We start from the raw sequence: 55,138 nt of genomic DNA on the forward strand, positions 1-55,138 counted from the left end.
GGTTAATGCATGTCTCAGGCTGGCACACGGCGCGTATTAAATTTCATGGCAATAAAGATTTACGCCTCGCGTCAATAAGCGCGGGCGGTGACGAGGCGGCGAATCGGGAGTGCCTGCGGCCGGCGCGGGCTCGCGAGGCAGGCGGATGCCGACGCGGCCGGGGCGGACCCGATCACGACGGCTCGCTCGTCGTGGCGGTGCCGATCCCGGCCGGGCCCGGTCCGTCGGCGACGCCCGGGCGCCTCACCGCGTTCTCGTCAGGTCCGTCACGAGCCGCACGATGTGGAGCTGCAGCTGGCCGACCGTGGCTTTCACCTCGGGATCAGGGCTGCGATGCAGCTTCTGGAGGATGGGCTTGATGTCGTCGAGCTAGGGGGAGAGCTGCCGTTGCAGCAGGCGTCGGGCCCCTTCCTCCTCCAGGATGTCCAGGCAGTCCTTGATGCGGACCAACGTCGGTCCTCGGTGGCCGCCGAGGCAGAGCACGCCCTATGCCAACGGCGGCAGTGGGACGGTGTCGAGGACCGGAAGGGCGACGCCAGCGGGCGACCCCCGCCCGCGCGTCCGCCAAAGGGACGCCCCATGTCCTCGCCGCGGTCGTGTCGGGCCGCGCGGCGCTGCCGCCCCACCCGTCCTGGGGCGCTCTCGCCGCGCGCGGAGCCGCTCCGGCTCGCGGCGCGGTATCGGCTTCGGCCTGGCCCGGTCCCGCCCCGGCCAGCACCGGCGCGCGGAGCCGGTCCCGCATCAGCGGCGCTCCTCGACCACCACCGTCCCGACGATGGCGGAATCCTCGTAGAGCGCGCGTGCCAGGTAGCCGGCGATCATGGCACCGGCCGTCGGCGCGACGATGAACAGCCATAATTGCCCGACGTATCCACCGCCTGCGAACAGGGCCGGGGCGATGCTCCGGGCCGGGTTGACCGAGGTGTTGGTGATGGGGATCGAGATCAGGTGGATGAGCGTCAGCGCGAGGCCGATCGGGATCCCGGCGAAACCCGTCGCGGCACCCTTCGAGGTCGTGCCGATGATGATCATCAGGAAGAAGAAGGTCAGCAGCATCTCGGCGAGGAAGCACGACGCCAGCGAATAATGGCTCGGGCTGAGGTCCCCGTAGCCGTTCGACGCGAACCCGTTCGGCACCCAGTCCGGCTTGCCCGAGGCGATGACGTACAGCACGGCCGAGGCCAGGATGGCGCCGAGCACCTGGACGACGATGTAGGGTACGACGTGCTTGTTCGCGCAGCGTCCGGCCGTCCACAATCCGAGTGTCACGGCCGGGTTGAAGTGCCCGCCGGAGATGTGGCCCACCGCGTAGGCCATGGTCAGCACCGTGAGGCCGAAGGCGAGGGCCACGCCCATGAACCCGATGCCGAGCACCGGGAAGGCCGCCGCGACGACGGCAGAGCCGCAGCCCCCGAAGACGAGCCAGAACGTGCCGAAGAACTCGGCCGTCAGGCGCCGTTGCATGTCCCTGTCCATGGCGAACCTTCCCTTTGGCGGTTCATCCGCTCGGGCCCATGCACGAGTCCTGTTGGACCGACCGTGCAAACCAGCACCGGCCGCTGCGGAAGGCAAGCGGCTCGCCGGCGCACCGCGCCCGGCACGGCAGGCTGCCGAAGCGCCGCGCCGCCGGCCTGCGCGGTTTCGGCGCAGGGCGGCGATATTCGCCTTTCCTCGGGGCCATGCCGCAGCGTCATGCGTAAGGTCCTCGCACCCCTGTCGCGGTGCGCCCGGGACCGAGCCGATGATCTACCTCTACGCTTTCGCCCTCGTGGCCGGCATCGCCAATGCGTTCCAGGCCGGCGCCAATTCCACCCTGTCGAAGACGCTGAACCAGCCCTTCCTGGCAGCCCTGATGATCGTCGGGGTGAGTGCCCTGACGCTGGCGGCGGCCGGGCTGATCTCCGGACGGCTCGCCTGGCCGACATCCGCGGCCTTCGCCGCCGTGCCCTGGTGGGCTTGGGGCGGCGGCCTCCTGTCGGCCCTGCTGTTGATGAGCCAGCTCTTCGTCGCGGAAGCCATCGGGGCCGGGCCGTTCCTCGGCATCATCGTCGTGGCGGGGACGCTGGCGTCGCTGCTGATCGACAATTACGGCCTGGTGGGGTTCAAGCTGCACCCGCTGAACGCTTGGCGCATCGTCGGCGGCGCCTTGATGGGGGCCGGGGTGCTGCTCGTGGCGCTGTTCTGACGCCGGCGACCTCGTGGATCACCGACGAGCCGTCGCCCGAAGCCGGGCGTGCCCGGTCAGCCCGCCTCCGCCACCGGCTCGACGATCGTCGGGTCGTCGTCGCCTTGACCGGTGCGGTTGACCCGGCTCGACACGATCCATTCGCGCAGCGCGCTCGCCGCCGCGGGCTCCAGGACCTCGGGTCCGAGCGATCCGTCGAGCCAGCCGTCGAAGCTGTCGGGGGCGAGCAGCACCGGCATGCGGTCGTGGTAGGGCGCCATCCAGTCGCTCGCCCCCGACACGATGACGGTGGCGGACAGGACCTCCTCGCCGCTCGCCGGGTCCGTCCAGCGGTCCCACAGGCCGGCGAAGGCCAGGATGGGGGAGCCGTCGCCGGCCGTGAACAGGTGGGGCACCTTCTCGCCCCGGTCGCCCGTCCACTCGAAGAAGCCCGACGCCGGGATGATGCAGCGGCGCTTCCTGAAGGCGTCGCGGAACATGGGCTTTTGCGCCACGGTCTCGGCGCGGGCGTTGAAGGTCGCCGGCACGTCCTTCAGCGGCTTCTTCCACCATACCGGCACGAGGCCCCAGCGCATCGGGACGAGTTCGCGGCCGGCCTCGGTCGACCGGACGACGTCGATCGTCGTCGTGGGCGCGATGTTGTAGCGCGGCCGCAGGTTCTTCGCCGCGCCGATGACGCTGAGGAAGGCGTGAACCTCGGACCAGGTATACCGCTGGGTGAACCGCCCGCACATGCCCAGGTCTCCTCCCGCAACGGGTTCCGCTGCCCTATCAGGACGCGTTTCTGCACGGCACGCAACGTCAGGCCGGCGGCGAACCTGCATCGACGGGTCGGGCGCTCGCCGGTGCCACGCCGGCACGATGCCCGCTGGGTTCGCCCCGCCGGCTGTCGGCCCTGTCGATCTCCTGCTGGAGGAAGTAGTTCAGCGCCGTGCGCAGCACCGCGATGGCGGCGAGCTGGCCGATCTCGGTCCAGGTCGGGGCGACGGCCGTGCGCAGGATGTCGGCCGCCAGTTCGAACTCCAACGCGACGGCCAGCCAGCGTCCGAGCTTGAGCCGCACGTCCTCCTTGCGCCGGTCCGCCGGCTCGCCCCGGACGTCCGTGCCGGGCACGAACAGCCACAGCGCCCGCAGCGTGCCCTCGATCGCGGCGAGGCCGATGATGAGGGCGGCGGCGGCCTCCGTGCCGCTGGCCAGCCAGATGGTGATGGCTTTGAAGGTGTCTTCCATGGCGGGGGAACAGCGTGCCGCCCCGTCGGGTTCACGCCGTCAGATTCGCCTCGCCGTCCAGCCCGCGGCGGGTCACGATCCTGATGCCTTGCCGCAGCGTGACGCGTTGGTTCGGGCGGGACGCGCAGGCAGCGTCGAAGGCCGCGTGGGCCGCCGCGTGGTTCGACAGCGAGCCGATGTGCTCGACGATGTGGTTGCCGGATGCGTCCCAAACCTCGACCGTGTAGGATGCGCGCCGCTCCGCCATGCCTTCGGTCGCCAGGAAGCGGAGGGCCGTCACCATCAGGCCGAGGGTTTCGGCCGCGAGCGTGATGCGCCCGGCGCCGCGCGCCTCGAGCGCATCGGCCTTGGCCCGGATCGCCGTGACGGTCCAATGCGTCGGCATGGCCGTCAGGCGGGCTCGCCGGGCCGGCCCGGGTGGAGGACGAACTCGTCGGCCGAAAGCGGCGCGAGGAAGCCGTAGACCTGGTCCGGAAAGGCGACGCCGATGCGCAGCCCGTCGTCGTCGTCGTCCTGGTAGGTGTCGACGACGCATCCGACGGCGTCGGCGAAAGGCTCCAGGCGCTCGCGCAGGCAACTGCCCGGCCTGAGGCGGACGGCATCGCCGATCTTCATGGTGCTCGCCTCCTCGATGTCTCGGCCGCGCGCGGTTCGCCGCGGCCCCGGGCGGTCAGAACGTGCGGACGATCCCGGTCACGACGCCCCACACCTCGAAGGCGGAGGCCTCGTCGATGGCGATGTCGGGGAAGTCCGGGTTGGCCGCCTCCAGCACGACGCCCTCGGCCCTGAGCCGGTAGGTCTTGATGGTGAACTCGCCCCCGACGAGGCCGAGCACGATGCAGCCGCTCACCGGCGACCGGGCCCGGTCGACCACGGCGACATCGCCGGGAAGCAGGCCGCGGTCCCGCATGCTCTCGCCCGAGATGCGCACCGCGAAGGTGGCGGCCGGGTTCCTCACCAGCAGTTCGTTGAAGTCGAGCGGCCGGTCGATGTGGTCGTCGGCAGGGCTCGGTGAGCCGCAAGCCGCCGCCGCCGAGGCCAGCGGCACCGAAGCCGTGCTGCGGGCCGACACGTCGAGGAAGGCGTTGATGTCGCCGGCCCGCAGGCTCCCGTCCCGCATGCGCTTGGCGATGGCGGCGAGCGGCAACGGCAGGCGCACCACCGCCGAAGGCTCGCCGGCCGGCCGGCCGGCCCCGGGCCGCGCGCCGCCCCTCTTCCGCATCTCGCCCATGGGACCTCCGATTGATTGACGTAACGGTTATCGATCCAAACGGGGCCGGTCGCAAGTCGTTCCGTCCGATCGAGGGGGTCGGTCGGCTGCCGCGGCCTGTCCCGGGGGCGCTGAACCGCCTTCCGTCCGGCGAGTTGACGGCGAGGTCCATCGGCCGTTTCTGGCGCGTGTCATGCGGTCGCCGACGCGCGCCGGCTCGCGACCGCGAGCCTGTTCACAGGCTCCAGGCATGGTCCGGCGCCGGAGATGGGCGCCGCAGGGAGGCATTGCGTTGAACGGACCCGACCATCCTTTGCCGGATCTTTCCGTCCTGCTCGCCGCCATCGAGGCTTCGAGCGAGGCGATCCTGATCACGTCAGCGGAACTCGATCATCCCGGCCCGTACATCGAATATGCCAATCCGGCCTTCACCCGCATGACGGGTTACGAACCCGGCGAAGTCCTGCAACGGACGCCCCGCATGCTCCAGGGGCCGCGGACCGAACGCGGCGTGCTCGACCGCATGCGGGCGACACTGGTCCGCGGCGAAACCTACCAGGGCGAGGCTCTCAACTACCGCAAGGACGGCACGACCTACATGGTCGAGTGGTTGATCGCCCCGGTGCGGGACGCGGGAGGCCGCATCACGCGCTGGATCTCGGCGCAACGCGACATCACGGAACGCCGCGCCTCCGAAGACCGGCAGGACCTCCTGGTCCGCGAACTCCACCACAGGGTCAGGAACACGCTGGCGACCGTGCAGGCGGTGCTGAACGCCAGCCTGCGCTCGTCGGTCAGCATGGCGGAGTTTTCACGCTCCTTCGGCGGGCGGCTCGATTCACTGGCCAAGACCCACGCCATGATCACCGAGGACCGCACCCAGGTGGTCTCGTTCGAGGACCTGCTGCGGGCCGAACTCCACGACATGCCCGGCCACGCCCGCATCGCGCTGCAAGGGCCTCCCGCTCTGCTGCCATCCGAACTCGCCGTGCCGGTCGGGATGGCGCTGCACGAGCTGACGGCCAATGCCCTGCGCCACGGCGCTCTGGGGCACGCGGACGGGCGCCTCGAAGTGAGATGGTCGCTGGAGGGAGAGGGTGCCGACCGGACGCTGCGCTGGACCTGGAACGAGCATGACGGGCCGCCCATCCCCTTGCCGACGCGGGAAGGGTTCGGGATCGGGCTCCTCAAGCAGTTGCTGTCCTATCAGGCGCATGGGACGGTCGACGTCGCCTTCGACCCAGACGGCCTGCGCGTCACCGTCGCGATGCCGCTGTCCGACGTGGCGTGAAGCTCGGCGGGATCGGCCGGGCCTGCGGGACGGGGCGTTGCAGGCGGTGAAGCGCGGCAACGCCCGGCTGCTCCAGGCGGCCGGAGCGGCTCGTGCTCGACCGGCTGTGCACCGTCGACGACGCGCCCCTGTCGTCGTCGGAGGTGGAACGGGTCGGGGCATAGAAGAACGACCTCGGTCCCGTTGCCTCGACTTGACTGTGCCGCGGCCGACGGCGTTCGTCAGCTCATGACGATCATGGCCGGATCTCCCGTGAAGCCCAGGCATCCACGACGACCAGGAGGATCGTCCGACACAGAAACGCTGGTCGCCGATCCCGGCGGCCGGGCGCTCGAAATCGACGCCGTCCGCGGCTGGGCCGCCCTGTCGGTCGTGTGTTTCCACGTCTTCTGGGAAACGTTCGGCGTGGCGGTCCCCTGGCTTCGCAATCCCTACACGGCCTTCCTGCTCGCAGGCCATTTCGACGTCATCCTGTTCTTCATCCTGTCGGGCGACGCGCTGAGTTTTCCGTTCTTCCACGGCGGCGGCGCCACCTACCTGCAGCGGGCCGCGCTCAAGCGCTACCCGCGCCTGACGGTGCCGATCGTGGTCGTCACCGCCGTGACGGCCAGCCTCATGGCCCTGGGCCTGACGCCGACGGTCGCAGCGGGCGACATCGTCGACCGGGCGGATTGGCTCGGGAGTTTCGCCCGCTTCAACGCCAGCGGCTCCGGCGCGATTAAATTCGCCTTCTATCATGTCTACACGGGCAATTACCGTAGCGACTACCTTCCTTTTCTGTGGACCATGCCCGTAGAACTGATCGGGTCGTTCTTCCTCCTGCTCGCGCTTTTCGTCTTCCCGCGGGTCAAGGGCGCGACCTGGATCGTGGCCGTATTGGCCTACTTGCTCGTTGCCGACGGGTCCTTCATGGGCTGCTTCTTGATCGGCATGTTGCTCGGCAAAGCACGGGCCGCCGGGGTCTTTCGACGTCTGCCGCCTACGGTCGATCGCTACGGCGCACCGCTCGGCATCGTCACGGCGCTTTGGTTCGTCGGCCGTCGTCAGGTTCTGGGTGACCAGGAGCTGCGCGGGCTCGTCGGTGCCGGAACACTGCTGCTCTTGTCCATCTACTCCTGCAAAAGCCTGGTTGCGTTGTTGGCGCGCAGCCGCGTGTCCCAGTTCCTCGGGCGCATCTCCTACCTGCTCTACCTCTGGCACTTCACTGTGTTGATCAGCGTGACTTCAGGGTTGATCACCTGGGCGGCAGGCTCGGACGGCGTGCTGACGCCGCTCACGGCGCTCGCCATCGGGATCGCGACAGTCGTGGCGAGCCTCGCGGTGGCGCATTGGACCATGGCGATCGAGGGCTGGGCGCGGACCGTCAACGGCGTCCTGCTCCGCTGGTGTTGGAAGAACGAGGATCAAGACCCGACGGACGAGCACCGCGCCCCACGACCTGTCGCGACACGCGCCTCGGTCACAGGGCCTGTCGACGGCTGACCGGCACGCCGAGATCGTGGTCCGCCCCTCGGGACTTCACCTCGAGATCGGTGACCTGGCGCAGCGCGGACCGGTCCGAGGTGAAGCGGCTTGGCTGCTGCCGGTGAAGCATGGCCGAGCATGGCATGAGCTCGGGAGCGAACGAGCTTGCCGAGAGCAGACGCGCGCCCCCGTGCGCCTCGATCCCGTTCTGGGTCCGGCGACGATCCCCGGTCAGCGAGGTGCAGCGACGCCGTTGAGGAACACCGATACCGCGGCCTCGACGCGCCGGTCGACCTGCGCGGGATCGATGGTGATGCCCAGCATGGCGAGGCGCGACAGGCGACCCACCACGAGGCTGAGAAACAGGTCGGCCGCCATCTCGCTGTCCTCGACGACGAGCTGACCGTCTCGCGCGAAATGATCGAGCACGGCAGCGATCGAAGCATTCGATCGCTGCCAACCCTCGCGATGGACCATGTGGGCCAAGTCAGGGAACCGGATCGCCTGGGCGATCACGATGCGATTGATCGCGATGGACTCGGGCACCAGGGCTGCCGATACCATGCTGCGCCCCATGGCCAGCAAGACATCTGCGACCTTGTCGCCCGGGATCGGCGCTTCCACCATGCTGCTCGACAGCCAGCGGTCGATTTGGCGCCGGAAAACCGCTGCGAAGAGGGCGGCCTTGTCGCGGTAGCGGGCATAAAGCGTGGCTTTGCCGACATTGGCCGTCTCCGCGACGGCGTCGATCGTCGTTGCGTCGAAGCCGCGCTCCATGAACATGGTGGCGGCGATCTCGACGAGGCGCGCGTCGCGTCGCAGAGCCTCCTGCTGCGAGGGACGGCCGCCCGAGCCGCGGCGCGGCTTGGTCGGAGCGGAGGCGTGCACCGTGGGCTGCGGTTCGTCGAGGTCGAGCGTCATGCCGGGATCATAGTCCTTGCGTTAACCGAACGCGCTCATCATAACAGAACGAGATAGTTTCGTTCAATTTGGCAGGCGGCGCATGGACGGCATTTCCGCAGACAGGCTGAGCTTCAACGCTATCGAGCGCGACGATGTCATGAGCGACGCGACGGAGCGGGACGAGGTCGTGGCTCGCAGCGCCTCGCCCGATCCTGTGCCGGCTTCGCTCGATCACGCTCCGCCGAACCCGACCTCACCCCAGCAGGCGGCTGCCCCGCAGTCCGGCACGCCGGCTGCCCCAAGCGTGCAACCGCCGCGACAAGGCAGGAGGAAGAAAGTGCTCGTCGCCGCGGTGCTGCTCGCCGGCGTGGCCTATGGTGGTGACACTGGCTGGCACTGGTGGACGGTGGGACGCTACCAGGAGACCACCGACAACGCCTTCCTCCAGGCCGACAAGGTGACGGTATCGCCGCGAATTTCGGGGTACGTCGCCACCGTGGCCGTCGGCGACAACCAGGTGGTCCACACCGGCGACGTGATCGCCACACTCGACGACAGCGACGCCCGCATTCAGGTCGAGGGGGCGAAAGCGGAGCTTGCCAAAGCACAGGCACAGCTGGATGGCTACAAGGCCGCCGTGGTGCAGCAGCAGGCGAGCGTGGCCTCCGCCCAGGCCGATATCGCCAACGCGCAAGCCGGTCTCGCCTTCTCGGTGCAGGAGGCCAAGCGCTACGCCGACCTTCTCACATCCGGCGCCGGCACGTCCCAGCGCGCACAGCAGACCGACGCCGACCTGCGCCAGCACCGGGCGACGCTCGACAAGGACCGTGCGACGCTCGACTCCGCGCAGAAGCAGGTCAAGACCTACGAGGCGCTGGCCGCCAGCGCGGTCGCCGGCATCGCATCGGCGCAGGCGAAGCTGGATCAGGCCGAGCTCAGCCTCGGCTACACGACCGTGCGGGCGCCGGTGGATGGCGTGGTGGGCGACCGCGCCGTACGGGTGGGCCAGATGGTGCAGGCCGGCATGGGGCTGCTGACCGTGGTGCCGATGGGCCGCGACATCTACCTCGTCGCCAACTTCAAGGAAACGCAGCTCGGCGACATGAAGGTCGGCCAGCCTGTGGGGTTCACCGTGGATGCCTTCGGCGACCATGAGTTTCACGGCCGGATCGACAGCTTCTCCCCCGGCACCGGGGCGCAATTCGCCCTGCTGCCGCCTGAAAACGCCACCGGCAACTTCACCAAGGTGGTGCAGCGCGTGCCGGTGAAGATCCGCCTCGCTACCGACGACCCATTGCTCGACCGGCTGCGACCCGGCCTGTCGGTCGAGGCCACTGTCGAGACGCGGCACGGCGACGTCGTGCCGGACGGCCGGACGCGCATCGGCTTCGCCGACGGCCGCTGAGGATCTGCCATGAGCGCCGACCTCGAGAAAGCCTCGTTTCGCCAGTGGCTCGCCGTCGCGGCCGCTATCCTGGGCGCCTTCACGGCCATTTTGGACATCCAGATCACAAATTCCTCGCTCAGCGACATCGAGGGCGCGCTCGGCGCCTCGTCGGATGAGGGGAGCTGGATCTCCACCGCCTACCTGATGGCCGAGATTATCGTCATCCCACTCACGGGCTGGCTCGGCTCGATCTTCGGGCTGCGGCGCTACCTCGCCGTCAACACGGGGCTGTTCATCGGGTTCTCGGTCGCCTGCGCGCTGTCGACCAGCCTGCCCGAGATGATCCTGTTCCGGGCTGGCCAGGGCTTCACCGGCGGGGTGCTGATCCCCACCGCCATCACCATCGTGCGCACGCGCCTGCCGAAGTCTCAGCAGGCGGTCGGCATCGCGCTCTTCGGCCTCACCGCCACGTTCGCGCCCGCCATTGGCCCGACAGTCGGCGGCTGGCTGACCGACAACCTGTCCTGGCACTACATCTTCTACCTGAACCTCGTGCCCGGCCCGATCGCGCTGGCACTGCAGCTCTATGCCCTCGACCCAGCGCCCCTGAAGCTTGGAGAGTTGGCCAAGGGCGATTGGCTCGGCATCGGACTGATGGCAGCCGGCTTGCCAGCCCTGACCTTCGTGCTGGAGGAAGGCCAGCGCAAGGACTGGTTCGGCTCCCCCATCATCGTGGAGGGCACACTGCTCGCCGTTTTCGGCATCGGCGGCTTCATCCTGCGCGAGATGATGGCGGAAAAACCTTTCATCAATCTGCGCGTCCTGAAGAACCGCTCGGTCGGCGGCGGCTGCCTGCTGATGACGGTGCTGGGCGCCGTTTCGTTCGGCTCGATCTATGTCATCCCGGTCTATTGCGCGCAGATCCAGGGCTACAACGCCGAGCAGATCGGTTACGTGGTGATGTGGAGTGGGCTGCCGCAGCTCGTGCTCTTCCCTGCCATGCCCTTTCTCATGAAGCGCTTCGACCCGCGTCTGCTGGTCGTTGCCGGAGCATTGCTCTTCGCCCTGAGCTGCTTCATCAACGTCGGCCTTACCCACGATGTCGGCATGGACCAGCTGATCCTGCCGCAGCTGCTGCGCGCCGCTGGCCAGCCGTTGTTCACCGTGCCGCTGTCGCAGATGTCGACGGCCGGCCTCGCGCCGCGCGACACCGCCGACGCCTCGGCCCTCTCCAACATGATGCGCAACCTCGGCGGCTCTATCGGCATCGCCATGCTGTCCACCATGATCGACCGGCGTGAACACATGCATTTTTCGGTGCTGGCCGAGGCGATGACCAAAAACGCTACCCTGACACAGTCGCGCCTCGCAGCGATGACCTATGCCATGCAGGCCCACGTCGTCGACCCCGTCGCCGCGCAGGCTCAGGCGCTCGGCCTCATCGCGTCCCAGGCTCGGCGCGAGGCTTACGTGATGGCCTACAGCGATGCCTTCTGGATCATCGCAGTCGGGCTCATCGTCAGCCTCGCCGCCATCCCACTTCTGAAAAAGCCGCAGAAAACGACCGGTCCAATCGAGGCGCATTGATGGGATGCTCTTGCCAAGCCTTCCCACCGGCCCATCGTGGAGACGGTCAGGGCGTGATGGATTCATCTACCGCCGTCAGTGCTGCCCCGATCTGCAACATCCGCCAGCCTCCACAGTGAAGACACCGCAGAAAATCCGATAGGAAGCCCGTGAGGGCACGGCCACGGGCATCAAGGCAACTGGACAGGGCCGTTGTCTTCTGGAACCCGCGCTGCATCGGCCTTCCGGGATCCGACCTCCCGGGTCCAGTCACGACCGGTTTGATCCGACGGAAAACATGGGCCACGACGAGGAACAGGCCAACGGCCCGAACCCAAAACCGTAATGAAAACAACATCCTATGTGAGGTGAGTGGCGGTCCCGGAGGGATTCGAACCCCCGACCTTCGGTTTAGGAAACCGCTGCTCTATCCTGCTGAGCTACGGAACCTCACGACCTCACCCTAGCGAAGAATGCCCGGAATGGAAAGACGCCGCCGCCGCTGCCGGCCCGCCCTCGCGGCGGCGGTGCTGCTCGCGCTCGCCGGTGGCGCGGTGCCGGGCCGGGCCGCCGAGGAGGCCGGGGACGCCGGCTGCGGGGCGGACGGGGGGACGGTCCCGGAGTCCGTCGCCGGGGCGGAGGTGTCGGAGGGGCTGGAGATGACGCTGGCCGACGGTCGGCTGGTCCGGCTCGCCGGGATCGATCCGCCCCTGGCCACGCCGGACGCGCCGGACCTGCCGGCCCGGGCGCGGGCGGCGCTCGAAGCCTGGCTGGGGGCGGGGCCGGCCGGGCTGCGGGCGGTCGCGGCGGGACCGGACCGCTGGGGGCGGGTCGCCGCCCTGGTGGTGCGGCCCGGGGGCGAGGCGGCCGGTGCCGCGGGCGCGCTGCTGGCCGCGGGGCTCGCCCGGGCGCGGCCCGAGCCGGGCCTCGCAGCCTGTTTCCCGGCCCTGCTGGCCGCGGAGGCGGGGGCCCGCACGGCACGGCGCGGCCTCTGGGCGGAGGCCCGCTATGCCGTGCTGGTCCCCGGCGACGCCGCCGGGCTGGCGACGCAGGCGGGCGGCCTCGCGCTGGTCGAGGGCATCCTCCACGTCCACGAGGGGCGCGGCGCGTTCTACCTGGCGCTCGGGCGCGACCGCTGGGGCTTCGCCGCGGTGGTGTCGCGCCGCGATGCCGCCCGCTTCGCCAGGGCCGGGCTCGCCCTGTCCGACTACGAGGGCACGCCGGTGCGGCTGCGCGGCGACCTCGACGGGCGATTCGGCCCGCGGATGCGCCTCACCGAGCCCGAAGCCGTGGAGAGCCTGGAGCCCGGCTCGCTCGTCGAGGCGCCGGATGCGAAACACTGGACGGCCCGCGCGCGACCCCGCTAGACAGGTGCGGTGCGACAGAGGCGACCGATCCGGATGCGGCAGCGGGTGAAGGCGGGCGGGGACGACCGGCGGGCGCGGATGCGCCGCCCGGGCGGCGCCGGCGCGCGCCCGGCGTCCCGCTGGGCCCTGCCGGCGCTCGCCGTCCTCCTGGCCCTGCCGATGCTCGGCGGCTGCGCCGGCCAGCTCGAGGACCAGCCGCGGGCCTTGCCGGCCTCCGTCGCGGTGCCGCTGCCCCCCGCCGCGCCCCGCACCACCGGCGTCGACAGCCCGGCGGCGCGCGAGCACAAGCAGCTGGTGGGCTTCTTCGGCGGGGAATACCACGCCCCCGCCACCGAGCGCTTCGTCGACGAGGTGCTGGTGAAGCTCGCCGCGGCCAGCGACACGCCGAGCCAGGTGTATCGCGTCACCATCCTCAACTCGCCCATCGTCAACGCCTTCGCCCTGCCGTCGGGCGAGATTTTCGTGACGCGCGGCCTGCTCGCCCTCGCCAACGACACGAGCGAGGTCGCCGCCGTGATGGCGCATGAGATCGCCCACGTCACCGAGCGCCACGCCCTGCGCCGGGCCGAGCTCGAGAAGCGTTCGGCCGTCATCTCCCAGGCGGCCGACGTCATCGACGACCCGAACCGGTCCAAGACCTTCAAGAGCTACGCCCAGCTGTCGCTCGCCTCCTTCTCGCGCCAGCAGGAGATCGATGCCGACCAGGTCGGCATCCGGGTCATCGCCAAGGCCGGTTACGACCCCTTCGCGGCGTCGCGCTTCCTCGTCTCGCTCGGCCGCGCCACGGACCTGCGCCAGTCGCTGCATCCCGGCGCCGAGGCCAAGCCCGACATGATGGCGACCCATCCCTCCACGCCCGAGCGCGTCGCCAAGGCCGTGGCGGTGGCGCGGGGCATCTCCGCCCCGGGCATCGGCGAGACGGGCCACGACCGCTACCTCGCCGCCATCGACGGCATCCTCTACGGCGACGACCCCGCCCAGGGCTTCGTGCGCGGGCGGCGTTTCATCCACCCCAAGCTCGGCTTCGCCTTCACGGCGCCGGAAGACTTCGTGCTCGAGAACTCGGCCCAGGCCGTGCTCGGCGTCACCCAGGACGGCACCGAGGCGCTGCGGCTCGACAGCATGAAGGTCGCGCCCGAGACCACGCTCGTCGCCTACCTGGCCTCGGGCTGGATCGAGGGCCTGCAGACGCAGGGGACGCCCGAAGCCATCAAGGTCAACGGCCTCCCCGGCATCACGGTGCTGGCCAAGGCCGAATCCTGGTCCTTCCGGCTCGCCGCCATCCGGGTCGGCGGCGACGTCTACCGCCTGACCTTCGCCGCCAAGGACCTGACGCCCGAGGTCGACCGGCGCTTCCGCGACGCCATCGACACGTTCCGCCGCATCACGCCCGAGGACGCCCGCGACGTGCGGCCGATGCGCGTCGCCATCGCCACGGCGGCGCCGGGGGAGGGGGCGGAGGCCTTCGCGGCCCGCATGGCCGTGCCCGACCACCCGCTCGAGAACTTCCAGGTGCTCAACGGGCTCGACGGCCCGACACTGGAGGCGAACCGCCATTACAAGGTCGTGGTGGAATAAACCCGGGCCGCGCCCTAGATCCGTTCGGCATGTTTGCCGCACTTCGTCCGCCCGGGGATCGCCGACCGGGCTGAAACCTTCCACGGTCGCACGCGTATCTCCCCAGACCAGGCGGGGAGTCGACCATGTTGCAGATGGCGGGCGTGAGGCGGCAGTTCGTGAAGGCCGCGATGGCGGCCCGGTTTCTCGAGCGCGACGAAGAGCGCGCGCTGGCCGAGAGCTGGCGCCACCGCGGCGACGAACACGCCCTGCACGAACTCGCCGCCGCCCACATGCGCCTCGTCATCGCGCTGGCGGCCCGCTTCCGCCACTATGGCCTGCCCATCGCGGATCTCATCCAGGAGGGCCACGTCGGGCTGCTCGAAGCCGCCGCGCGCTTCGAGCCCGAGCGCGAGGTGCGCTTCTCCACCTATGCGACCTGGTGGATCCGCGCCTCCATCCAGGACTATATCCTGCGCAACTGGTCCATCGTGCGGGGTGGCACCTCGTCGGCCCAGAAGGCGCTGTTCTTCAACCTCCGCCGGCTGCGCGCCAAGCTGTCCCGCGAGGGCGGCCCCGAGTCCAACGCCTCCATGTTCCAGACCATCGCGCTGGCGATCGGCGTCTCCCCCGCCGATGTCGAGCTGATGGACACGCGGCTGTCCGGCCCCGACGTGTCGCTCAACGCCCCCGTCACCGACGGCGATTCCACGGGTCAGACCGAGCGTGTCGAGTTCCTGGTCGACGACAAGCCCCTGCCGGACGAGACGGTTGGCGAGCAGATCGACGGGGACCGCCGCATCGTCTGGCTGCGCGAGGCGCTGGGCGTCCTCACCGAGCGCGAACTCAAGATCGTGCGCGAGCGCCGTTTGGCAGAGGACGCCGCCACGCTGGAAGCCCTGGGCTCGCGGCTCGGCATCTCCAAGGAGCGCGTCCGGCAGATCGAGAACCGCGCCATGGAGAAGCTCCGCCGCGCGTTGTCGGACCGCACCGAGGCGGATGCCGCCCGCGCCCTGGTGGCGCTGGCGGTCTGACGGACGGCGCGGAACCTCCACTCCCCGTCCGGCGCCCCCCGGTCGGTCGCGCTGCAGCGCGGACGGCAGCCGGTCGCCGGCCCCCGTCTCCGCTTCGTCAGTGCGCCTCGTCCCAGTTGTGGGCCGACCCGGCCTCGACGGCGAGCGGCACGGACAGCGCCACCACCGGATGGGGCGCCTCGACCATCACCCGCTTGATGACCGGGACGGCCCGCTCGATCTCGTCGTCGGCCACCTCGAACACGAGTTCGTCGTGCACCTGCAGCAGCATGCGGGCGCCGATCTTTTCCGCTTCCAGCGCCGCGTCCATGCGGGTCATGGCGCGCCGGATGATGTCGGCCGCCGTGCCCTGGATCGGCATGTTGATGGCGGCGCGCTCGTTGAAGGCCCGCTCGGACGGGTTCGAGGCGTTGATGCGCGGGTAGTGGCACTTGCGCCCGAACAGCGTCGACACGTAGCCCTGGGCGCGCGCCAGCTTCTTCGTCGCCTCCATGTAGTCGCGGATGCCGGGGAAGCGCTCGAAATAGGTCTTGATGTAGTCGCCCGCTTCCTGGCGCGCGATGCCGAGCTGGTTGGCCAGGCCGAAGGCCGAGATGCCGTAGATGATGCCGAAGTTGATGGCCTTGGCGCGGCGCCGCACCTCGCCGGTCATCTCCGACAGCGGCACGCCGAACATCTCGGAAGCCGTGGTGGCATGGATGTCGCGCCCTTCCGCGAAGGCCTGCTTGAGCTGCGGGATATCGGCGATATGGGCCAGGAGGCGCAGCTCGATCTGTGAATAGTCGGCCGAAACCAGCTTGTGGCCCGGCTCCGACACGAAGGCGGTGCGGATCTTGCGGCCGGCCTCGGTCCGCACCGGGATGTTCTGGATGTTGGGGTCGGAGGAGGACAGCCGGCCCGTGGTGGTGGCGGCCAGCGCGAAGGAGGTGTGGACGCGGCCGTGCGCGTCCGCGAAGGTCGGCAGCGCGTCCGTGTAGGTGGCCTTGAGCTTCGACACCTGGCGCCATTCCAGCATCAGCCTGGCGAAGCCGTTGCCGGTCTCGGCCAGCTCGTCGAGCACCTGGGCCGAGGTCGACCAGGCGCCCGTCGCGGTCTTCTTGGCGCCGGGCAGGCCCATCCTGCCGAAGAGGATGTCGCCGAGCTGCTTGGGCGAGCCGAGGTTGAAGGGCTCGCCGGCGGCCTCGTGGATCTCGGACTCGAGCCGCGCCATGGTCTGGGCGAAGTCGCCCGACAGGCGGGACAGGATCTGCGAGTCGATCGCGATGCCGCGCCGCTCCATGCGGGCCAGCACCGGCACCAACGGCCGCTCCAGCGTCTCGTAGACGGCCGTCATGCGTTCGGCCGGCAGCCGCGGCTTCAGCACGCGCCACAGCCGCAGCGTCACGTCCGCATCCTCGGCCGCATAGGCCGTGGCCCTGTCGAGCGGCACGCGGGCGAAGCCGAGGAAGCTCTTGCCCGAGCCCGCCACGTCCTTGAAGGCGATCGTGTCGTGGCCGAGGTGGCGCTTGGCGAGCTGGTCCATGCCGTGCGTGTCGGTCGTGGCGGCGGCGTCGAGCACGTAGGACATCAGCATGGTGTCGTCGAAGGGCGCGACCGTGATGCCGTGGGCGGCGAAGACCAGCCAGTCGTACTTCATGTTCTGCGCCACCTTCAGCACGTCCGGCGCTTCGAGCAGCGGCCGCAGCCGGTCGAGCACGTCGCGCACGGCGAGCTGCCCGGGCGGGGGCGCTTCGGGCAGCGGCACGGCCTCGGGCGCGCCGAAGAGCCCGCCCTCGGGCGGCGCGGCCTTGTCCTTCTTGCCCTTCTTGGGCTCCTTCGGCTCGGCCGGGGGCGGGGGCGCGAGATGGCCGACCGGGATGTAGACGGCGTCGCCGGGCGCCACCGCGATGGCCACGCCGACGAGTTCCGCCGTGCGGGCGTCGAGCGAGGTCGTCTCGGTGTCGACCGCCACGACGCCGGCCTCGCGCGCCGCCGCGATGACGGCGTCGAGCGCCTCCAGCGTCGTCACGGTGCGGTAGCGCGCGTGCTCCACCGGCAGGGCCCGCATCTCGGCGGCGCGGACGGCGGCCAGCGCCGCCGGGCCGTCGAGCTTCGGCAGGGCGGCCGCGATGGCGGCGGCGTCGCGGTTCTCGGCCGGGGCCTCGCCGGTCGCCACGATGCCGGCGCCCTCCTCGATCGGCGCCGCGGGCGCGCCGTTGCGGGTGCGCCAGCCGCCGGGGCCCACGAGCCGCTCGTCGGGCTCGACCTCGCCGGGCTCGACGCCGTAGAACTCGCCGATGCGGCGCATCAGCGTGGTGAACTCCAGCGCCTTGCAGAAGGCGACGAGCTTCTCGCCCTCGGTGCGGGGCGTTCGCAGCGCGTCGAGCGGCACCGCCACCTCCACGGTGTCGCAGAGCTTGACCATCTCGCGCGAGATCCGGATGCGCTCGACGTTCTCCGGCAGGGTCAGGGCTTCGCGGCGCTTCGGCTGCTTGATCTCGTGGGCCCGGGCCAGCAGCGTGTCGAGGTCGCCGAAGGTGGCGATGAGCTGGGCCGCCGTCTTGATGCCGATGCCGGGCGCGCCCGGCACGTTGTCGGTGGAATCCCCCGCCAGCGCCTGCACGTCGACGACGCGCTCGGGCCCGACGCCGAAATACGCCACGACCTCGTCGGGCCCGATGCGCCGCTCCTCGCGGGCGCCGGCGGCGCCGGGCGCGCCCGAGGCGGCGTCGTACATGGAGATGCCGTCCCCCACCACCTGCATCAGGTCCTTGTCGGGCGACACGATGGTGACGTCGGCACCGGCCCTCCGGGCCTGGCGGGCGTAGGTGGCGATGAGGTCGTCGGCCTCGTAGGTGTCCTGCTCGACCGGCACGAGGCCGAAGGCCCGCACGGCCTCGCGCATCAGGTGGAACTGCGGCACGAGGTCGGCCGGCGGGTCGCTGCGGTTGGCCTTGTAGGCGGGGAAGAGCTCCTTGCGGAAGGAGTTCTCGCTCTTGTCGAAGATCACGGCGAGGTGGGTCGGCACGATGCCCATGGCGCCTTCGCGCACGAACTGCAGGAGCTTCGTGGCGAACAGGCGCACGCCGCCGGTCGGCAGCCCGTCCGACCGCTTGTTGTACTTGTCGTTCTGGTTGATCGACTGGTAGTAGGCGCGGAAGATGAAGGCCGAGGCGTCCACGAGGAAGACGTGGTCGCCGGCGGCGACGGGTCGGTTCTGGGTCATGCTCGGTTCCCGCGGTGTCGCGCGCTTCTTTTCACGGAATGCCGCCCGAGGCGAGCCATCTCGCGCGGGGAGGCGAACCATCGCATGCGGACGTGCTAGGATGCGCCGTCCCCAGGAGGTCCTTTCATGAGCGACGAAGCCACCATGACGGTCGCCAAGCTGATCGACCACCTTCGCCGCTTCCCGCAGGATGCCGAAGTCGTCGACCTCGACGTCTCGGTGGTGATCGATGCCGGCGCCAACCTCGTCCAAAGCCTGTCCCTGTGGGAGAAGGACGACGAGGAGGAGGACGACCCCGAAGACCCCGAGCGCGACGACATCCCCTCCACCCGCGACCGCAAGGTCGTCGACCTGTCGCCCCGCCGCATGAAGCCCTGATCCGGTCGGACTGGCCGACCACAGCAGCCGCGACGTGGAAAGGGCGGGGCGCATGGCGCCCCGCCCTTTACGATGTCGGTCGGAACGCGCCGTCGCCGGGCGCAGGACTCAATCTCCGCCTATCGCCGGCTCGACATCACCCCGGCCCGAAGGCCCGGCGTCTCGGAAGCGCCGAGGCGAATCCGAGACGGCCGATCCTGCTTCAGGTCACGGCCTTGCCGGCCATCACGCCCAGGATGAGGAAGATCACGAAGATGACGACGAAGATGTAGAACAGGATCTTGGCGATGTCGGCTGCGCCAGCCGAGATGCCGCCAAAGCCGAACACGCCGGCCACGATCGAAATGATGAAGAAAATCAGGGCCCATTTGAGCATTGGACGAACTCCTGTCGCGGTGATGCCTCAATGCGCTGGTGCCGCTGGGGTTCCCGCCGCCTGCGCCGCAATGCCGCAAAGCGCCGGGCCGGGGCCGCCGAGGCCGGTGTTTCGGGCCGCCGCACTGGGCTAGGGTGGCGTTCGGCCGGGTGGCCGGTCGGGACGGAGGCGGAGCGCGATGACGACGGCACGATCGAAGCGGCGGGCATCGCGCTTGGCGGTGGGCTTGGCGGTGGGGCTGGCGGGCTGCCTCGCGGCTCCGGCGGGCTTCGCGCAGGCCCCGCTCCCGGTTCCGGCGCCGGCGGCCCCCGCTCCGGCGTCCGGTCCCGCCGCCGACCTCCCGGGGTCGAGCCTGCTCGACACCGTCATGGCGCGTCACCGGCTGCGCATCGGCCTCACGGGCGACTACAAGCCCTTCAGCGACCAGGACCCCGCGACGGGCGCCTTCTCGGGCCTCGACGTCGACCTCGCGACGGGGCTCGCCAAGGCGCTCGGGGTCGAGCCGGTCTTCGTCAAGACGAGCTGGTCGACGCTGCTGGCGGACCTGCAGGCCGGACGGTTCGACATCCTGGTCGGGGGCGTGTCGATCACGCTGGACCGGCAGAAGGTCGGCTATTTCTCCATCCCGTCGGACGTCGACGGCAAGGCCGCGATCGCGCGCTGCGCCGACAAGGACCGGTTCGCCTCGCTCGACGCGATCGACCGGCCGGGCGTGCGCGTCGTCGTCAACCCGGGGGGCACCAACGAGCGCTTCGACCGGGCCCGCCTCCATGCGGCGGAGATCCGCGTCTTCCCGGACAACCGCACGATCTTCCGCGAGGTGGCGGAGGGCCGCGCCGACGTCATGATCACCGACGGCGTCGAGACGCGGCTGCAGCAGAAGCTCAACCCCGGCCTCTGCGCCATCCACCCCGACCAGCCCTTCGACCGGGCCGAGAAGGCCTGGCTGATGCCGCGCGACACGGCCTTCAAGCTCTTCGTCGACCAGTACCTCCACCTGAAACAGCTCGACGGGAGCTACGCGGCGGCGCTGAAGACCTGGGTGGAGTGAGGCGGGTTCCCGGCGTGGGGGCAGCCTCCCCTGCGCCGGGAGGCGCGGTCGGCCGGGCCCGACGCGAGCGGAACCCGGCTCAATCCCCGCCCGGCCCGGCCGCCCGGCCGGCCAGACCCTCGATCATCCGCTCGAGGTCCTTGCGCTCCTTCGCGGCCGCTGCTTCCCGCGACAGCGCTTCCAGGCTCTTCGCCACGAGCTTCTGGCGCGCCGTCACGGCGCGCATGGCCTCGGCTTCGCTCGCCACGGTCCGGGCCGCGGCCTGGCCTTGGGCAGCCTCTACCTCGGCCGCGGCCGGTTCGGCTTCGGCGAGGCGCCAGGCGCTGGACCGAGTCCGCTGGCACGACAAGACATTCGTCGACTCGCCTCCGGATTACCGGTTTTGGCGCTGGGCTGACTGACTGGATCACAAGACGACCCGTCACCGACCTCGTCAACGATGCAGGTATCGAAATCACAGGCCAGATGAGTGACTTCCCACTTGACGATTACGACCGTTTGTTCGGCGTCAATGTCAGGTCCGTCTTTCTGTGTAGTCGCCGTGCGATCCTCGGAATGATTCCGCGACACTCCGGAACTATTATCAACCTGGCGTCGGTAGCTTCCTACCGGACTTGGCCTGGCGACGGTGTCTACAGCACCACCAAGGCAGCCGTGCTAGCCCTGACCAAGGCATTCGCGGTTGACCTCGCACCTCATGGCATCCGGATCAACGCCGTGGCGCCAGCCATTGTCGACACGCCGATGACTCATCGCGCCATCGCAGTCGAACGCAACGGTGACCAGGGTCGGGCACGGCGCGAGGGCCTCCATCCATTAGGGCGGCTAGCCAGAGCCGAAGAGGTCGCCGACGCGATCTTTTTTCTAGCGTCGCCAAGCGCGTCGTTTACAACAGGAAGTTGCCTCAAGGTCGACGGTGGCCTCCTGGCCTGAACGTCTTCTGAGAGGACCGCTTCCATTCTCGTGACAGGATCGTCCATTCATGTCAGAGCCAGTGTCGAATCAATCTTTGGTGACCGTCAAGTTAATATTGGTCCAATTGTTCTGGGCCGGGACTTTTGTGGCTAGTGAAATCGCTCTGCAGACGGAGCCGCCAGCCTTCACGGCAGTCGTGCGGTTTGTCGTGACGACATCATGTTATTGTGGGTTGCTCGGCCTCATGAATTGCCGTGGGAGCGCGGCCACGCTCCCACGGCTGCGGAGGGTGACCCGACGAGGCTGGTTCGTTCTGGCTGGAATGGGTTTTTCTGGCGTTTTCATGTATACGCTCCTTCTACATGCCGGGCTCGAACGGACCACGGCCGCCTATGCGGCTCTGCTGATCCCCACCACCCAACCTATCTTCACTGCGGCGCTGAGCCGGATCGTGTTCCGGGATCCGATCTCGGCCGGCACTCTAGCCGGCCTGATCCTTGGACTCGCCGGAGCGTCTCTGGTCATCAGCCAGGGGGCGGGCTCGATGTCGCTCCTGTCCGCCAACGTCACCATCATCGCTTCGGCCTTCGCTTTCTCGTGCTACGCCGTCTGTTCAAAACTGGCCCCTGTCGAACTCACATCGATCGAAACTACGACGGTGTCGTTCCTCTTCGGAACACTATTTCTGTTACCCATGCCGTTCATCTTTCGAGAAGCGATCGACATCACCGCCGCGACACCCCGTTTCTGGCTATCGATCCTGTATCTCGTGATTTTTGCGACCCTCCTTCCATATTTGTGGTGGAACGAAGCGGTTCGCGCGATCGGGTCTGCCAAGACCGGTGTCTTTACCTTTCTCATGCCTCCGCTTGCCGTCGTACTGGCAGCGGCGGTGCTCGGCCATGCCGCAACGACGCAACAGATCGTGGGTGGCGTGCTGGCTCTTGCCGGCGTGGCATTTGCGACCACCGAACTTCCATTTCGCCGACGAGTGACGTCCCAATGATCCCCATGGACGCGAGACAGGGCACCATTTGGATGGACGGACGATACGTGCCGTGGGCCGATGCCCGTCTGCATGTCTTGAGCCACGGTCTGCATTACGGCACCGTGGCTTTCGAAGGTGTCCGAGTCTACGACGGAGTGGCCTTCAAGTTGCGCGAACACATCGAGCGCCTGTTCGCGTCGTGCCGGACCGTCGGGATCGAACTTCCTGGCTCTGCTACGACCTTGGCTGCCGAGGCGGCGGCCTACGTTGCCAAAACCGGGCTGCGAGATGCCTATCTCCGCCCCATCGCTTGGCGCGGGGCGGAAGAACTCGGTATCGTCGGCCAAATGGCATCATCTCACCTCGCCATGGCTTGCTGGCAGTGGGAAGGGCCGCATGCCGGGAAGCAGGGGCGAGGCATCCGGGTGGGGATTGGCCGATGGCGGCGTCCCGAGCCCGACATGTGGCCCATGCAGGCCAAGTTATCGGGGCTCTACGGCATCGGCTCCATCAATGCGCGACTGGCCAAAGCCGACGGGTTTGACGACGCGCTCGTGCTGACACCGGACGGCGATCACGTGGCCGAACTGACGGGTGCGAATCTCTTCTTTGTCGACCGGGGCCGGCTTGTCACGCCTCCCACCGAACACGCCTTGAACGGATTGACGCGCCAGACCGTGATCGCGTTGGCTGAGCGGGTTGGCCTCGTCGTGGAGGTCCGACCCATCGCGCGCCACGAGATCGAAGGCTTTTCGGGCGCTTTCGCCACCGGCACCGCGTACGAGATATTGAACATATGCCAGATCGGAGACGTTCGCTTCAACATCGGCAGCGACGACGATGCGACAGATATCATTGCGACTGTCGCGCGCGTTTACGCGGCCGCGACCCACGCCATCTCATGACTGACGCCCCGACCTTGGCCGGCCGTCGGGCCTTTGTGGCCGCGTCGTCCGGAGGTATCGGATATGCGTGTGCGGCGGCCCTTGCGGCGGCCGGATGCTCCGTGACGATCAACGGGCGTGATCCAGAGCGCCTGCAACTAGCTGCTCGCCGCTTGCGTCGCGATACTGGCGGATCCGTGTATCATGCGGTCCTCGACGTCACGCAGGATGACGCGGCGGATCGTCTGGCGGCAGGGGCCGAACCGTTTGACATCCTCGTCACCAATGCCGAAGGGCCTCCGCCATCCGTATCCGGCGCTTTGGATCCCGACGCATTCCGGGCGAGCTTCAACGTCAACACCGTCGCCATGGTGGCGTTGATCGCCGCTGCACTTCCCGGCATGCGCCAGCGCGGTTTCGGCCGGATCGTCAATATTTTGTCCGTCGCCGCCGTGCGGCCCGTTCTCGGTCTCGATGCCTCTGCGGCGTCGCGGGCCGGCCTCGTCGCGGGGCTTCGGGGGCCTGCGCGCGAGGCGGCCCGGCATGGGGTCACGATCAACGGCATCCTGCCCGGTCCCATTCTGACCGAGCGCACGGCCCGCTACGTCGCGGCCCGGGCCGCAGCTGGGGCCGGCCAGCCGACGCGGTCGGCGCTGATCTGCTCGCGGCCATTCCTGCTGATCGCTTTGGCACGCCCGAAGAAGTCGGGGCGCTATGCGCCTATCTGTGCTCGCCCTTGGCCGGCTTCGTGACGGGACAGAACATCTGCATCGATGGGGCATATCCATCTGAGGGCCCCGCACCCATCGTTGACCGGCTCAATCCCCGCCCGGCCCGGCCGCCCGGCCGGCCAGACCCTCGATCATTCGCTCGAGGTCCTTGCGCTCCTTCGCGGCGGCTTCCTCCCGCGACAGCGCTTCCAGGCTCTTCGCCACGAGCTTCTGGCGCGCCGTCACGGCGCGCATGGCTTCGGCTTCGCTCGCCACCGTCCGGGCCGCGGCCTGGCCTTGGGCGTCGAGCCGCCGCGCCTGCGCGACCGCGAGGCCCGCCAGAGGGCCGACAAGGTCGGCCCGCACCAGGAAGTCGGCGAGGTCCAGCTTGGCGGCCTCGACGTCGCCGGCGGCGCGCTCGGCCTCGGCGAGGCGCCAATCGGCGGTCTTCTTCAGCTGGTCCTGCACCTTGAGGATGCGCTTCAGGGCCTTCAGCCGCTCCGTCATCCCGACACCAGGAAACGGCCGAAGGCCTCGATGAAGAGGAGCAGCATGGATTTGAACACCAGCGACAGGAGGATCAGCCCGCCGATCAGCAGGAAGGGCGTGGCGAGGAAGAAGGTCTGGATGCCGGGCACGACCTTGCCCAGCAGGCCCATGGCGACGTTGACGACCAGCGAGAAGATCAGGAAGGGGCTGCCGATGCGCAGCGCCAGCATGAAGGCCTCGCCGGATTTGGTGACGAGCTGGTTCAGGGCGAATTGCGGCGCGAAGCCGTCCGTCACCGGCAGGTTCGCGTAGGAGGCCTGCAGGGCCCGGAACACTTCGAGGTGCAGGTCCGTCAGGAACATCAGGGCCGTGGCGGCGAGGGTCATCAGCGTGGTGAGGGCCGGCAGGGATTCGTCGGCCTCGATCGGCGCTCCGAGGTTGCTGCTCAGCCCCACCGACATGGCGATGGCGACGCCGATGAACTCCAGCGCCGTGAAGAACACCCGCCCCAGCAGGCCGATGGCGGCGCCGATGAACATCTCCGAGCCCATGAGCCGCAGCAGGTGGATGGGCGCGCCGTCGACCAGGAGGGGTCGGACGATGTCGAGCTGCAGCGGCGTCAGCGCCAGCGACACCGCGACGGCGATGAAGAGGCGCACCTGGACGGGGATGCGCGGGCTGGAGAAGCCCGGCATCACCAGCAGGCAGGCGCCGATGCGGCTGAAGACCACGAAGGCGGTGAGGACCGAGAGCGACGCCGCGTCGTTCACGGGCCCGGGGTCCGGCGCCGGGCCCGTCCCGTCACGAGACCGTGCCGAGCGGCTTGATCTCGAGGCCGCGGGCGATCTCGAGGTGCGACAGCACCGGCAGGGTGGCGAACATGCGTTCCACGATCATGCGCACGTAGGTGCGCACTTCCGGAGCCGCGATCAAGACGAAGTTGTGGCCCTGGTCCATGCGCTCGCGGATGGCCACCGAGGCTTCCTGGCCGAACTGTTCGACGAGCCGCGGGTCGAGCTCGAATTCGGTGACGTCGCCCTTCGCGTCGCGCTTGATGCTCTGGTGGAAGGCGAGGTCCCAGCGGTTGCCGAGGCGCAGCACCTTGAGGGCGCCGTTGTCGGTGAGGTCGCCGCAGATCTGCTGGGCCATGCGGACCCGCACGTGTTCGGCCACCTGCTCGGAGCGGCGCACGTGCGGCACGATCTCGGCGATGGCTTCGAGGATCAGGTGCAGGTTGCGGATCGACACGCGCTCGCCGAGCAGCAGCTTCAGCACGGCCTGGAGCCCCGAATACGAGATCTGCCCCGGGCACATGTCGTCGATGAGCTTCTTGTATTCGGGCTCAAGGCGGTCGAGCAAACCGCGCATGTCCTTGTAGGAGAGGAGCTGGCTGAGGTTGTTGCGGATCACCTCGGACAGGTGGGTGAGCAGGATCGACAGCGTGTCCACGGTCTGGAAGTTCTGGCGCTTGGCTTCCGCCGCATAGGCGTCCGACACCCACAGGGCCTTCATGCCGAAGGCGGGTTCGCGCGTCTCGGTGCCGGGCAGGTCCGGCTTGCGGCCGTCGCCCGTGATGATGAGGGATTCGCCCAGGCGCAGCTCCTGGGCGACCACCACGGTGCCGTGAATCTTGATCTGGTAGGTCTTGGCGGCGATGTCCATGCTGTCCGAGACCTTGATCTCGGGCACGACGAACCCGTATTGCCGGGCGAACTTGCGCCGCATCTTGGTGACGCGGTGGGCGAGTTCGGCCTGGCCCGGCTGCAGCCGCGCGCCGAGCTGCTTGCCGAGCACGATCTCGATCTCGGCGGTGCGCAGGAACTCCTTGACCGAGTCCTTCGCCTCCGCGGTCGCGCTTTCGGCCGCTTCGGCGGCCTCGGCGGCGGCGGCGGCCGTCGCGGCGGCCACGCGCCGCGGCAGGATGGTGCCGACCGTGACCATCGCGCCTCCCAGGGCCGCGAAGGGCACGAAGGGCAGGCCCGGCACCAGGGCCAGGACGAACATCATCAGCGCCGCCACCATGAGGGCGCGCGGGAAATGCACGAGCTGGTTCAGCACCGCCTTCTCGGTCGAGCCGCGCGTGCCGCCCTTGGACACGAGCAGCGCGGCGCCGAGCGACACGATGAGCGCCGGGATCTGCGACACGAGGCCGTCGCCGACCGACAGCTTGGCGAAGACGTCGGCAGCCTGGCCGAGCGGCATGCCGTGGCGCGTCACGCCGATGACGATGCCGCCGAAGACGTTGACGGCCAGGATGATGAGGCCCGCCACGGCATCGCCGCGCACGAACTTCGAGGCGCCGTCCATCGAGCCGAAGAAGGCGCTCTCCTCCTCGAGTTCGCGCCGGCGGGCCTGCGCCTCCTTGTCGGTGATGAGGCCGGCGGACAGGTCGGCGTCGATCGCCATCTGCTTGCCCGGGATGGCGTCGAGCGTGAAGCGCGCGCCGACCTCGGCGATGCGGGTCGCGCCCTTGGTGATGACGACGAAGTTGATCGTCAGCAGGATGGCGAAGACGATGAGGCCGATGACGAAATCGCCGCCCATCACGAGGCGCGAGAAGCCCCCGATGATGTAGCCGGCCGCGTTGGAGCCTTCCGAGCCGTTCGACAGGATGACGCGCGTCGTGGCGATGTTCAGCGACAGGCGCAGCAGCGTCGCCACCAGCAGCACGGTGGGGAAGGCCGAGAATTCGAGCGGCCGCTCGATCCACAGCGCCACCATCAGGATCAGCACCGAGAGCGCGATCGAGAAGGCCAGTCCCATGTCGATGATGAAGGAGGGGATCGGCAGGAAGAAGATCGACAGGATCGCCACGATGCCGATGGCGAAGCCGATGTCGCGTCCCCCGCGCCGCGGGGCCGCGTTCGCCGCGGCGCCGAGGGCGGGCTTGGTGGAATTGGCCCTCGCCGGGGTGATGGTCGCGATGCTCATGGGATCCTGCCGCCCGTCGGCCCCGCGCGGGGCCGGTTCTGCCGAGGCGCAGGCTGGCCGAGGGAGCTTGCGCCGAGGTGGGGCGACGGCGGCCATGGCGGCATCCGTCCGGCCCGGCCGGTGGCGATCGGCGGCGCCGTGCGGGAACCAAGGCCGCACCGTGCGGGAACCAAGCCCGCCCGTGCCGGTTGTCAGGGCTCATGGATCCCCGCGAGAGGACCATCCGTGCGCGGGCCGGCCGAAGGTCGGGGATGCGTGCGGGCGGAAGCAGTCTCGGCCCGGCTGCGGGCCATGCGGCCCAGGTCGGACGTCATCGTCCGGCGGGGCCGCCGGCCCGGAGGCGGTGCGTCGGGCGGGACGGGACCTGGTTTCCGTTCGGCGGACGCACCGATGGTGCCCTGAAGCCTCGTGCGGCGCCGGCGCCAGCGGCTCGCCCGAGGTCCCTTCATGTCCGGCTGGCGGACCATCGGCCATCCCGATCCGCATCGCACGGCCCAGGAGCGCCTCTTCCGTCAGGGAGGGGGACAGGCCGGGTGGGCGGCACGGCGGTGCCCGACTTACCTGCGGAGATTCACATGGGCATTCTCGACTCGGTCATCGGCAGCCTTCTCGGCGGCAACCAGAACCAGCAGGGCGGCGGCGGCTCGGCACTCGGCTCCATCGTGTCGAGCGTGCTCGGCGGCGGCCAGCAGGGCGGCCAGGCGGCCGGCGGCGGAATGGGTGGCGGCATGGGTGGCGGCATGGGCGGTGGCATGGCGGGCGGCCTCGGCGGGCTGCTGTCGCAGTTCGACCAGGCCGGACTCGGGGACGTCGCCCGCTCCTGGGTCGGCAGCGGTCCCAACCAGCCCGTCTCGCCCGACCAGTTGCAGAACGTCTTCGGACGGGACCAGACCCAGTCCATGGCCGACCAGGCCGGCATGGAACACGGCGACTTCCTCAACCAGTTGAGCCAGCACCTGCCCCGCGCCGTCGACGGCATGACGCCGAACGGTGACGAGTCCGGCGGCTCGATGAACGTTTGACCTCGGGCCAACGCGACACGGCGGAACATTCATGATCGGCAAACGCACCGTCACGGCCCTGGTCCTGGCCTCGTTCGTCGGCCTCCAGCCGGGCATCGCCCCGGCCTGGGCCGACAACCAGATGGGCTATCGCTTCCTGTCGGCCTCGGATGCCGATCGCCTGCCCAAGGCGGGCGGCACGCTCGGGCTCAACGTCGGCCCGGGCTCGGAGATCACCAGCGGCGGGATGACCTTCCGGCTGCTGCGGGTCAACACCGTCAAGGCCGGCGCGGCCGGCGCCCAGGCGGGCTTCCGCAAGGGCGACCAGATCATCTCGGTCGATGGCCGCGTCTTCCCGGGCGTGCCGGCCTTCGCCGACTACGTGGGCTCGCTGGCGCCGGGGCGCCAGATCAACGTGGACTTCATGCCGGCCGGCGGTGGCCCGCAGGATGCCCAGCGGCTGACGGCGACGCTCGGCGGCGGCTCGACCGGGTCCGCCCCGGCGGTCGCCACCGCCCCGCCCGAGGCCGCTCCGGACGCCCCGGCCGCCGGCGGGACGCTGTCGACCGGCACCAAGGTGGCGATCGGCGCCGCCGCGGTGGCGCTGTTCGGCTGCTACAAGCTCGGCTGCTTCAACCGCTTCAAGCGGCAGCCGGCCGTGGCGCGGTGATGCTCACCCGGCGTTCATGCGGCCTCGTCCACTCTAGCGTCAGATCACCAGAAAGGACGAGGCAACCATGAACATCACCTGGAAGGGCATGATCGTCGGGACGCTGGCCCTGGCCGGCGCGACGTTCGCCACCGCAGAGGCCGACGCCATGCCGGTGCAGCCGCTCACCGCCGGTGTTTCGGCCGCGCAGGTCGAGCCCGTGTACTACTACCGCTACGGCTATCGTCGGCCGTTCCTGCGCTACGGCTATGGCGTCCGCCGCCCGTTCTACGGCTACCGGCGCCTGCGCCCCTACGGTTTCCGGCGTCCGTTCTACGGCTATCGCCGCCCGTTCTACGGCTACGGCTATCGCCGCTTCTGACCCGATCGCTTCGGGCGGCTGCGGGTTCTTCGGCGGCGGGCGGTCTTCGGACCGCCCGCCGTCTTGGTTTCGGGCCCGGCGCGCTTCCCGCGCCGGCCGTCGCACGCGAGGACCGAAAATCGAAAAAGCCCGGCTCGCGCCGGGCTTTCGAGTTTTCAGCGCTACGGGAGATCAGAAGTCGCGCTGGACGCGAAGACGGGCCTCGAAGGCGTCGGGGTTCTTGGAAACGCTGACGGGCAGGGCCGTGGCGACCTGGCCGCGGTTGTGCGCGAGGGTCTGGTCGATGTGGAGGTAGTCGACCTCGAGGCCGACCTCGAGGTTCTTCACGGGATCCCACAGGAACTGGTTGCCGACCCGGTACTGGCTGGCGTCGCCGAGGCCGCCGAGCGTCCAGTCGATGTTCTTGATGCCGTTGCCGTAGGTGATCTGCTCGTAGGAGCCGAAGACGACGTCGTGGAAGTTGGGGGAGAAGTAGTGGTTGAAGGCGGCCATCACCGAGAAGCCGCGGCCCTTGTCGAGCACGTAGGCGGCGGCCTGGGTGCCGACGAGGTGGACGGCGACCGCGTCGCGGTCGAGGTGCTGGAAGCCACCCACGGCGATCGAGTTGAAGCCGCCGTTGAAGTAAAAGCCCGAGTCCATGTAGGTGTAGGCACCCTCCTGGTAGGCGCCCTGCAGCCAGAGGTCGTCGCCCGCCGCCAGCATCGGCAGCTTCACCCTCACGCCGCCCTGCACGGCGAAGCCGTCGGTGTCGGCCTTGCCTAGGCCCTGGCCATTCGTGCCGGCGAAGGGACCCGAGGTGGACTGGATCTGGTGATAGGCGCCCGACAGCTGGGCCGAGCCCCAGGCCTGGTCGTAGCGCAGCACGCCCACGACGTCCGGCACGGTCTCGCCCGCATAGCGCGCCGCGCCCGCCACGTTGTTGGGGCCGCCCAGGATGTTGCCGAGGTTCTGCGGCAGGTTGCGGGCGTTGCGGTCCTCGATCGACACGGTGGCGGAGAGGCCGCCGCCGGCCGTATAGGTGTAGGCGAAGACGTTGTTCGAAAGATCGGAGTTGGCGATGCCTTCGTAGTTGTAGTTGTCGGCGTAGAAGTCGAAGAACGACTGCAGGCGTCCGGCCGTGAAGCCGGCGAACTGGATGAAGCCGCGGCGCAGGGCGGCATTGTTGCCGCCGGCGTTGGCGAAGGTGTTCACGCCGCCGTTCGGACCGCCGCCGAAGTAGAGCCCCTGGAGACGGTCGATCTGGTACTGCAGGTAGGTGCGCAGCGTGCCGTAGGCCGTCTGGGTGCGGGTGTCGACGCCGAGGCGGGCGCGGGCCAGGAAGCCCGACTCGTCACGATCGCGGCCCGGGACGAGGCCGAAGGTGCCGGTGGAGCGGTTCGGGATGCCGGCGACCGGGAAGAACAGGCGCGAGTTGTTGATGAAGGCGCCTTCGACGCGCATCGTGGCGCTGATCTGCAGGCAGGTGTCGGTGCCCGGGATGTAGAAGAAGCCGGCACCCGTGAAGTCGCACACCCGGACGTAATCCACCGGGGCCGCCTTGCGAACCGGAAGATCTGCCGCATTGGCCGTATTGGCGGTGATGATCGCCACGGCCGAACCCAGCAGAAAACCCTTCAAGACTGTCATGGCGTGTTTCCAGGTGAACGAATTCGGAGATGCGGAACCAATGACCCGAGGTCGCCTCGGCGCCGCTCATAAGAATTTTTTTAAGGAGAAGAAATGAGTTGAAACTTAGAGCCCTCGGTTAACCTGGATCAAAAGCCGGACCTCGATGCGACGGACGCCTCAATGCGGCAGAAATGCATCACTCGCGGGGCAGGACATGCTCGCCTCCTCTGTCGGTCTGGGGCGTGAACAACTCCTGCGTGCGGGAACTGCCCTCGGACAGGGCCGGCGGTCACGCCCGAGGGGATCGTGGCTCGGCTCGATGGGGCGCCGCCGTCACTCCGGCGCGAAGCTGGCGCGCAACGCGTCCGCGCCGCGGGACAGGATGGCGCCGTCCGTGCCCACGGCCGTGAAGCGCGTCCCGAGCGCGATGCAGCGGCGGGCGAAATCGCGATCGAGCGTCAGGATGCCGGCCGGCTTGCCGGCAGCCACGATGCGCCGGATCGCGTCCTCGATGGCCTCCAGCACCGCGGGATGCATCGGGTCGCCCGCATGCCCCAGGCTCGCGGCGAGGTCGGCCGGCCCGATGAAGATGCCGTCGACGCCGTCCACGGCCGCGATGGCTTCGATCGCGCCGAGCGCTTCCGCCGTCTCGACCTGCACCAACAGGCAGAGCTCGTCGGCGGCGCGGGCGGCATAGTCCGGGACGCGGCCGTAGCGGTTGGCCCGCGTCCAGCCCGAAACGCCGCGCAGTCCCGCCGGGGGGTAGCGCATGGCGGTGACGGCGGCCCGGGCCTCGGCGGCATCCTGCACGTAGGGGATCAGCAGCGTCTGGGCGCCGATGTCGAGGAAGTGCTTGATCAGCGCCGGGTCGTTGGTCACGGGGCGCACGACGGGCGAGACCGGGTAGGGCGCGGCCGCCTGGAGCTGCGCCAGGACCGTGGTGGCGTCGCCCGGCGTGTGTTCGGTGTCGAAGACGATCCAGTCGTAGCCGGCGCCCGCCAGGACTTCGGCCACCGTGCCGCCCGGGACGGTGCACCAGAGCCCGATCTGCTGACGGCCCTCGCGCAGCGCGCGCTTGAAGCGGTTCACCGGCATGTCCATGGCATCGTCCTCCCGAGGTGGCCCGTCGCGGCCTTGCGCCGGGTCTGCGCCCGCCGTTCTATCCTGGACCGATCCTCGCATGCAGGGAACACCCGCGATGAGCCGCCTCGTCTTCGTCCTCAACGGGCCGAACCTCAACCTTCTCGGCAAGCGCCAGCCGCAGATCTACGGACACGAGACGCTGGCCGACGTCGAGGCGGCGTGCCGCGCGACGGCCGGGGAACTCGGCCTGACGATCCGGTTCCACCAGAGCAACACGGAAGGGCAGATCATCGATTGGATCCACGAGGCGCGGGAGGTGGCGGGCGGCATCGCCATCAACCCCGCCGCCTACACCCACACCTCCGTGGCGATCCTCGACGCCCTCAACGCCTTCGACGGCCCCGTGATCGAGGTCCACATCTCCAACGTCCACAAGCGCGAGGGCTTCCGCCACCATTCCTACGTGTCGCTGCGGGCCGACGGCGTCATCGCGGGCCTCGGCACGCAGGGCTACGGGCTGGCCCTGCGCCGCATCGCCAGCCTCATCGACGCGAAGGCCTGACGGGCTAGCGGAACCGGCCCGGCTGGTTCACGGTCGGGGTCACGTCGAGGCCCGTGACGATCATGGTGCAGGGCTGGTCGCCCACCGTTCCGGACCGGTGCCCCTTGCCGCCGCGGGTGTTCTGGTCCTCGCCCATCATCAGCTCGCCCGGCCCCATCTCGACGCGGTGGCCGTCCATGGTCTCGACGAACCACCGCCCCGTCAGGATGGCGATCCACTGCGGCTTGGGGTTCTCGTGCCACTCGCCCACCCAGCCGACGGGCAGGACCGTGAAGGTCACGCCCGCCTGGCACGGCTCCATCTTGTCGTTCCACTGCGGCGCCACATCGGGGTTGACGCCCTTGAACGCGAAGGCGCCGAGCTCGAACCGCTCCTGGCGGCTGACCCCGTCGGCATCGGTGTAGACGTGCCAATAGGGCATCTTGGGCGTGGCGGCCGTCTGGCTCATCGGAGGCTCCTGGCGCGGGCGGGTCCCGCTCCCGCAAGAAGGGCCGGTGCGGGCTTTTGTTCCCCGATCCCCCTCGCGGCCTCGGACACCCGGGCCGGACGGTGTCCCGCCCGGGCGGCCTGGGTCGGGATCCGCAGGGGTGTTTTCCGAGTATAACATAGATCAAGGCGACGATATTTCACGCAAGACTGCGAACCTTCCTCCGATCCAGTGTCTTCTGACCCCTGAAGCATGACGGCGAGGCGTTGAACTCGGCGGAGTCATCCTGCACCCGCGGGTTCGACTCTGCCGGCATCGCCCTGCGCGTGCCGTCGCGAAAGCTTCGACGGAGAGGTTCAATGTTCTATTTCGACAAGAAGCTCCAGTATCCGGTCCGGGTCGAGACGCCGGACCCGCTCTTCGCACGTCAGCTGCAGCAGGCCATCGGCGGCATCGAGGGCGAGATCCGCGTCTGCATGCAGTACTTCTTCCAGGGTTGGGGCTCGCGCGGCCCGACCACCAAGTATCGCGACATGCTGCTCAACACCGCCACCGAGGAGATGGGCCACATCGAGATGCTGGCGACCGCGGTGGCGCTGAACCTCGACAAGGCCCCGGTGAGCGAGCAGGAGAGCGGCGCCGCCGACGGCATCGTCGGGTCCATCATGGGCGGCGGCAACACCAAGGGCGTGATCGGCGACATGCTGCAGCGCCACATCCTGTCGACCGGCCTCGCGGCCTTCCCGGCCAATGCCGACGGTGTGCCCTTCGACATGTCGCACGTTTACGCCAGCGGCAATCTGGCGGCCGACATGTACTGCAACGTCGCCGCGGAATCGACCGGCCGCGTCCTGGCGGTGCGCCTCTACAATGCCACGAACGATCCCGGCATGAAGGACATGCTGGGTTTCATGATCGCGCGCGACACGATGCACCAGCAGCAGTGGCTCGCCGTGATCGAGGAGCTCGGCGAGAAGGCGCATCTGCCGATCCCCAACAGCTTCGACCAGTCGAAGGAGAACACGAAGTACTCCTACGCGTTCTTCGGTTCGGCCGCGGACGGCACGCCCCCCATGGCGGGTCGCTGGACGGATGGGCCGAGCCTCGACGGCAAGGCGCAGTTCTCCGTCATGCAGAACGCCCCGCTCGGCGAAGAGCCGGTGCTGGGTCCGGCACGGTCCGATTCCGCCGCCCAGAAGGAACAGATGGCCTGATCGGCCATGCGCGTGCCGCCCGCCCCGGATCGGGGAGGGCGGCACGCCTCGGAAGGGCGTGTCGCCGCCCGGTCAGGCGCCGGCGAGGCAGCGGCTTTCCGGGATGGCGTAGACGCGGTCCCGCCCGAGCGCGTGGGCGATGCGGCGGCCCTCCTTCAGCAGGCCGGCGAAGGCCGGGTGGCGGAAGTTGAGCCCGCCCGCATAGGCGCCGAAGGCCGGCATGATGCAGCGCGTGCCGTCCGACACGAAGGCGCGCCGCCGCACCGCCCCGCCGGCGCCCGCCACGATCGCCACCGGGTGCAGGTGCCCGGCGATCTCGCCCGCCGGCGCGCCGGGCAGCGGCTCGTGGCGCAGCGTCAGCGGCCCCAGCGACCAAGTGGCGGCCGTCGTGCCGCCGAGCCCCTTGGGCGGGGCAGGGTCGTGGTTGCCGGCGAGCCACACCCAGTCGCGGCCCGCCTGCAGCGCCGCCAGCGCCGCCCGGTCGGCCTCGCCCATGCGGGACGCGCCCGCGCGGTCGTGGAACGAATCCCCCAGCGCCACGACGAGCCGCGGCCGGGTGCGCGCCACCACGGCGCCGAGCTTCGCCAAAGTGGCGGCCGTGTCGTAGGGCGGCAGCATCAGGCCGCGCCGCGCGAAGGACGAGCCCTTCTCGAGATGCAGGTCCGCCACCAGCAGCACGCCGTCCGCTTCGTGGAACAGCGCACCGCAGACATCGGCGAGCAGGTCCACGCCGGCGACCCCGACATGGCTATGCACGCGACTCACCACGCCGGGTCTGGCCTCGACCGGCGCCTTCCGTTTCAACGCTGTCATCGTCCGCGGTGGCTTCCTCGATGAGAACGTCCGCGGCATCGGCCAAGACCGCATCCTCGGCCTCGCCGTAGACGGGCTCGCGCCCGATCTCCAGCATGATCGGGACGGCGAGCGGTGAGATCTTCCGCAGGGGCTTGTGCAGGATCTTCCCCCGGATCCGCGACAATAGCTCGCCGAGGCGCCGGAGATCGAGGAGTCCCGTCGCCGCATCGTCGCGTGCCGCCTGCAGCAGGATGTGGTCGGGCTCGTGGCGGCGCAGCACGTCGTAGACGAGGTTGGTCGACACCGTCATCTGGCGGCCGGTCTTCTCCCGGCCGGGATGGCGGCGCTCCACCAGGCCCGCGATGGTGGCGCAGATGCGGAAGGTGCGCTTCATCATCGAGCTCTCGTCGAGCCAGGCTTCGAGGTCGTCGCCCAGCATGTCCTCGTCGAAGAGTTCCTCCAGCGTCACCAGCCCCCGGGCGATCCGGCTCCCCACGTCGTGGTGGGACCAGATCGCGATGGCGTAGTCGTTGGCGACGAAGCCCATGGGGCGCAGCCGCGCCCGCTCCATGCGCCGCGACAGCAGCATGCCGAGCGTCTGGTGGGCGAGGCGGCCCTCGAAGGCATAGGCGATGAGGTAGTGGCGCCCGCCGCGCGGAAAGGTCTCGACCAGCATGCGGTCGCGCGGGGGCAGGGCGGATTTCGCCTTCTGCAGCGCCAGCCAGTCCTCGACCTGGTCGGGCAGGTCGAAGGCTTCGGGCTGGGACGTCATGGCCCGGACCTGTTCGGCGAGATAGGTGGTGAGGGGAAACTTCGAGCCCGCGTAGGAGGGGATCTTGGGCTCGGTGCCGGAGGTGCGGGCGCAGAGCGCCTCGTCGTCGACGATGGCCTGAAGCGCCAGGATCTCGCCGCCGAACAGGAAGGTGTCGCCCGGCAGCAGCGTTTCGAGGAAGCCGTCCTCCACCTGGCCCAGCACCCGTCCGCCCCGCCCGATCGGGCCCGTGCCGGTGGGGGTGCCGGCCGCCGAGGCGCCCGCGCCGCGCGAGCGCACCAGCCTCACCTTCAGCATGGCGGCCTGCACGATGGTGCCGACGTTCATGCGGTACTGCTGGGCGACCTTGCCGTTCGACACGCGCCAGCGCCCGTCCTTGCCCTGGCGGATCTTGGCGAAGCGGTCGTAGGCCTGCAGCGCGTAGCCGCCGTGGGCGACGAACTGCAGGGCGCGGTCGAAGTCCGCGCGCGCCAGCGCCGCATAGGGGGCGGCATCGGTCACCTCGGCATAGAAGGCGTCGGCGTCGAAGGGCTCGGCGCAGGCCATGCCGAGCACGTGCTGGGCCAGCACGTCGAGCGCGCCGGAGCGGGGCACCGGCGTATCCTGGGCGCCCGCCGCCGCGGCCGTGATGGCGGCCCGGCATTCCAGCACCTCGAAGCGGTTGGCCGGCACCAGGATGGCGCGCGACGCCTCGTCGAGCCGGTGGTTGGCCCGGCCGATGCGCTGGATCAGCCGGCTCGCGCCCTTGGGGGCACCGACGTTGATGACGAGGTCGACGTCGCCCCAGTCGATGCCGAGGTCGAGCGTCGCGGTCGCCACCACGGCTTTCAGCCGCCCCTCCGCCATGGCGTCCTCGACCTTACGGCGTTGGCCGACATCGAGCGAGCCGTGGTGGAGGGCGATGGGCAGGTTGTCGGCGTTGATGCGCCACAGGTCCCAGAACAGCTGCTCGGCCTGGAACCGCGTGTTGACGAAGAGCAGCGCCAGCTTCACGCGCCGGATCTCGTCGTAGATCTCCTTCAGGGCGTGGCGGGCGCTGTGGCCTGCCCAAGGTAGGCGCTCGCGCGAGTCCAGCATGGTGATGACGGCGGCGGCCCCCTCGGGCGCCGTGACGATCGCGGGCTCCGGGTCGGCCCGCCCGCCGAGATAGGCGACGAGCTCCCGCGGCTCGCGCACGGTGGCCGACAGGCCCACGGTCTGGACGCCGGGGGCGAGGCGGCGCAGCCGCGCGAGGTCGAGCGCCAGCAGGTCGCCGCGCTTCGACGTCACCAGCGCGTGCAGTTCGTCGAGAACGATGCGCTTCAGGTCGGCGAACAGCTCCTTGGCACCCGGGTTGGCCAGCAGCAGGGCGATCTGCTCGGGCGTCGTCAGCAGGATGTCGGGCGGGTCGCGGCGCTGGCGCTGGCGCTTGGCGGCGGAGGTGTCGCCCGTGCGGGTCTCGATGCGGATCGCCAGCTCCATCTCGGCGACCGGCGTGCCGAGGTTGCGGGCGACGTCGACCGAGAGCGCCTTCAGCGGCGAGATGTAGAGCGTGTGGAGGGCGGCGCGGCGCTTCGGCGAGGCCGCGAGTTCGACGAGGCTCGGCAGGAAGCCCGCCAGCGTCTTGCCGGCGCCGGTGGGGGCGATCAGCAGGGCCGAGCGGCCGGCCTCGGCCTCGGCCAGCAGGGCCAGCTGGTGGGGACGCGGCGCCCAGCCGCGCCGCCCGAACCAGGCCGCGAAGGCGGGAGGCAGCGCCGCCACCGGACCCGCGCCCTCGCCCGGCGAGGGCGCCTTGGGCCGGGCAGGGGGGCGGGGCGACGCTCGGCGGCGGCGCGGAGCGGGCGCGGCTGCGGTCGGGACGGCAGTCGGGGTGGGGATCGGCGGGCTTTCGGACACGCCTTAAACTAGGCGCGCGGCAGCCCGGCGGCGAGCCCCGAGCCCGGCGGCGAGCCCCGAGGCCGCGTCAGGCCAGCGTGGCGGCAGGGCGGGATGGCGTGATGGCGGCCGTGATGGCTTCGGCGATCCTGTCCCGCGAGCCGATGCAGTCGATGGGCCCGTCGTAGGCGATGGCGTTCTCGGGCATGCCGGCATGCGCCACCGAACGCAGCAGCACCATGGTCAGCCCGCCCGCGTGGTGGATGGCCTCGATCCCGCGCGACCCGTCGTCGAGCGCTCCGGACAGGACGACGCCGATGGCCCGAGGCCCGGCGTGGCGGGCGACGGACTTGAACAGCAGGTCCACGGTGCGGTTGCGGTGCTGCCGGGCGGCATCGGCGACGACGTCGCCGTAGCTGGCCGCCAACAGCGTGAGATGGGACGCCGGCTCGCCGATGTAGCAGCAGCCGGGCCGAAGCTTCTCGGGACTGCCGGCCACGATGACGGCCATGTCGGTGCCGGCCTGCAGCACGGCGCGCAGGTGGCTCGGGCGATCGAACAGCCGATGCAGCACCACCATGACGACCGCGTCCGGGTCCGGTCCTAACGCCCGGAGCAGGGCCTTGATGTCGCGCAGTCCATCGTCGCCCGACGCGCCGACGGCGACGATCCAGGGGGCGGCGGGCCGGGAATGGACGGCGTTCATGCGGCAATCCAGCACGTCTGCCCGGTCCCGTGCAAGCGGCGGCCCCGCCGATCCCGCATCAGCGCCGCGCCACCGCGACCGTTCCCGGCACCGCGTGGCCGGCCTCGCGCCGCGTCGAGGCCGGCTCCAGCAGCGCGATGCCGAGGCCGGCCATCGCCAGCGCCTCCCGGAGATGGCTTTCCGAATGGCCGAAGCGCATGTCGGCGCCGAGCGCGAAGCCGTCGTGATGCGCCTGCACGGTGAAGGCCAGGACCCCGCCGGACGTCAGCGCCCGGGCGGCGGCCGCCAGCACGGGGGCGAGGTCGCCGAGGTACACGAAGACGTCGGCGGCGGTGACGAGGTCGTACCGGTCGGTGCCGGCCGACAGCGCATCCTCGAGCGGGCCGGCCGTCAGCGTCGCGTAGCAGCCGGCCTCGCGCGCCAACGCCACCATGGCGGGCGACAGGTCGACGCCGTCGATCGCCCCCACGCGGCCGGACAGGGCGCGGCCCATCAGCCCGGTGCCGCAGCCGAGGTCGAGCGCGCGACCGAAGCGCCGGCCGGGCGCGGCGCGCTCGAGAGCGGCCAGCACCACCTCCGGGCCCCGGTAGTCCAGTGCCTCGACGAGGTGGCGGTCGAAGCGGGGGGCGTAGTCGTCGAACAGGGCCCGCACGTAGGGTTCCGGCAGGCCGGCCGGCGTGCGGCCCCGCAGCCGGGCGAGATGGGGCTCCGCGCCGAGCATGCCGGCGACGTCGAGGGCCGCGACCTTCAGCCAGGCGGCGATGGCGCCGTCGCCGTCGCCCGCGCGCTCGCGCGCCTCGGCCAGCGCGGCCCAGCCCGGCGCCCAGCCCGGCACCAGCGCGACGGCCTGGTCCAGCAGGTCGGCGGCGGCGGCGTGGTCGCCAGCCTCCGCGAGGCCCCGGGCCCAGGCGAAACGCCGGTCGGCGAGGAGGTGATTCGACGATGGACACGATGGAGACAAGCGGGCCCTCGGCGCGTTGGGCGACGGGCCCGGACGGGCCGTCTTAACATGCCGTTCGGGCCGCTGGTCCATCCTGCCGTCGCCACGCCGAATCTTGCCCGGACCTGACCCCATGCCGCGACCGTTCCGCCGAACCCTGACGTTGACCCTGTCCCGCCTCGTCCCGGCCCTGGTGCTGTGGGGCAGCCTGCCCGCCGGCGCGGCCGATCTGCCGTTCGCGCCGCAGGGCGGCGGCGACCGGTTCGGGGGCTACCGCGGCACGGGCGAGGTTTCGGGATATGGCGGGGGCGGGGGCTTCCGCGTGGCGCGCGTGCCGGTCCGTCCGGCGCCGCTGCGCTACGACATCTACGGCTATCCCGTGCTCGCCGCGATCCCGAGCCCGCTGGCCGTCGGCAACGGCTGCCCGCCGGCCCTGCAGCCCGACTACGACGCCGTCGGCAACTTCGCCGGCTATTCGCCCCTGCCCATGTGTCGCTGAACGGGTCGCCGAGGGGCGTCGACCGTCCGGCGGAACGCGGCCTTTACCCCGTCCCGTGAATCGCCGGACCTTCGGCACCGATCCGTGCCACCTTGTCGCTGCGTCCCGCCTCGACGCCGCAGCGGCCCCGGCCGCCATTGCGCGGGTGGTGGCCCGACATATTTAAGAAACATGAAAAAACGGCGACAGACGCTTCGCCGCTGCAACCAAGCCTTATCGCGACAGTTGTCAACCCGGAACGGGATGGATCTCACGATGAACGCTCTCTCGATTCGGGCTCTGGTCGGTGCAGGGGTCGCGGCGGTCGCCATGGCCGGCCTGGTGTCGGTCGCGTCGCTTCCGCTGCTCCTCGCGGCCGTTTCGGCCGCGCTGGTGGCGGGTCTGGGCCTTGTCGCGTTTGTGGCACAGTCGCGGCGTTTGAATGATGCGGAGCGGCTCGTTTACCGGCCGGTCTACGTCCGTCGCCACGATATTCAGCGTCGGGTCATGTCGGATTTCGAATGATCCCGTGAGCGTGCCGCCCGGGCCGCGAAAGGCCGGGGCGGTTTTGATGAAGGGGTGTTGCGCGATGGCTTCGACGACTTCCACGACCCACATGCGCCGCCTGGGCCTCGTCGTCATGGCCTGCTTCGTCGGCGCCCCTCTGCTCGCCGTCCCGATGGCGGCGCAGGGTCAGGCGTTGCTGCGCCCGCTCACCATCAACCGCGGCATCCACGTGGTCCAGGCCTTCGGTCCGGACGACGAGGATTGCGTGTTCGAACTGCGCCGCGTCCCTCGGCCCGGCGGCCAGCTCCACACGGCCCGGAAGCTCGTCTGCAACGATTGACGGCGAAACGGACGACAGTGGGCGTTCGGCGCGGCTGAGGTGACATGTCGGCCAGCCAGATCCTGACGCAGACCCCGCTCGGGCTGTATTGCCCGGCGGGAGACGTGTACATCGACCCGATGCGGCCCGTGCCGCGCGCACTCGTGACCCACGGCCATTCGGACCATGCGCGGGCCGGTCACGGCGCCGTCATGGCGACGGCCGAAACCCTCGACATCATGGCATTGCGCTACGGCGAGGACTTCACCGTCACCCGCCAGATCGCGGCGCTCGGGGTCTGGACGACCGTGGGCGACGTGCGCGTCCGCTTCCACCCCGCCGGCCATGTGCTGGGGTCGGCCCAGATCGAGATCGAGCAGGGCGGCTTTCACCTGGTCGTCTCGGGCGATTACAAGCGCGCCGCCGACCCGACCTGCCTGCCCTTCACGCCGGTTCGCTGCCACGCCTTCATCACCGAGGCGACCTTCGGCCTGCCGGTGTTCCGCCATCCCGACGCGTCGGACGAGATCGCCAAGCTGCTCGCCTCGCGCGCGCTGTTTCCTGAGCGGACCCATATCCTGGGCGCCTACGCGCTCGGCAAGGCCCAGAGGCTGATGTCGCTGCTGCGGCGGGCCGGCTACGACCGCCCCATCTACATCCACGGCGCGCTCGAGAAGCTGACCGCCTACTACGGGCGCCAAGGCATCGCGCTCGGCGACACCCCCAAGGTCGTGGCGGCGGAGCGGCCGAAGCTCGGCGGCGAGATCGTCATCTGCCCGCCCGGCGCCATCAAGGACCTGTGGGCCCGCAAGTTCCCCGACCCCGTCACGGCCGCGGCCTCGGGCTGGATGCGGGTGCGGGCCCGGGCGCGCCAGAAAGGCGTCGAGCTGCCCCTCATCGTGTCGGACCACGCCGACTGGGAAGCGCTCTGCACCACCGTGGTGGAGACGGGCTGCGAGGAACTCTGGGTCACGCATGGCGAGGCCGAGGCCCTGGTGCATTGGGCCGGCACCCAGGGGATCGCCGCCAAGCCGCTCCACCTCATCGGCTACGGCGAGGAAGCCGAGGACGAGTTGCTGGACGCCGCATGAAGGATTTCGCAGCGCTGCTCGACCGACTGGCCTTCGAGCCCGGCCGCAACGGCAAGATCCGCCTGATGGCGGCCTACCTCGCCGCCACCCCCGATCCCGAGCGCGGCTTCGCGCTGGCGGCCCTGACGGACTCCCTGAGCTTCGCCGACGCCAAGCCCGCCATGATCCATGCCCTGGCGGCGGAGCGCACCGATCCCGTGCTGTTCCAGATGTCCTACCACTACGTCGGGGACCTGTCCGAGACGGTGGCGCTGATGTGGCCGGCCCGCGCCGGCGAGCGGGCGCCGCCGCTCCTGTCCGACGTGATCCGCACGCTCTCCACAACCGGCAAGGCGACGCTGCCCGGCATCATCGCGGGGTGGCTCGACGGACTCGACGAGATCGGCCGCTGGGCCCTGCTGAAGCTCATCACGGGTTCGCTGCGCATCGGCGTCTCGGCCCGGCTCGCCAAGACCGCCGTGGCGGCGCTCGGCCCCCACGCTCCCGACGACATCGAGGAGGTGTGGCACGGGCTCACCCCGCCCTATGCCGAGCTGTTCGCCTATGCGGCCGGGCACGGCCCCAAGCCCGATACGGTCGACCCGACGCCCTTCCGGACGCCGATGCTGGCCCATGCGGTCGACGAGGCCAAGGACTTCGCGGCGCTCGACGCAGCGCAGTTTTCCGCCGAATGGAAGTGGGACGGCATCCGCGTCCAGGCCATCACGGGGTTCGAGCGGGACGGGCGTCCCGCCCAGCGTTTGTATTCGCGCAGCGGCGACGACATCTCGTCGAGCTTCCCCGACCTCATGGACAGCCTGGCCAACGGGCGCTGGGGAACGGCGGCGCTCGACGGCGAGCTGCTGGTGGTGATCGACGGGCGCGTGCAGCCCTTCTCCAGCCTGCAGCAGCGGCTGAACCGCAAGACCGTGTCGGCCAAGACCATCGCCCAGTACCCGATCCATTGCCGGGTCTACGACCTCCTCGTGGCGGATGGCGAGGACCTGCGGGCACTGCCCTTTGCCGACAGGCGCCGGCGGCTCGAAGCCTTCGTGGCGGCGATCGACGACCCGCGCGTCGACCTGTCGCCCGTCGTGCCCTTCGCCGATTGGGACGCCCTGGCCGGGATCCGCTCTGACCCCGCCGCCCATGGCGCCGGCGACGATGCCGACGCCATCGAGGGGCTGATGCTGAAGCGCCGCGACAGCCCCTACGTGCCGGGCCGGCCGAAGGGGTTGTGGTACAAGTGGAAGCGCCAGCCCTTCAACGTCGATGCCGTGATGATGTATGCCCAGCGCGGCCACGGCAAGCGCGCCTCCTTCTATTCCGACTACACGTTTGGCGTGTGGAAGGATGGCCCGGAGGGCGAGGTGCTGGTGCCGGTCGGCAAGGCCTATTCGGGCTTCACCGACCAGGAACTGGTGAAGCTCGACCGCTTCGTGCGCAACAACACCGTCAAGCGCTTCGGCCCGGTGCGCGAGGTGGTGCACACCCGCGAAGAGGGGCTGGTGCTGGAAATCCTCTTCGAGGGCCTGAACCGCTCGACGCGGCACAAGTCCGGCGTCGCCATGCGCTTTCCCCGCGTCGCCCGCATCCGCTGGGACAAGCCGACCGCCGAGGCGGACCGGTTCGACGTGCTGGAGAAGATGCTGGCCGCCGAGGCCTGAGGGGTCCGGCGGCCGCCGCCTCAGTCCGGCGCGTCGGCCGCCACCTTCACCACCACCTTGCCGGTGTTGCGCCCCGCCAAGAGGTCGACGAGCGCCGCCGGGGCATTCTCGAGCCCCGAGACCCGATGCTCCAGCGTCGCCATCCGGCCCTCGGCGAGCCAGCCCCCGACCTCGCGGCGGAAGTTGTCCTGCTGGTGGGCGAAGTCCCACACGATGAAGCCGCGGATCTCCAGGCGCCGGCTCAGCACGGCGCGCATCACCTCGGGGACGCGGTTCGGCCCCGGCGGCAGGTCGGTGGCGTTGTACTGAGCCACGAGGCCGCAGACCGGCACGCGGGCGAAGTCGTTGAGCAGCGGCAGCACCGCCTCCCAGACCGCCCCGCCGACGTTCTCGAAATACACGTCGATCCCCCCCGGGCAGGCCGCCGTCAGGCGCTCCGCGAAATCGGGCGCCCGGTGGTCCACCGCCGCGTCGAAGCCGAAATGCTCGACCAGCAAACGGCACTTGTCGGGGCCGCCCGCGATGCCGACGGCGCGGCAGCCGCGCAGCTTCGCGATCTGGCCCACGGTCGCCCCCACCGGCCCGGTGGCGGCCGCCACCACGACGGTCTCGCCCGCCTTGGGCCGGCCGATCTCGGCAAGGCCGGCATAGGCCGTCATGCCCGGCATGCCGAGCACGCCGAGCGCCGCCGTGACGGGGGCGGGCGCCGGGTCGAGGCGGACCAGGCCCGTGCCGTCCGACAGCGACGCCGAGCACCAGCCGCAACCCGCCAGGACCAGCGTGCCGGGCGCCCAATCGGGATGGCGCGAGGACTCGACCCGGCACACGGCCTGGCCCGCCATGACGTCGCCGAGGTCGACGGGCTTGGCATAGGAGCGTCCCGCGCTCATGCGGCCCCGCATATAGGGGTCGAGCGACAGCCACAGCGTTTCCAGCCGCAGCGTGCCCGCGCCGGGATCGGGGACGGGGCGGTGCACGACCTCGAAATCGTCGGGGCGCGGCTCGCCCTCGGGGCGGCGGCGGAGCAGCACGGCGGTGGCGGGGAGCGGGGCCATGGGACGTTCTCGGGGGCCGGGCGCGGCCGACGGGCCGCTGTGGGATGTCGTCGACAACGCGCCGGGCCGTCGATGGACGCAAGGCGTCCCGGCCGATGCCCGCCGGCCTGACCCGGCGGCCTGACCCACCCGCCGCCGCGGCCTTGCGCGCCGGGCCCGCGCCCGCCAGATTGCCGCGCCACGGCCGAGCCGACGAGGAGAACCCCATGCCGAGCACCATTGCCGCCTTCGACCGAATGGGCGAGGAGAACGCCTTCGCGGTGCTGGCGCGCGCCACCGAACTCGGCCGCCAGGGGCGCGACATCATCAACCTCGGCATCGGCCAGCCCGACTTCGCCACGCCGCCCAACGTCGTCGAGGCCGCCGTCAGGGCGCTGCGCGACGGGCACCACGGCTACACGCCGGCGACCGGCATCCTGCCGCTGCGCGAGGCGCTCGCGGCCGACCTCCACCGTCGCCTCGGCGTCACGGTCTCGCCCGACAACATCGCCGTGGTGCCGGGCGGCAAGGTGACGATGTTCGCCGCCATCCTGATGTTCGGCGAGCCCGGCGTCGAGATCGTCTACCCCGACCCCGGCTTCCCCATCTACCGGTCCATGATCGAGTTCACGGGCGCGACCCCGGTGCCCCTGCCGATGCGCGAAGCCAACGGCTTCGCCTTCTCGGCCGAGGAAGCCCTGGCGCTGCTGGGGCCGCGCACCCGCCTCGTCATCCTCAACTCGCCCGCCAACCCGACCGGCGGCGTCACGCCCAAGGCGGAGGTGGACGCCTTCGTGGCGGGGCTTGAGCGCTTCCCGGAGGTGGCGGTGCTGTCGGACGAGATCTACGGCCAGATGACCTACGACGGGCTGGCCCACACGAGCCTGCTCGCCTACCCGTCGCTGCGCGACCGCCTCATCATGCTCGATGGCTGGTCCAAGACCTACGCCATGACGGGCTGGCGCATGGGCTACGCGGTCTGGCCGGACGGGCTGATCGACAGGCTGCGCAAGCTGGCGGTGAACTGCTGGTCCTGCGTCAACGCCCCGGCGCAATGGGCCGGCATCGAGGCCCTGACGGGCCCGCAGGATGCCGTGCACGCCATGGTGGCGGAGTTCGACCGGCGGCGGCGCGTCGTGGTGGAAGGGCTGAACGCGCTGCCGGGGGTGAGCTGCGCCACGCCCAAGGGCGCCTTCTACGCCTTCCCCAACATCGCCGCCACGGGCTGGCGGGCCAAGCCGCTGGCCGCGGCCCTGCTGGAGACAGCCGGGGTCGCCACGATCGGCGGGCCGGATTTCGGGGTCCACGGCGAGGGCTACATCCGCCTCAGCTATGCCGACTCGATCCCCAACATCCGGCGCGCCCTGGAGCGGATGGGCGAATTCCTGGCGAACACCACGCCGTCCTGAGCGGAACGGTCAAAAATCCGTCAATAAGGCCACGAAATGTCGCCCTGGCGCTTGTGCCAGGGTCGTTCCTGTGGTCTAGAACCAGCCCAAGAAAAAAAGGCCACCCCGAAGGGCGACCCAAGTCTAGGGAGGAAACGCCCAAGAAGGGCATGCAACGCGTGCGTTGCAGGATGTTTCTATGCTGCGCCGCACAAAAGCGCAAGCCCTTTCCGCATCCGTCGTACGATTCGACCAGAATGGGACCGCCGAGGCGTGCCATGCGGCAGCGGGCCGGTCCCCTACGGCTTCCCGCACATCCGGCCGCCGCGTCCCCGACGACCTCCTCCATCAGCGCCCTTCTGGCGGCACTCCTCCGTCAGCCCCTCTTTCAGGGCCTGGGCATCGATGCCCGTCCGGAAGCGGCGCGGGCGCCGACGACCTGGTTGAGCCCCATCACGATCAGCACGGCGACGAGGTGGGCGGCGAGGTCGACGGCCGACGCGTCGTAAGGGTGGTCGAAGTTCAGCAGCGTCGCCGAAGCTGCCGCGATGGCCAGCCCCGACACCAGCGCGGTGAGGTTGGGCCGCAGCGGACAGGCGCGGCGCACCATCACGGCCATCACGGCCATCAGCGGCACCGAGATCAGCACGATGTTGAGGAGGCAGTGGCGGGCCTCGCCCATGCCGCCCTCGCCCATGCCGCCCCCGTCCGGCATCGTCCAGGTGCGCAGGCAGCCGAGGCCGCTGGCCGACATCCACAGGACGAGCGCCGGGACGGGCAGCAGAGCCCAGCGGGCGCTGCGGCCCGGCACGCTGAGTTCGAAGGCCGCCAGCGCGGCCAGCACCGCCGTCGTGGTCGAGGCGAGGACGGCGAGCCACATGTCGGGGGCGACCATCAGCCGGCGGCCCAGCGCCGGCAGGTCGCAGGACAGCGCCAGTCCCGCCGCCAGCACGGCCGCGATGCCGATCCAGCACGCGGCCCGCACCGGAGGGGAGGGCAGGCGCCGCACGGGGGCGAGGTCGGCCGAGAGCCGCGCCACCACGTCGTCGAGCCGGCGGTCCGTCGCCATCACTCCGCCCCGTCGAAGCGGGCCCGCAGCGTCTTCAACGCGCGATGCAGGTTCACCTTGAGGGCACCCTTGGTCTTGCCGGTCTCGGCCGCCGCCTCGGCGAGGGAGCGCTGCCGCACCGCCAGCAGCTCCACGGCTTCGCGCTGGCCGGGCGAGAGCGCCGCGACGGCGCCGCGCATCTCGCGCTCGCGGGTGTCGCGCTCCAGCGCGCCTTCGGGCGTGGTGCCGGCATCCGGGAAGGCGTCATAGGCCAGGTCGTCCGAGATCTCGCGCCGCTCCTGGCGGCCGCGGTGGCGCAGGTGGTCGATGGCGCGGCGTTGCGCGATGGCGCCGAGCCAATGGGCGAAGGAGCGCGACGGGTCATAGGTGTGGCGCGCCCGGTGCACCGTGATGAGAACGTCCTGGACCACGTCGTCGAGGCTTTCGGGGCGCACGCCCGTGCGGCGCGCCACCCGCTTGATGTGGGGGATGCAGTCGCGCAGGAGCCGGTCGTAGGCCTGGCGGTCGCCCGCCTGCGCGGCCGCCATGAGGCCCGACCAGGCGAGGTCGCTCGGGGCGATGTGGGCGGGGCTCACGCGTTCCATGCCGCTCCGGATGGGCGCGCCGACGGCCCCTGGCCTGTATAATCCTGCACTTCCCAAGGTCAAAGCGGCCCGTCTCCCGGCAGCTCCACGGCAGCCTCCGCCATTCGGGTGTTCGCCGGGGCTCGCGCCGGGGTTACGCGGTGGCGGCCCGGGAAATGCCTGAGGCCGCGGCGAAGCCGGCCCGTGGCTTGCGCCGTGGGCGGGGCCGCCTCGAAACCGCCGAACTCGGCCGTCACTGCCGCCGGGGTCCGGCACGGTCGCCGGCCGGGATGGGGGACAGATGCGCCGGAAGCCTCACTCGCGCCCGCCGTGGCCCCGCCTCTCCCGCTCCGTCGCCGCCCTCGCCGCCGCGCTGCTCCTGGGGAGCGCCACGGCCGCCGCCGCCCACCCACACGTCTTCGTCACCGCCAAGGAGACCGTGCTGTTCGGCCCCGACGGGACCGTGACGGGCGTGCGCGCCGCCTGGACCTTCGACGACATGTATTCGTCCTTCGTCATCCAGGGGCTTGGCGACCCCGGCCAGCTGCTCACCCCCGAGCAACTCGCCCCACTCGCCAAGACCAACGTCGAATCCCTCGCCGAATTCGGCTATTTCACCGTCGCCAAGCTCGGCGGCCACGCGCTGGCGTTCGGCGAACCGGTGGACTACTCGCTCGCGGAAAGCCCGGACAAGCTCGTGACGTTGTTCTTCACCCTCCCGCTGAAGGTGCCGGTCCGCCCGGTGCCGGCCCTCAACGTCAGCGTCTACGACCCGACCTATTTCGTGTCCTTCGGCATGGACGATCACGACCCCGTCCGCCTCGAGGGCGCCCCCCCCGGCTGCTCCACCAGCGTCATCAAGCCCCGGCCGCTCGACGCCTCGGACAACCAGAAGCTTTCCGAAGCCTTCTTCGCCAACATGTCGCCCGGGCAGGACTTCGGCATCAAGCTGTCGTCCAAGGTGATGGTGGCGTGCCCGTGAGGGCGTCGTGCCGGCTCGGCGCCGCGCGGCTGGTGGCGCTCGGCGCCCTGCTGGCGCTCGGCGCGCTGCTGCTCGCCGAACCCGCCCTGGCCCAGGCCAAGAACCCCTTCAGCGTCGGCATCTCGGAGGGGGGCGGCCCCAGCACGGGCCTCATGGGCTGGATCCTCAGCCAGCAGGGCTTCTTCGAGCGGTCGCTGTCGGCGGCGGTGCGGGCCAGCCGGACGGATGCCGGGGCGCTGCCCTGGCTGGCCGGGCTCAGCTTCGTCTACGGCGTGCTGCATGCGGCCGGCCCCGGCCACGGCAAGGCCGTGCTGGCCTCCTACATGGTCGCCAACGCGCGCGCGCTGCGCCGCGGCATCGCCCTGTCCTTCCTGGCGGCGCTGCTGCAGGCCGCCGTCGCCGTCGCCCTCGTGGGCCTGCTGTCGCTGGTGTTCCGCGCCACCGCCACCGGCATGCGCCAGGGCGCGGCCCTCATCGAGACGGTGAGCTACGTCGGCGTCGCCGGGCTCGGCCTGTGGCTCACCTGGCGCAAGGGCGCGGCCGTGCTGGCCGCCTGGCGGGCCCGGCCCCGCGCCGCGCCGGCACCCTTCGCGCTCGCCCTCGCGGCCCCCGAGGCGCCGGCCCCGCGCGCCTACCGCCTCGGCGCCCCGGCCTGCGCGGCCCATGAGGCGCCCGTCGGCCGTTCGGCCTTCGCCTGCACGGCCGAGGCCGGCGCCGCGCCGCACCTCCACGGCCCCGGTTGCGGGCATTTCCACGCCCCCGATCCCGCGCTGCTGGGCGAGGGCTTCTCGTGGCGCGAAGCGATCTCCACCGTGGTGGCGGCCGGGGCGCGCCCCTGTTCGGGCGCCATCCTGGTGCTGGTCTTCGCCCTGGCGCAGGGCATCTTCCTCGCCGGCGTCGGGGCGACGGTGGTGATGGCGCTCGGCACCGCCATCACCACGGCGGCGCTGGCCGCCACGGCCGTGCTGGCCAAGGGCGTGGCGCTGCGCCTCGCCGGCGCCGATGCCGGCCGCGGCGCGCTGGTGGCGCGCGGCCTCGAACTCCTCGCCGCCCTGCTGGTGCTAGCGGTCGGCGTGTCCCTGCTCTTCGGCGTGGGGCCGCTGCAGGGGCTGGCCTAGGGTCGGACCTCGGTCAGCCTGACCATGCCGGGTCCGATCCCGACTCAAGCGTGGCGATCATGGGGTCATCCGTGACGCTCTTCAGGAGGGTTGACAGCGTGATCGCCCCCCGCTGCAACTTCGCGGCGTCGCGATGACGATCTCGCACGCCGCTCGGCATTCTGATCGGGCGCACCTTGGTCCCGTCGACCGGACGGAGCCGGGTCATCGGCAGGAAGCGTTCCGCAGGCCGCGCCGTTCTGGCCTCGGCACTCGCCGTGCCGCTCACCGACCCGATGCAGGATCCGACGGCCGGCGGATCTCGACACGAGCGCCGGCGGTGCCATAGTCTGGTTGAAACAACCCGGACGCATCGACCCATGCGCAACCTCTGCGCTCAGATCGCCTGCCTTTTCCTGCTCCTCGGCGCCGTCCTCCCGGCCCATGCCGCCGCCCTGGGGCGGCGGGTCGCCGTGGTGGTCGGCATATCCCACTACGGCGCGGCCGACGACCTGTCCTCCCCCGTCCACAACGCCGAAACGATGGCGGCCACGCTGGAGCGGCTCGGCTACGAGGTGCGGCTGCTGCGCGATGAGCGGGCGGCCGACATCCTCGCCGTGGTGGGCGCGTTGCGGCTGGGGCCTACCGACAGCTTCACCTTCTTCTTCTCCGGCCATGGGGTGACGGCGGACGGCGCCGCGGCGCTGGCGCTGCCGTCGCCGAGCGGCGCGATCGCGCTGCTGCGGCTCGGTGCCATCACCGGCCTCGTCGCCGCCGCGAAGCCCGCCGCCGCGCTCTACATGCTGGACGCCTGCCGCTCCGACGCCGCAAAGCCGGCGGCGAAGGGTGCGCTCGCCGCGGACGCGCCCGGGCCGACGCAGCCGCCGAAGACGCTCGGCGCCTTCTTCGCCTACGCGGCCGCACCGGGCGATGTCGCCTACGACGGCCCTCCGGGCGCCGCGTCGCTGTCCCCCTTCTCCTTCGCGCTCGTCGAGGAACTGCGGGTGCCGGGCCAGGACATCGGCGCGGTGATGCGCCACGTCCGCGAGCGCGTCGCCAAGCTGACCGGCGGCCGGCAGCTGCCCTGGAGCGAGGACGCGCTGACCGCTCCACTGGTGCTCAACGAAGCGCCGGCCTCGCCGGAGCTGGCGGCGCTGTGGGGACGCGCTCTGCGGGGTGAGCGCGACGCGGAGCGCGAACTCGGCCTCGCCTACCTCGACGGGCGCGCGGTCGGCGCCGACGTCGAGCGAGGCACGGCGTTGCTGAGAGACGCGGGACGGCAGAACGACGTTCCGGCGCTGCTCGCGCTCGGCGACGTCGAACTCAGACAGGACCGCAGCGCCCTGCGGCCGACCGACCGGGCACGCACCGACTTCGAAGCGGCACGGCGCGCCGGCAGCGCCCAAGCCGCCTACCGCCTTGCCGAGCTCGACCGGCGAGCGCTCGTGCGCGGCGCGGAGCCGACGGTCGCCATGCTGGCGCTCTATCGCGAGGCGGCGGCGGGCGGCGTCGCGGATGCCCGCGTGCGGCTCCTGTCCTACGACCTGCGCCCTCCCGCGCGCGACAAGACATCGGGCGCCGTCGAGTCCGGCGAGGTCAAGCCGGGCGATGCCAAGCGCAAGGCCGCGCTCGCCGCCCTGCGCCGGCAGGGGGCCGCCGGGAACATGCTCGCGGCCGAGGAACTGGGCTCGCTCTACCACAGCGTCGGCTCCCCCGACTTCGATGCAGCCGAGGGCGACCACTGGCTCGACCGGGCCATCGCGGAAGGATCGACCGAGGCGCTGCTGATACGGGCCAGGGACTTCGGCGAGGGCCGCGGCCGGGCGAGTGACGAGGTCAAGGCCTATGACCTGGTGATGCAAGCCGCCGAGCGCGGCGACGCCTATGCCATGCTCACGGCCGGGCGCATGCGCCAGCAAGGCACCGGGGTGGCGCGCGACATGGCGGCGGCGCTGAGCTGGTTCCGCCGCGCTGCCGAGAGTGGGGAGCACGAGGGCTTCGCCGACCTCGGCTTCGCCTACGAGGCAGGCGACGGCGTCGACCGCGACCTCGCCGCGGCGGTGGCCGCCTACCGTCGCGGTGCAGAGTTCGGCGATCCCGTCAGCACGCGCTCGCTCGCCGTGATGTACGAGAACGGCGACGGCGTCCGGCGCAACATCGACACCGCCATCGCGTATTACGAACGGGCGCGGGACCTCGGCGACGTCCGCGCGCGGGCCTCGCTCGCCGTGCTCGCCGGCAACGGCCTGCTCTATTCCGTGCCGGATCCCGCCAAGGAGCTCGCGATGCTGCGCGAGACCGTCTCCTCCTCCGGGGATGCCGCCTACATCGTCAAGCTCGCCAAGATCGTCGAGGACGGCATCGCCGCGCCGCCCGACCGTCCGGAGGCGGCGCGCCTCTACGCCCGCGCAGCGGCGCTCGGCAGTGCCGAGGCGGCCACCGAGCTCGGCGTCATGCGCTGGGAGGGGTTGGGTCTTCCGCAAGACACCGGCAAGGCTGTCGCGTTCTGGCGCAAAGCGGCGGAAGCCGGGGACGCCGTCGCGGAAGCGGACCTGTCCAAGGCGCTGCGCCTCGACGGCAAGACCGAGGCCGACAAGCTCGAGGCCGCGCGCTGGGCGCGGCGCTCCGCCGAGGCGGGGCAGACGGACGCGATGGTGATGATGGCGCGCTACCTCCTCGTCGGCGAGGGCGGGATCGCCCGGGACTACGATGCCGCCTTTTCCTGGCTCGAGACGTCGCTCGCCGCCCGCCGGTTCGAGGCCGCCGAGGTGCTCGCCGCCATGCCGAACGACCGCACCCTCGATCTGCCGCAGGAGCAGCGCGACCGTGCCGTGCTGGCCCTGCTCGTCGCCAAATACGACGACGACAACCCGCTCGCCGCGGATGCCCTGCTGCACAGCTTCCATGTGCAGGACGGCTACGACGCCTTCCGCGCCGCGCGCCCCATGCTGGTCCGCCTGCTCGACGGCCCGCAGCGCGCCCCCGCCGCCGCCATGCTCGGGCTCTACGACGAGCGTGGCGTCGGCGGCCAGGCGTCTCGTACCGGCGCGCTCGCCTCCTATCGCATGGCGGCGGAGGCGGGCTACGGCCGCGCGTGGCGCCGCCTCGCCGACATCGAGCGGAGCGACCGCGACGCGAGCGGCGAAGGGCGGCCGCAGAGCGGGCCCCGGCAGGCCGTGGAGGACTATCGCAGGGGTGCGGCAGCCGGCGATGCGAAGGCGATGGCGAGCCTCGCCGCGATGATGCAAGCCGGCGAGGGCACGCACACCGACATGCCCGGCGCCTTCGCGATGCTGAAGGATGCGGCCGGGCGCGGCGACCGGCCGGCGATGCTCGGCCTTGCCGAAGGCTACCGCGACGGCAAAGGCATTGCCGCGTCCCCGGCCGATGCGGACGTGTGGTTCTCCCGTGCCGCCGCGAGCGGCGATCGGCTGGCGCAGCGCGAACTCGCCGGGCTGCTGCTCGATGCGCCGGTGGACGCACGCGATTACAGCCGGGGGCTGAACCTGCTGTTCCGCCTCGGCGCGGCGGGAGACACGGGGGCGCTCGGCCGGCTCGACGGGCTCGGCCGCGATGCCGCGCTGCCGCGCGCGGTGCGGGCCCGCGCCGTCTTCGTGCTCGGCGTGCTCGCCGCCAGCAAGGTTGCCGCCGCGCAGCCGATCCTCGACAGGCTCGCCGCCGCTCGCATCATCGCCCGAGAGGGCACCGGCTACGCGCTGCGAAACTGAGGGTGAACCACCTTCACCTCCGAGCGCAGGTCGGTGGCGCGGCGCGGGTTCATTCGCCGTCGGCGGCGGCGCGACATGGGTCGTATCGTCTCGACTGGCGGGTCGGCCGCTCGCGGCTCGACGATGCCGCGGAGCTAGATGTCGCGACCCTGATAGACGTCAGGCCTGTCGATCCCGCTCGCCGTAACGCGCCGCAGCAGGCGCCCATCGATGGCCGCCAGACCGCAGCCGATGAGGACCATGCCGCAGTCATGCCGCGCATCCAGGCGTTCGCCGAGCACCAGCCCCCCGAGCAGGATGGCGGAGACCGGAATCAGGAACGTGACGAGCAGGAGATTGGTAGCCCCGACGCTCGCCAGGAGACGAAAGTACAGAAGATAGGCGAGCGCCGTGGATAGTGCAGCGATCCCGAGGACAGCCCCCCAAACGGGCACACCCGGGAGCGGCAGGGTCCAGGGCCGATCCATCATGACCGCCACGGGCAGGAGCAGCAGCGACGACGCCGTGACCTGTCCGGCAGCCGTCACGAGGGGCGGCACGCCGAGCCGCCGGAAACGCCGCCCGAAGATGCCGGCCAAGGCGTAGGACAGCGCCGCGCCGAGGACTGCGACTTGCGCCAGCAGATCGGTTCCGAGGCCGGAAAGTGCCGACGGACCGATCATCACCACGATGCCCGCCATACCGAGGAGCACGCCGGGGACCTTCTCGCGGTTCATCCGCTCGTCGGAGGTCAGCAGGTGCGCCGCCCCGACGGTGAACAGGGGTGTTGTCGCATTGAGGATAGCGGCGAGCCCCGACGCGATGTGGGTCTGTCCCCAGACGATCAGGCAGAACGGTATGGCGTTGTTCAGGACTCCCATGCCGAAGAACGCGGCCCAGATACGGCCGTTGCGCGGCATCGCGAGGCCCGCAAGCGGCACCACGGCGTTCAGGATCAGAGCGGCGAGCCCGACACGAAGTACGACCAGGGTGAAGGGTGGAAGGGCGGCGAGCGCCACGCGCGTGAAGAAGAACGACCCGCCCCAGAGGATCGAGAGCCCGAGCAGCATCGCCCATTCGGGTGCCGACATGGTGCGGTTGAGGGATGGCGACATGACGAGATCTTCCGGAGTTGCGATCCCGTCTTGTCGCCGTGCGGGCCAGCGGCGTGCACCTCGTATCGTGCTTTGAAATCCGGTTTGAGCGCCGCGACTGGCAGGATCGTCATGCGGGGCAGGACCGGCCGGTCACCAAGCTTGCAAGCGGGAGCGCGGAGGCCATCGGTTGGACGGGAGTGGCTGAGATATCCCGAGGGATGCCGCCCGAACATGGACGCTCTCGCCATGGGCGCTGTCCATCTTCGCTTCGGCGGCCCGTCCCGGGGACGGCGCTCTGCTCCCGCGCTGAAGCCTTTCCGAAGCCTCGCGATTGACAGCTGGTTTGTGTCAGCAACGGCCTGACTCACGCCAGAGCTGTCGCCGTTCGCCTTGGCTCGCCACTTCAGCTCCAGTGCTATCATTCTGCGAGCATCTTCACGCGATCAGGTGACTCGACCTGATCGCGATCTGCTCTAGCGTGAGCCGCCCCAGGCCGATCCGAAGAAGGCGAGCGCCCGGGCGGCGGTCCGGCGATGCACCTCGCGTCGGTCCACCCCGGCGGCATCGCGGCAGATGGCGGCGTGGTCGTCCATGGCGGCCGGAAAGCACGGGTTGAGGAACGTGTCATGCGACACGCCGCCGGGCAGGATGTCGAGGCTGGCACCGGGCAGGAGACCGGCGATGTGCCGGGCGTTGGTGGCGACCGGCACCGTCGTGTCACCGTCGCCCGCCACGATGGCCACCGGCACATCTACCCCGGCGCGCGGTCCCGGGATTGCGCGATCCGCGGTCGTCCGCGGCGCCGGCCTCGCCCGCGCCGTCCTTCCCCCGCGCGTCAGTCCACCGGCCCGCGCAGCTCCGCCAGGGCGTGCATCTGGTCGCGCAGCGCCGGGTAGAGCGCGGCATAGACGGCGAAGACGGCGTCGTAGCGGCGCTTGCGGGCGGGGTCGGGTTCGGCGCGGGGGACCAGGGTGATCCAGCCCTCGCCGTCGCCCGGCGCGATGAGGCCGAGGCCCAGGGCGGCGAGCCGCGCCGCGCCCAGTGCC

At 70.6% G+C, this 55,138-nt stretch carries 54 protein-coding genes, 1 tRNA gene and 2 pseudogenes (1 of these 57 cut by a window edge); 29 read left to right on the plus strand and 28 right to left on the minus strand.

The window, feature by feature from the left end; all coding sequences use genetic code 11:
• Positions 1 to 741: 741 nt before the first annotated feature.
• Complete coding sequence (gene aqpZ / locus D3272_RS17820) at positions 742 to 1,476, minus strand: aquaporin Z (RefSeq protein ID WP_129220560.1); 735 nt, start codon at positions 1,474 to 1,476, stop codon at positions 742 to 744.
• A 265-nt stretch (positions 1,477 to 1,741) separates the two neighbouring features.
• Here aqpZ and D3272_RS17825 point away from each other — a divergent pair, with 265 nt between their 5' ends.
• Positions 1,742 to 2,185, plus strand: a complete 444-nt coding sequence (locus D3272_RS17825; protein WP_129220561.1) for a DMT family transporter — start codon at positions 1,742 to 1,744, stop codon at positions 2,183 to 2,185.
• A gap of 56 nt (positions 2,186 to 2,241) precedes the next feature.
• Here D3272_RS17825 and D3272_RS17830 read toward each other — a convergent pair whose 3' ends face one another.
• From D3272_RS17830 to D3272_RS17850, 5 genes are all read right to left on the minus strand, one after another.
• Positions 2,242 to 2,919: an SOS response-associated peptidase gene (locus D3272_RS17830; protein WP_129220562.1), complete on the minus strand. Its 678-nt coding sequence runs from the start codon at positions 2,917 to 2,919 to the stop codon at positions 2,242 to 2,244.
• A gap of 67 nt (positions 2,920 to 2,986) precedes the next feature.
• Positions 2,987 to 3,415: a DUF1622 domain-containing protein gene (locus D3272_RS17835; RefSeq protein ID WP_129220563.1), complete on the minus strand. Its 429-nt coding sequence runs from the start codon at positions 3,413 to 3,415 to the stop codon at positions 2,987 to 2,989.
• Positions 3,416 to 3,446: 31 nt separating this feature from the next.
• Positions 3,447 to 3,800, minus strand: coding sequence for a hypothetical protein (locus tag D3272_RS17840; protein WP_129220564.1), 354 nt, complete (start codon positions 3,798 to 3,800; stop codon positions 3,447 to 3,449).
• Between the two features lie 5 nt (positions 3,801 to 3,805).
• A complete protein-coding gene (locus D3272_RS17845) occupies positions 3,806 to 4,030 on the minus strand; it encodes a hypothetical protein (protein WP_129220565.1) in 225 nt (74 codons plus the stop codon).
• A 55-nt stretch (positions 4,031 to 4,085) separates the two neighbouring features.
• Entirely contained in the window at positions 4,086 to 4,646 is a 561-nt protein-coding gene (locus D3272_RS17850) for a LexA family protein (protein ID WP_245496647.1), read from the minus strand.
• Between the two features lie 271 nt (positions 4,647 to 4,917).
• Here D3272_RS17850 and D3272_RS17855 point away from each other — a divergent pair, with 271 nt between their 5' ends.
• Together D3272_RS17855 and D3272_RS17860 are read left to right on the plus strand one after the other, a co-directional pair.
• Positions 4,918 to 5,916: an HWE histidine kinase domain-containing protein gene (locus D3272_RS17855; protein ID WP_245496648.1), complete on the plus strand. Its 999-nt coding sequence runs from the start codon at positions 4,918 to 4,920 to the stop codon at positions 5,914 to 5,916.
• 228 nt (positions 5,917 to 6,144) lie between these two features.
• Positions 6,145 to 7,398 carry an acyltransferase family protein gene (locus D3272_RS17860; RefSeq protein WP_129220567.1) on the plus strand — a complete coding sequence of 418 codons (1,254 nt, stop codon included), beginning with the start codon at positions 6,145 to 6,147 and terminating at the stop codon, positions 7,396 to 7,398.
• Between the two features lie 213 nt (positions 7,399 to 7,611).
• Here D3272_RS17860 and D3272_RS17865 read toward each other — a convergent pair whose 3' ends face one another.
• Positions 7,612 to 8,301, minus strand: a complete 690-nt coding sequence (locus tag D3272_RS17865; protein WP_129220568.1) for a TetR/AcrR family transcriptional regulator — start codon at positions 8,299 to 8,301, stop codon at positions 7,612 to 7,614.
• An 82-nt stretch (positions 8,302 to 8,383) separates the two neighbouring features.
• On the opposite strand from D3272_RS17865, the gene D3272_RS17870 reads away from it, so the two are divergent.
• Both D3272_RS17870 and D3272_RS17875 read left to right on the plus strand, forming a co-directional pair.
• On the plus strand, positions 8,384 to 9,688 hold the full coding sequence (locus D3272_RS17870) for an HlyD family secretion protein (RefSeq protein ID WP_245496649.1): 1,305 nt from the start codon (positions 8,384 to 8,386) through the stop codon (positions 9,686 to 9,688).
• A gap of 9 nt (positions 9,689 to 9,697) precedes the next feature.
• Positions 9,698 to 11,257, plus strand: coding sequence for an MDR family MFS transporter (locus D3272_RS17875; protein WP_129220569.1), 1,560 nt, complete (start codon positions 9,698 to 9,700; stop codon positions 11,255 to 11,257).
• Between the two features lie 352 nt (positions 11,258 to 11,609).
• On the opposite strand, the gene D3272_RS17880 is transcribed toward D3272_RS17875, so the two are convergent.
• A tRNA-Arg gene (locus D3272_RS17880) sits at positions 11,610 to 11,686 on the minus strand.
• Between the two features lie 32 nt (positions 11,687 to 11,718).
• On the opposite strand from D3272_RS17880, the gene D3272_RS17885 reads away from it, so the two are divergent.
• The 3 genes from D3272_RS17885 to D3272_RS17895 all read left to right on the plus strand — a co-directional run bounded on the left by D3272_RS17885 (position 11,719) and on the right by D3272_RS17895 (position 15,194).
• Positions 11,719 to 12,603, plus strand: coding sequence for a nuclease (SNase) (locus tag D3272_RS17885; RefSeq protein ID WP_129220570.1), 885 nt, complete (start codon positions 11,719 to 11,721; stop codon positions 12,601 to 12,603).
• Between the two features lie 33 nt (positions 12,604 to 12,636).
• On the plus strand, positions 12,637 to 14,181 hold the full coding sequence (locus D3272_RS17890) for a M48 family metalloprotease (RefSeq protein WP_245496650.1): 1,545 nt from the start codon (positions 12,637 to 12,639) through the stop codon (positions 14,179 to 14,181).
• A gap of 125 nt (positions 14,182 to 14,306) precedes the next feature.
• The gene (locus D3272_RS17895; protein ID WP_129220571.1) at positions 14,307 to 15,194 is read left to right on the plus strand and encodes an RNA polymerase factor sigma-32; all 888 of its coding nucleotides are present in this window, start codon (positions 14,307 to 14,309) and stop codon (positions 15,192 to 15,194) included.
• Positions 15,195 to 15,291: 97 nt separating this feature from the next.
• Here D3272_RS17895 and polA read toward each other — a convergent pair whose 3' ends face one another.
• Positions 15,292 to 18,399: a DNA polymerase I gene (gene polA / locus D3272_RS17900; protein ID WP_129220572.1), complete on the minus strand. Its 3,108-nt coding sequence runs from the start codon at positions 18,397 to 18,399 to the stop codon at positions 15,292 to 15,294.
• A gap of 126 nt (positions 18,400 to 18,525) precedes the next feature.
• Between polA and D3272_RS17905 the strand changes: the two genes are divergently transcribed.
• Positions 18,526 to 18,777 (plus strand): hypothetical protein, encoded by a 252-nt coding sequence (locus D3272_RS17905; RefSeq protein WP_129220573.1) that lies wholly within the window; start codon positions 18,526 to 18,528, stop codon positions 18,775 to 18,777.
• A 202-nt stretch (positions 18,778 to 18,979) separates the two neighbouring features.
• Here D3272_RS17905 and D3272_RS17910 read toward each other — a convergent pair whose 3' ends face one another.
• Positions 18,980 to 19,153 (minus strand): DUF1328 domain-containing protein, encoded by a 174-nt coding sequence (locus tag D3272_RS17910; RefSeq protein ID WP_129220574.1) that lies wholly within the window; start codon positions 19,151 to 19,153, stop codon positions 18,980 to 18,982.
• Positions 19,154 to 19,331: 178 nt separating this feature from the next.
• Here D3272_RS17910 and D3272_RS17915 point away from each other — a divergent pair, with 178 nt between their 5' ends.
• Positions 19,332 to 20,204 carry a transporter substrate-binding domain-containing protein gene (locus D3272_RS17915; protein WP_129220575.1) on the plus strand — a complete coding sequence of 291 codons (873 nt, stop codon included), beginning with the start codon at positions 19,332 to 19,334 and terminating at the stop codon, positions 20,202 to 20,204.
• A gap of 79 nt (positions 20,205 to 20,283) precedes the next feature.
• Here the strand turns inward: D3272_RS17915 and D3272_RS27395 are convergent, their stop codons facing one another.
• The gene (locus D3272_RS27395) at positions 20,284 to 20,451 is read right to left on the minus strand and encodes a hypothetical protein (RefSeq protein WP_165361404.1); all 168 of its coding nucleotides are present in this window, start codon (positions 20,449 to 20,451) and stop codon (positions 20,284 to 20,286) included.
• Between the two features lie 158 nt (positions 20,452 to 20,609).
• Between D3272_RS27395 and D3272_RS17920 the strand changes: the two genes are divergently transcribed.
• The 5 genes and pseudogenes from D3272_RS17920 to D3272_RS28440 all read left to right on the plus strand — a co-directional run.
• The gene (locus tag D3272_RS17920) at positions 20,610 to 21,137 is read left to right on the plus strand and encodes an SDR family NAD(P)-dependent oxidoreductase (protein WP_281010969.1); all 528 of its coding nucleotides are present in this window, start codon (positions 20,610 to 20,612) and stop codon (positions 21,135 to 21,137) included.
• Positions 21,138 to 21,216: 79 nt separating this feature from the next.
• A complete protein-coding gene (locus D3272_RS17925; protein WP_245496659.1) occupies positions 21,217 to 22,125 on the plus strand; it encodes a DMT family transporter in 909 nt (302 codons plus the stop codon).
• A gap of 5 nt (positions 22,126 to 22,130) precedes the next feature.
• The gene (locus D3272_RS17930; protein WP_207210246.1) at positions 22,131 to 23,012 is read left to right on the plus strand and encodes an aminotransferase class IV; all 882 of its coding nucleotides are present in this window, start codon (positions 22,131 to 22,133) and stop codon (positions 23,010 to 23,012) included.
• Positions 23,009 to 23,587: pseudogene (locus D3272_RS27705) on the plus strand (SDR family NAD(P)-dependent oxidoreductase); the annotation flags it as partial. The gene D3272_RS17930 and the pseudogene D3272_RS27705, both read left to right, overlap by 4 nt.
• 74 nt (positions 23,588 to 23,661) lie before the next feature.
• A pseudogene (locus D3272_RS28440) lies at positions 23,662 to 23,709 on the plus strand (hypothetical protein); the annotation flags it as partial.
• A gap of 100 nt (positions 23,710 to 23,809) precedes the next feature.
• On the opposite strand, the gene D3272_RS27990 reads toward D3272_RS28440, so the two are convergent.
• From D3272_RS27990 to flhA, 3 genes are read right to left on the minus strand one after another with little or no spacing between them, the layout of a single operon-like run.
• Positions 23,810 to 24,208 (minus strand): hypothetical protein, encoded by a 399-nt coding sequence (locus tag D3272_RS27990; RefSeq protein WP_245496651.1) that lies wholly within the window; start codon positions 24,206 to 24,208, stop codon positions 23,810 to 23,812.
• On the minus strand, positions 24,205 to 24,960 hold the full coding sequence (locus tag D3272_RS17940) for a flagellar biosynthetic protein FliR (protein WP_129220578.1): 756 nt from the start codon (positions 24,958 to 24,960) through the stop codon (positions 24,205 to 24,207). The genes D3272_RS27990 and D3272_RS17940 overlap by 4 nt, the downstream gene beginning before the upstream one ends.
• Before the next feature lie 31 nt (positions 24,961 to 24,991).
• A complete protein-coding gene (flhA, locus tag D3272_RS17945) occupies positions 24,992 to 27,121 on the minus strand; it encodes a flagellar biosynthesis protein FlhA (protein ID WP_129220579.1) in 2,130 nt (709 codons plus the stop codon).
• Positions 27,122 to 27,696: 575 nt separating this feature from the next.
• On the opposite strand from flhA, the gene D3272_RS17950 reads away from it, so the two are divergent.
• From D3272_RS17950 to D3272_RS17960, 3 genes are all read left to right on the plus strand, one after another.
• A complete protein-coding gene (locus tag D3272_RS17950; RefSeq protein ID WP_129220580.1) occupies positions 27,697 to 28,143 on the plus strand; it encodes a YidB family protein in 447 nt (148 codons plus the stop codon).
• Between the two features lie 31 nt (positions 28,144 to 28,174).
• The gene (locus D3272_RS17955; protein ID WP_129220581.1) at positions 28,175 to 28,792 is read left to right on the plus strand and encodes a PDZ domain-containing protein; all 618 of its coding nucleotides are present in this window, start codon (positions 28,175 to 28,177) and stop codon (positions 28,790 to 28,792) included.
• Between the two features lie 67 nt (positions 28,793 to 28,859).
• Entirely contained in the window at positions 28,860 to 29,153 is a 294-nt protein-coding gene (locus D3272_RS17960; RefSeq protein WP_129220582.1) for a hypothetical protein, read from the plus strand.
• A 171-nt stretch (positions 29,154 to 29,324) separates the two neighbouring features.
• Here the strand turns inward: D3272_RS17960 and D3272_RS17965 are convergent, their stop codons facing one another.
• Both D3272_RS17965 and D3272_RS17970 read right to left on the minus strand, forming a co-directional pair.
• A complete protein-coding gene (locus D3272_RS17965; protein ID WP_129220583.1) occupies positions 29,325 to 30,779 on the minus strand; it encodes a porin in 1,455 nt (484 codons plus the stop codon).
• A gap of 315 nt (positions 30,780 to 31,094) precedes the next feature.
• A complete protein-coding gene (locus D3272_RS17970) occupies positions 31,095 to 31,862 on the minus strand; it encodes an aldolase/citrate lyase family protein (RefSeq protein ID WP_129220584.1) in 768 nt (255 codons plus the stop codon).
• 97 nt (positions 31,863 to 31,959) lie between these two features.
• Here D3272_RS17970 and aroQ point away from each other — a divergent pair, with 97 nt between their 5' ends.
• Positions 31,960 to 32,406 carry a type II 3-dehydroquinate dehydratase gene (gene aroQ / locus D3272_RS17975; RefSeq protein WP_129220620.1) on the plus strand — a complete coding sequence of 149 codons (447 nt, stop codon included), beginning with the start codon at positions 31,960 to 31,962 and terminating at the stop codon, positions 32,404 to 32,406.
• 4 nt (positions 32,407 to 32,410) lie between these two features.
• On the opposite strand, the gene D3272_RS27995 is transcribed toward aroQ, so the two are convergent.
• Positions 32,411 to 32,854: a cupin domain-containing protein gene (locus D3272_RS27995; RefSeq protein WP_245496652.1), complete on the minus strand. Its 444-nt coding sequence runs from the start codon at positions 32,852 to 32,854 to the stop codon at positions 32,411 to 32,413.
• A 338-nt stretch (positions 32,855 to 33,192) separates the two neighbouring features.
• On the opposite strand from D3272_RS27995, the gene D3272_RS17985 reads away from it, so the two are divergent.
• Positions 33,193 to 34,047 (plus strand): manganese catalase family protein, encoded by an 855-nt coding sequence (locus D3272_RS17985; protein WP_129220586.1) that lies wholly within the window; start codon positions 33,193 to 33,195, stop codon positions 34,045 to 34,047.
• Between the two features lie 72 nt (positions 34,048 to 34,119).
• Here D3272_RS17985 and pdeM read toward each other — a convergent pair whose 3' ends face one another.
• The 4 genes from pdeM to D3272_RS18005 form a co-directional block, all read right to left on the minus strand.
• A complete protein-coding gene (gene pdeM, locus D3272_RS17990; RefSeq protein ID WP_245496653.1) occupies positions 34,120 to 34,803 on the minus strand; it encodes a ligase-associated DNA damage response endonuclease PdeM in 684 nt (227 codons plus the stop codon).
• Complete coding sequence (locus tag D3272_RS17995) at positions 34,796 to 37,354, minus strand: ligase-associated DNA damage response DEXH box helicase (RefSeq protein WP_245496654.1); 2,559 nt, start codon at positions 37,352 to 37,354, stop codon at positions 34,796 to 34,798. Before D3272_RS17995 ends, pdeM begins: the two co-directional genes overlap by 8 nt.
• A 202-nt stretch (positions 37,355 to 37,556) precedes the next feature.
• A complete protein-coding gene (locus D3272_RS18000) occupies positions 37,557 to 38,174 on the minus strand; it encodes a chemotaxis protein CheB (RefSeq protein ID WP_129220588.1) in 618 nt (205 codons plus the stop codon).
• 58 nt (positions 38,175 to 38,232) lie between these two features.
• The gene (locus D3272_RS18005) at positions 38,233 to 39,135 is read right to left on the minus strand and encodes a class I SAM-dependent DNA methyltransferase (protein WP_245496655.1); all 903 of its coding nucleotides are present in this window, start codon (positions 39,133 to 39,135) and stop codon (positions 38,233 to 38,235) included.
• 112 nt (positions 39,136 to 39,247) lie between these two features.
• Here D3272_RS18005 and D3272_RS18010 point away from each other — a divergent pair, with 112 nt between their 5' ends.
• The 5 genes from D3272_RS18010 to D3272_RS18030 all read left to right on the plus strand — a co-directional run bounded on the left by D3272_RS18010 (position 39,248) and on the right by D3272_RS18030 (position 43,155).
• On the plus strand, positions 39,248 to 39,613 hold the full coding sequence (locus D3272_RS18010) for a hypothetical protein (protein ID WP_129220590.1): 366 nt from the start codon (positions 39,248 to 39,250) through the stop codon (positions 39,611 to 39,613).
• A 255-nt stretch (positions 39,614 to 39,868) separates the two neighbouring features.
• The gene (locus D3272_RS18015) at positions 39,869 to 40,117 is read left to right on the plus strand and encodes a hypothetical protein (RefSeq protein ID WP_207210248.1); all 249 of its coding nucleotides are present in this window, start codon (positions 39,869 to 39,871) and stop codon (positions 40,115 to 40,117) included.
• A 64-nt stretch (positions 40,118 to 40,181) separates the two neighbouring features.
• A complete protein-coding gene (locus D3272_RS18020; protein WP_129220592.1) occupies positions 40,182 to 40,439 on the plus strand; it encodes a hypothetical protein in 258 nt (85 codons plus the stop codon).
• A gap of 44 nt (positions 40,440 to 40,483) precedes the next feature.
• Positions 40,484 to 41,509, plus strand: a complete 1,026-nt coding sequence (locus D3272_RS18025) for a ligase-associated DNA damage response exonuclease (RefSeq protein WP_129220593.1) — start codon at positions 40,484 to 40,486, stop codon at positions 41,507 to 41,509.
• Positions 41,506 to 43,155: a cisplatin damage response ATP-dependent DNA ligase gene (locus tag D3272_RS18030; RefSeq protein WP_129220594.1), complete on the plus strand. Its 1,650-nt coding sequence runs from the start codon at positions 41,506 to 41,508 to the stop codon at positions 43,153 to 43,155. The genes D3272_RS18025 and D3272_RS18030 overlap by 4 nt, the downstream gene beginning before the upstream one ends.
• 20 nt (positions 43,156 to 43,175) lie before the next feature.
• Here the strand turns inward: D3272_RS18030 and D3272_RS18035 are convergent, their stop codons facing one another.
• Complete coding sequence (locus D3272_RS18035; protein WP_129220595.1) at positions 43,176 to 44,210, minus strand: NADP-dependent oxidoreductase; 1,035 nt, start codon at positions 44,208 to 44,210, stop codon at positions 43,176 to 43,178.
• A gap of 206 nt (positions 44,211 to 44,416) precedes the next feature.
• Here D3272_RS18035 and D3272_RS18040 point away from each other — a divergent pair, with 206 nt between their 5' ends.
• Positions 44,417 to 45,598, plus strand: coding sequence for a pyridoxal phosphate-dependent aminotransferase (locus D3272_RS18040; protein ID WP_129220596.1), 1,182 nt, complete (start codon positions 44,417 to 44,419; stop codon positions 45,596 to 45,598).
• A 367-nt stretch (positions 45,599 to 45,965) separates the two neighbouring features.
• Here D3272_RS18040 and D3272_RS18045 read toward each other — a convergent pair whose 3' ends face one another.
• Entirely contained in the window at positions 45,966 to 46,646 is a 681-nt protein-coding gene (locus tag D3272_RS18045) for an NrsF family protein (protein WP_129220597.1), read from the minus strand.
• Positions 46,646 to 47,230 carry an RNA polymerase sigma factor gene (locus D3272_RS18050; RefSeq protein WP_207210249.1) on the minus strand — a complete coding sequence of 195 codons (585 nt, stop codon included), beginning with the start codon at positions 47,228 to 47,230 and terminating at the stop codon, positions 46,646 to 46,648. Before D3272_RS18050 ends, D3272_RS18045 begins: the two co-directional genes overlap by 1 nt.
• Positions 47,231 to 47,510: 280 nt before the next feature.
• On the opposite strand from D3272_RS18050, the gene D3272_RS18055 reads away from it, so the two are divergent.
• Both D3272_RS18055 and D3272_RS18060 read left to right on the plus strand, forming a co-directional pair.
• Complete coding sequence (locus tag D3272_RS18055) at positions 47,511 to 48,191, plus strand: DUF1007 family protein (protein ID WP_129220598.1); 681 nt, start codon at positions 47,511 to 47,513, stop codon at positions 48,189 to 48,191.
• Complete coding sequence (locus D3272_RS18060) at positions 48,182 to 49,309, plus strand: nickel/cobalt transporter (protein WP_245496656.1); 1,128 nt, start codon at positions 48,182 to 48,184, stop codon at positions 49,307 to 49,309. Before D3272_RS18055 ends, D3272_RS18060 begins: the two co-directional genes overlap by 10 nt.
• Positions 49,310 to 49,322: 13 nt before the next feature.
• Here D3272_RS18060 and D3272_RS27410 read toward each other — a convergent pair whose 3' ends face one another.
• Positions 49,323 to 49,577 (minus strand): hypothetical protein, encoded by a 255-nt coding sequence (locus D3272_RS27410; protein WP_165361407.1) that lies wholly within the window; start codon positions 49,575 to 49,577, stop codon positions 49,323 to 49,325.
• Positions 49,578 to 49,668: 91 nt separating this feature from the next.
• On the opposite strand from D3272_RS27410, the gene D3272_RS18065 reads away from it, so the two are divergent.
• Entirely contained in the window at positions 49,669 to 53,016 is a 3,348-nt protein-coding gene (locus D3272_RS18065; protein WP_165361408.1) for a caspase family protein, read from the plus strand.
• A 134-nt stretch (positions 53,017 to 53,150) separates the two neighbouring features.
• Here the strand turns inward: D3272_RS18065 and D3272_RS18070 are convergent, their stop codons facing one another.
• The 3 genes from D3272_RS18070 to D3272_RS18080 all read right to left on the minus strand — a co-directional run.
• A complete protein-coding gene (locus D3272_RS18070) occupies positions 53,151 to 54,110 on the minus strand; it encodes a DMT family transporter (protein WP_129220600.1) in 960 nt (319 codons plus the stop codon).
• Between the two features lie 455 nt (positions 54,111 to 54,565).
• Positions 54,566 to 54,826, minus strand: coding sequence for a hypothetical protein (locus tag D3272_RS18075; protein WP_129220601.1), 261 nt, complete (start codon positions 54,824 to 54,826; stop codon positions 54,566 to 54,568).
• Positions 54,827 to 54,927: 101 nt separating this feature from the next.
• Positions 54,928 to 55,138 carry the final stretch of an FGGY-family carbohydrate kinase gene (locus tag D3272_RS18080; protein WP_129220602.1) on the minus strand. The gene runs 1,328 nt beyond the window's last position, so 211 of the gene's 1,539 nt are visible here — the last part of the coding sequence; its start codon lies beyond the right edge, outside the window; the stop codon is at positions 54,928 to 54,930.

It is taken from the genome of Lichenibacterium ramalinae, assembly GCF_004137085.1.
In the GTDB taxonomy this organism is placed as follows: domain Bacteria; phylum Pseudomonadota; class Alphaproteobacteria; order Rhizobiales; family Beijerinckiaceae; genus Lichenihabitans; species Lichenihabitans ramalinae.

Bases quoted from the DNA above. Each gene is read 5' to 3' on its own strand.
- aqpZ (WP_129220560.1), bottom strand. From the start codon at position 1,476: ATGGACAGGGACATGCAACGGCGCCTGACGGCCGAGTTCTTCGGCACG.
- D3272_RS17825 (WP_129220561.1), top strand. From the start codon at position 1,742: ATGATCTACCTCTACGCTTTCGCCCTCGTGGCCGGCATCGCCAATGCG.
- D3272_RS17830 (WP_129220562.1), bottom strand. From the start codon at position 2,919: ATGTGCGGGCGGTTCACCCAGCGGTATACCTGGTCCGAGGTTCACGCC.
- D3272_RS17835 (WP_129220563.1), bottom strand. From the start codon at position 3,415: ATGGAAGACACCTTCAAAGCCATCACCATCTGGCTGGCCAGCGGCACG.
- D3272_RS17840 (WP_129220564.1), bottom strand. From the start codon at position 3,800: ATGCCGACGCATTGGACCGTCACGGCGATCCGGGCCAAGGCCGATGCG.
- D3272_RS17845 (WP_129220565.1), bottom strand. From the start codon at position 4,030: ATGAAGATCGGCGATGCCGTCCGCCTCAGGCCGGGCAGTTGCCTGCGC.
- D3272_RS17850 (WP_245496647.1), bottom strand. From the start codon at position 4,646: ATGGGCGAGATGCGGAAGAGGGGCGGCGCGCGGCCCGGGGCCGGCCGG.
- D3272_RS17860 (WP_129220567.1), top strand. From the start codon at position 6,145: ATGACGATCATGGCCGGATCTCCCGTGAAGCCCAGGCATCCACGACGA.
- D3272_RS17865 (WP_129220568.1), bottom strand. From the start codon at position 8,301: ATGACGCTCGACCTCGACGAACCGCAGCCCACGGTGCACGCCTCCGCT.
- D3272_RS17870 (WP_245496649.1), top strand. From the start codon at position 8,384: ATGGACGGCATTTCCGCAGACAGGCTGAGCTTCAACGCTATCGAGCGC.
- D3272_RS17875 (WP_129220569.1), top strand. From the start codon at position 9,698: ATGAGCGCCGACCTCGAGAAAGCCTCGTTTCGCCAGTGGCTCGCCGTC.
- D3272_RS17885 (WP_129220570.1), top strand. From the start codon at position 11,719: ATGGAAAGACGCCGCCGCCGCTGCCGGCCCGCCCTCGCGGCGGCGGTG.
- D3272_RS17890 (WP_245496650.1), top strand. From the start codon at position 12,637: ATGCGGCAGCGGGTGAAGGCGGGCGGGGACGACCGGCGGGCGCGGATG.
- D3272_RS17895 (WP_129220571.1), top strand. From the start codon at position 14,307: ATGTTGCAGATGGCGGGCGTGAGGCGGCAGTTCGTGAAGGCCGCGATG.
- polA (WP_129220572.1), bottom strand. From the start codon at position 18,399: ATGACCCAGAACCGACCCGTCGCCGCCGGCGACCACGTCTTCCTCGTG.
- D3272_RS17905 (WP_129220573.1), top strand. From the start codon at position 18,526: ATGAGCGACGAAGCCACCATGACGGTCGCCAAGCTGATCGACCACCTT.
- D3272_RS17910 (WP_129220574.1), bottom strand. From the start codon at position 19,153: ATGCTCAAATGGGCCCTGATTTTCTTCATCATTTCGATCGTGGCCGGC.
- D3272_RS17915 (WP_129220575.1), top strand. From the start codon at position 19,332: ATGACGACGGCACGATCGAAGCGGCGGGCATCGCGCTTGGCGGTGGGC.
- D3272_RS17930 (WP_207210246.1), top strand. From the start codon at position 22,131: ATGGACGCGAGACAGGGCACCATTTGGATGGACGGACGATACGTGCCG.
- D3272_RS27990 (WP_245496651.1), bottom strand. From the start codon at position 24,208: ATGACGGAGCGGCTGAAGGCCCTGAAGCGCATCCTCAAGGTGCAGGAC.
- flhA (WP_129220579.1), bottom strand. From the start codon at position 27,121: ATGAGCATCGCGACCATCACCCCGGCGAGGGCCAATTCCACCAAGCCC.
- D3272_RS17950 (WP_129220580.1), top strand. From the start codon at position 27,697: ATGGGCATTCTCGACTCGGTCATCGGCAGCCTTCTCGGCGGCAACCAG.
- D3272_RS17955 (WP_129220581.1), top strand. From the start codon at position 28,175: ATGATCGGCAAACGCACCGTCACGGCCCTGGTCCTGGCCTCGTTCGTC.
- D3272_RS17960 (WP_129220582.1), top strand. From the start codon at position 28,860: ATGAACATCACCTGGAAGGGCATGATCGTCGGGACGCTGGCCCTGGCC.
- D3272_RS17965 (WP_129220583.1), bottom strand. From the start codon at position 30,779: ATGACAGTCTTGAAGGGTTTTCTGCTGGGTTCGGCCGTGGCGATCATC.
- D3272_RS17970 (WP_129220584.1), bottom strand. From the start codon at position 31,862: ATGGACATGCCGGTGAACCGCTTCAAGCGCGCGCTGCGCGAGGGCCGT.
- aroQ (WP_129220620.1), top strand. From the start codon at position 31,960: ATGAGCCGCCTCGTCTTCGTCCTCAACGGGCCGAACCTCAACCTTCTC.
- D3272_RS27995 (WP_245496652.1), bottom strand. From the start codon at position 32,854: ATGAGCCAGACGGCCGCCACGCCCAAGATGCCCTATTGGCACGTCTAC.
- D3272_RS17985 (WP_129220586.1), top strand. From the start codon at position 33,193: ATGTTCTATTTCGACAAGAAGCTCCAGTATCCGGTCCGGGTCGAGACG.
- D3272_RS18000 (WP_129220588.1), bottom strand. From the start codon at position 38,174: ATGAACGCCGTCCATTCCCGGCCCGCCGCCCCCTGGATCGTCGCCGTC.
- D3272_RS18010 (WP_129220590.1), top strand. From the start codon at position 39,248: ATGCCGCGACCGTTCCGCCGAACCCTGACGTTGACCCTGTCCCGCCTC.
- D3272_RS18015 (WP_207210248.1), top strand. From the start codon at position 39,869: ATGAACGCTCTCTCGATTCGGGCTCTGGTCGGTGCAGGGGTCGCGGCG.
- D3272_RS18020 (WP_129220592.1), top strand. From the start codon at position 40,182: ATGGCTTCGACGACTTCCACGACCCACATGCGCCGCCTGGGCCTCGTC.
- D3272_RS18025 (WP_129220593.1), top strand. From the start codon at position 40,484: ATGTCGGCCAGCCAGATCCTGACGCAGACCCCGCTCGGGCTGTATTGC.
- D3272_RS18030 (WP_129220594.1), top strand. From the start codon at position 41,506: ATGAAGGATTTCGCAGCGCTGCTCGACCGACTGGCCTTCGAGCCCGGC.
- D3272_RS18035 (WP_129220595.1), bottom strand. From the start codon at position 44,210: ATGGCCCCGCTCCCCGCCACCGCCGTGCTGCTCCGCCGCCGCCCCGAG.
- D3272_RS18040 (WP_129220596.1), top strand. From the start codon at position 44,417: ATGCCGAGCACCATTGCCGCCTTCGACCGAATGGGCGAGGAGAACGCC.
- D3272_RS18045 (WP_129220597.1), bottom strand. From the start codon at position 46,646: ATGGCGACGGACCGCCGGCTCGACGACGTGGTGGCGCGGCTCTCGGCC.
- D3272_RS18050 (WP_207210249.1), bottom strand. From the start codon at position 47,230: ATGGAACGCGTGAGCCCCGCCCACATCGCCCCGAGCGACCTCGCCTGG.
- D3272_RS18055 (WP_129220598.1), top strand. From the start codon at position 47,511: ATGCGCCGGAAGCCTCACTCGCGCCCGCCGTGGCCCCGCCTCTCCCGC.
- D3272_RS18065 (WP_165361408.1), top strand. From the start codon at position 49,669: ATGCGCAACCTCTGCGCTCAGATCGCCTGCCTTTTCCTGCTCCTCGGC.
- D3272_RS18070 (WP_129220600.1), bottom strand. From the start codon at position 54,110: ATGTCGCCATCCCTCAACCGCACCATGTCGGCACCCGAATGGGCGATG.